The organism is Bacillus kwashiorkori (assembly GCF_001375515.1).
Taxonomy (GTDB): Bacteria; Bacillota; Bacilli; order Bacillales; family Caldibacillaceae; genus Bacillus_BK; species Bacillus_BK kwashiorkori.
In genome coordinates this window covers 173,015-230,685 of sequence record NZ_CTDX01000013.1, presented here as the reverse complement: position 1 = coordinate 230,685, position 57,671 = coordinate 173,015, and the positions used below count along the sequence as shown (strand labels likewise).

The 57,671-nt window shown below is 33.0% G+C and carries 46 protein-coding genes and 6 pseudogenes (2 of these 52 running past the window's edge); 32 read left to right on the top strand and 20 right to left on the bottom strand.

The genetic code is table 11. From position 1 onward, the window contains the following. The 7 genes from BN1242_RS05285 to cls all read right to left on the bottom strand — a co-directional run. On the bottom strand, positions 1 to 182 hold the start of the coding sequence (locus BN1242_RS05285) for an ABC transporter ATP-binding protein (protein ID WP_062352555.1). Its footprint begins 520 nt before the window's first position; only the first 182 of its 702 coding nucleotides appear in the window; it begins with the start codon at positions 180 to 182; its stop codon lies off the left edge, out of view. Then, positions 182 to 994, bottom strand: a complete 813-nt coding sequence (locus BN1242_RS05280) for an ABC transporter permease (protein WP_062352381.1) — start codon at positions 992 to 994, stop codon at positions 182 to 184. Before BN1242_RS05280 ends, BN1242_RS05285 begins: the two co-directional genes overlap by 1 nt. Before the next feature lie 86 nt (positions 995 to 1,080). Continuing rightward, on the bottom strand, positions 1,081 to 1,587 hold the full coding sequence (locus BN1242_RS05275) for a nitrous oxide reductase accessory protein NosL (protein ID WP_420806002.1): 507 nt from the start codon (positions 1,585 to 1,587) through the stop codon (positions 1,081 to 1,083). Beyond that, a complete protein-coding gene (locus tag BN1242_RS05270) occupies positions 1,575 to 2,873 on the bottom strand; it encodes a right-handed parallel beta-helix repeat-containing protein (protein WP_062352377.1) in 1,299 nt (432 codons plus the stop codon). The genes BN1242_RS05275 and BN1242_RS05270 overlap by 13 nt, the downstream gene beginning before the upstream one ends. 212 nt (positions 2,874 to 3,085) lie before the next feature. Continuing rightward, entirely contained in the window at positions 3,086 to 4,246 is a 1,161-nt protein-coding gene (locus BN1242_RS05265) for an MFS transporter (protein WP_062352374.1), read from the bottom strand. A gap of 157 nt (positions 4,247 to 4,403) precedes the next feature. After that, complete coding sequence (locus BN1242_RS05260; RefSeq protein WP_062352371.1) at positions 4,404 to 5,606, bottom strand: SLC45 family MFS transporter; 1,203 nt, start codon at positions 5,604 to 5,606, stop codon at positions 4,404 to 4,406. Between the two features lie 188 nt (positions 5,607 to 5,794). Beyond that, on the bottom strand, positions 5,795 to 7,243 hold the full coding sequence (gene cls, locus BN1242_RS05255; protein ID WP_062352368.1) for a cardiolipin synthase: 1,449 nt from the start codon (positions 7,241 to 7,243) through the stop codon (positions 5,795 to 5,797). A gap of 610 nt (positions 7,244 to 7,853) precedes the next feature. On the opposite strand from cls, the gene BN1242_RS05250 reads away from it, so the two are divergent. Further along, a complete protein-coding gene (locus tag BN1242_RS05250; RefSeq protein ID WP_062352367.1) occupies positions 7,854 to 8,945 on the top strand; it encodes an ATP-binding protein in 1,092 nt (363 codons plus the stop codon). A 49-nt stretch (positions 8,946 to 8,994) separates the two neighbouring features. Here BN1242_RS05250 and BN1242_RS05245 read toward each other — a convergent pair whose 3' ends face one another. Further along, on the bottom strand, positions 8,995 to 9,207 hold the full coding sequence (locus tag BN1242_RS05245; protein WP_062352549.1) for an alpha/beta-type small acid-soluble spore protein: 213 nt from the start codon (positions 9,205 to 9,207) through the stop codon (positions 8,995 to 8,997). 392 nt (positions 9,208 to 9,599) lie between these two features. Here BN1242_RS05245 and BN1242_RS05240 point away from each other — a divergent pair, with 392 nt between their 5' ends. Next, positions 9,600 to 9,842 carry a hypothetical protein gene (locus BN1242_RS05240; RefSeq protein ID WP_062352365.1) on the top strand — a complete coding sequence of 81 codons (243 nt, stop codon included), beginning with the start codon at positions 9,600 to 9,602 and terminating at the stop codon, positions 9,840 to 9,842. Positions 9,843 to 9,878: 36 nt separating this feature from the next. Here BN1242_RS05240 and BN1242_RS05235 read toward each other — a convergent pair whose 3' ends face one another. Both BN1242_RS05235 and BN1242_RS05230 read right to left on the bottom strand, forming a co-directional pair. Next, a complete protein-coding gene (locus tag BN1242_RS05235) occupies positions 9,879 to 10,988 on the bottom strand; it encodes an ABC transporter ATP-binding protein (protein ID WP_062352362.1) in 1,110 nt (369 codons plus the stop codon). 93 nt (positions 10,989 to 11,081) lie between these two features. Continuing rightward, on the bottom strand, positions 11,082 to 12,011 hold the full coding sequence (locus BN1242_RS05230) for a PucR family transcriptional regulator (RefSeq protein ID WP_062352359.1): 930 nt from the start codon (positions 12,009 to 12,011) through the stop codon (positions 11,082 to 11,084). A 285-nt stretch (positions 12,012 to 12,296) separates the two neighbouring features. Between BN1242_RS05230 and BN1242_RS05225 the strand changes: the two genes are divergently transcribed. After that, the gene (locus BN1242_RS05225) at positions 12,297 to 12,557 is read left to right on the top strand and encodes a metal-sensitive transcriptional regulator (protein ID WP_062352356.1); all 261 of its coding nucleotides are present in this window, start codon (positions 12,297 to 12,299) and stop codon (positions 12,555 to 12,557) included. A 75-nt stretch (positions 12,558 to 12,632) separates the two neighbouring features. Here BN1242_RS05225 and BN1242_RS05220 read toward each other — a convergent pair whose 3' ends face one another. From BN1242_RS05220 to BN1242_RS05205, 4 genes are read right to left on the bottom strand one after another with little or no spacing between them, the layout of a single operon-like run. After that, positions 12,633 to 13,811, bottom strand: a complete 1,179-nt coding sequence (locus BN1242_RS05220; protein WP_062352352.1) for a YheC/YheD family endospore coat-associated protein — start codon at positions 13,809 to 13,811, stop codon at positions 12,633 to 12,635. After that, positions 13,792 to 15,165 carry a YheC/YheD family endospore coat-associated protein gene (locus tag BN1242_RS05215; protein WP_062352349.1) on the bottom strand — a complete coding sequence of 458 codons (1,374 nt, stop codon included), beginning with the start codon at positions 15,163 to 15,165 and terminating at the stop codon, positions 13,792 to 13,794. Before BN1242_RS05215 ends, BN1242_RS05220 begins: the two co-directional genes overlap by 20 nt. Continuing rightward, on the bottom strand, positions 15,131 to 16,243 hold the full coding sequence (locus BN1242_RS05210; protein WP_062352346.1) for a YheC/YheD family endospore coat-associated protein: 1,113 nt from the start codon (positions 16,241 to 16,243) through the stop codon (positions 15,131 to 15,133). Before BN1242_RS05210 ends, BN1242_RS05215 begins: the two co-directional genes overlap by 35 nt. After that, positions 16,225 to 17,598, bottom strand: a complete 1,374-nt coding sequence (locus BN1242_RS05205) for a YheC/YheD family endospore coat-associated protein (RefSeq protein WP_062352343.1) — start codon at positions 17,596 to 17,598, stop codon at positions 16,225 to 16,227. Before BN1242_RS05205 ends, BN1242_RS05210 begins: the two co-directional genes overlap by 19 nt. A 166-nt stretch (positions 17,599 to 17,764) precedes the next feature. Between BN1242_RS05205 and BN1242_RS05200 the strand changes: the two genes are divergently transcribed. The 3 genes from BN1242_RS05200 (at position 17,765) to BN1242_RS05190 (ending at position 20,449) form a co-directional block, all read left to right on the top strand. After that, the gene (locus tag BN1242_RS05200) at positions 17,765 to 18,901 is read left to right on the top strand and encodes a DUF445 domain-containing protein (RefSeq protein WP_062352340.1); all 1,137 of its coding nucleotides are present in this window, start codon (positions 17,765 to 17,767) and stop codon (positions 18,899 to 18,901) included. A gap of 207 nt (positions 18,902 to 19,108) precedes the next feature. After that, positions 19,109 to 19,459, top strand: coding sequence for a YlbF/YmcA family competence regulator (locus tag BN1242_RS05195; RefSeq protein ID WP_062352338.1), 351 nt, complete (start codon positions 19,109 to 19,111; stop codon positions 19,457 to 19,459). A 120-nt stretch (positions 19,460 to 19,579) separates the two neighbouring features. Beyond that, positions 19,580 to 20,449 (top strand): HAD-IIB family hydrolase, encoded by an 870-nt coding sequence (locus tag BN1242_RS05190; RefSeq protein WP_062352336.1) that lies wholly within the window; start codon positions 19,580 to 19,582, stop codon positions 20,447 to 20,449. Between the two features lie 209 nt (positions 20,450 to 20,658). Here the strand turns inward: BN1242_RS05190 and BN1242_RS05185 are convergent, their stop codons facing one another. After that, positions 20,659 to 20,844, bottom strand: coding sequence for a YhzD family protein (locus tag BN1242_RS05185; protein ID WP_062352334.1), 186 nt, complete (start codon positions 20,842 to 20,844; stop codon positions 20,659 to 20,661). A gap of 352 nt (positions 20,845 to 21,196) precedes the next feature. On the opposite strand from BN1242_RS05185, the gene BN1242_RS05180 reads away from it, so the two are divergent. From BN1242_RS05180 to BN1242_RS05140, 9 genes and pseudogenes are all read left to right on the top strand, one after another. Next, positions 21,197 to 22,096 (top strand): ABC transporter ATP-binding protein, encoded by a 900-nt coding sequence (locus tag BN1242_RS05180; protein ID WP_062352333.1) that lies wholly within the window; start codon positions 21,197 to 21,199, stop codon positions 22,094 to 22,096. Then, positions 22,089 to 23,342: an ABC transporter permease gene (locus tag BN1242_RS05175; RefSeq protein ID WP_062352331.1), complete on the top strand. Its 1,254-nt coding sequence runs from the start codon at positions 22,089 to 22,091 to the stop codon at positions 23,340 to 23,342. The genes BN1242_RS05180 and BN1242_RS05175 overlap by 8 nt, the downstream gene beginning before the upstream one ends. A 183-nt stretch (positions 23,343 to 23,525) precedes the next feature. Beyond that, a complete protein-coding gene (locus BN1242_RS05170; protein ID WP_062352329.1) occupies positions 23,526 to 24,731 on the top strand; it encodes a metallophosphoesterase family protein in 1,206 nt (401 codons plus the stop codon). 17 nt (positions 24,732 to 24,748) lie between these two features. Further along, positions 24,749 to 27,700 (top strand): ATP-binding protein, encoded by a 2,952-nt coding sequence (locus BN1242_RS05165; RefSeq protein ID WP_062352327.1) that lies wholly within the window; start codon positions 24,749 to 24,751, stop codon positions 27,698 to 27,700. Positions 27,701 to 27,759: 59 nt separating this feature from the next. Next, positions 27,760 to 28,506: pseudogene (locus tag BN1242_RS05160) on the top strand (OB-fold nucleic acid binding domain-containing protein); the annotation flags it as partial. Positions 28,507 to 28,655: 149 nt separating this feature from the next. Next, on the top strand, positions 28,656 to 30,041 hold the full coding sequence (locus BN1242_RS05155; protein ID WP_062352322.1) for a site-specific integrase: 1,386 nt from the start codon (positions 28,656 to 28,658) through the stop codon (positions 30,039 to 30,041). Next, a complete protein-coding gene (locus BN1242_RS05150; protein WP_062352319.1) occupies positions 30,042 to 33,422 on the top strand; it encodes a hypothetical protein in 3,381 nt (1,126 codons plus the stop codon). A gap of 19 nt (positions 33,423 to 33,441) precedes the next feature. After that, complete coding sequence (locus BN1242_RS05145; protein ID WP_062352317.1) at positions 33,442 to 35,253, top strand: hypothetical protein; 1,812 nt, start codon at positions 33,442 to 33,444, stop codon at positions 35,251 to 35,253. Then, the gene (locus BN1242_RS05140; RefSeq protein WP_062352314.1) at positions 35,199 to 35,903 is read left to right on the top strand and encodes a hypothetical protein; all 705 of its coding nucleotides are present in this window, start codon (positions 35,199 to 35,201) and stop codon (positions 35,901 to 35,903) included. Before BN1242_RS05145 ends, BN1242_RS05140 begins: the two co-directional genes overlap by 55 nt. A gap of 44 nt (positions 35,904 to 35,947) precedes the next feature. On the opposite strand, the gene BN1242_RS05135 is transcribed toward BN1242_RS05140, so the two are convergent. After that, on the bottom strand, positions 35,948 to 37,177 hold the full coding sequence (locus BN1242_RS05135; protein ID WP_062352311.1) for an HD domain-containing protein: 1,230 nt from the start codon (positions 37,175 to 37,177) through the stop codon (positions 35,948 to 35,950). A gap of 303 nt (positions 37,178 to 37,480) precedes the next feature. On the opposite strand from BN1242_RS05135, the gene istA reads away from it, so the two are divergent. The 11 genes and pseudogenes from istA to BN1242_RS13140 all read left to right on the top strand — a co-directional run bounded on the left by istA (position 37,481) and on the right by BN1242_RS13140 (position 48,823). Beyond that, the gene (istA, locus tag BN1242_RS05130; protein ID WP_062352308.1) at positions 37,481 to 38,989 is read left to right on the top strand and encodes an IS21 family transposase; all 1,509 of its coding nucleotides are present in this window, start codon (positions 37,481 to 37,483) and stop codon (positions 38,987 to 38,989) included. Beyond that, complete coding sequence (gene istB, locus BN1242_RS05125) at positions 38,989 to 39,714, top strand: IS21-like element helper ATPase IstB (protein ID WP_062351209.1); 726 nt, start codon at positions 38,989 to 38,991, stop codon at positions 39,712 to 39,714. Before istA ends, istB begins: the two co-directional genes overlap by 1 nt. A 533-nt stretch (positions 39,715 to 40,247) precedes the next feature. After that, complete coding sequence (locus BN1242_RS05120) at positions 40,248 to 40,610, top strand: ArsR/SmtB family transcription factor (RefSeq protein ID WP_062352306.1); 363 nt, start codon at positions 40,248 to 40,250, stop codon at positions 40,608 to 40,610. Beyond that, positions 40,607 to 41,224: a CadD family cadmium resistance transporter gene (locus BN1242_RS05115; protein WP_062352303.1), complete on the top strand. Its 618-nt coding sequence runs from the start codon at positions 40,607 to 40,609 to the stop codon at positions 41,222 to 41,224. Before BN1242_RS05120 ends, BN1242_RS05115 begins: the two co-directional genes overlap by 4 nt. A 394-nt stretch (positions 41,225 to 41,618) precedes the next feature. Next, positions 41,619 to 42,091: pseudogene (locus tag BN1242_RS13900) on the top strand (cadmium resistance transporter). A gap of 137 nt (positions 42,092 to 42,228) precedes the next feature. Then, on the top strand, positions 42,229 to 42,594 hold the full coding sequence (locus tag BN1242_RS05105) for an ArsR/SmtB family transcription factor (protein WP_062352300.1): 366 nt from the start codon (positions 42,229 to 42,231) through the stop codon (positions 42,592 to 42,594). Beyond that, entirely contained in the window at positions 42,587 to 45,250 is a 2,664-nt protein-coding gene (locus BN1242_RS05100; protein ID WP_238985084.1) for a heavy metal translocating P-type ATPase, read from the top strand. The genes BN1242_RS05105 and BN1242_RS05100 overlap by 8 nt, the downstream gene beginning before the upstream one ends. A gap of 196 nt (positions 45,251 to 45,446) precedes the next feature. Beyond that, on the top strand, positions 45,447 to 46,001 hold the full coding sequence (locus BN1242_RS05095; RefSeq protein ID WP_062352297.1) for a copper resistance CopC family protein: 555 nt from the start codon (positions 45,447 to 45,449) through the stop codon (positions 45,999 to 46,001). Continuing rightward, a complete protein-coding gene (locus BN1242_RS05090) occupies positions 46,002 to 47,099 on the top strand; it encodes a copper resistance D family protein (RefSeq protein WP_062352294.1) in 1,098 nt (365 codons plus the stop codon). Between the two features lie 53 nt (positions 47,100 to 47,152). Beyond that, positions 47,153 to 48,210: pseudogene (locus BN1242_RS05085) on the top strand (flavin-containing monooxygenase). A 98-nt stretch (positions 48,211 to 48,308) separates the two neighbouring features. Then, positions 48,309 to 48,823, top strand: a pseudogene (locus BN1242_RS13140) (CueP family metal-binding protein). Between the two features lie 339 nt (positions 48,824 to 49,162). Here the strand turns inward: BN1242_RS13140 and BN1242_RS05075 are convergent. After that, the gene (locus BN1242_RS05075; RefSeq protein ID WP_062352286.1) at positions 49,163 to 50,107 is read right to left on the bottom strand and encodes a cation diffusion facilitator family transporter; all 945 of its coding nucleotides are present in this window, start codon (positions 50,105 to 50,107) and stop codon (positions 49,163 to 49,165) included. A gap of 17 nt (positions 50,108 to 50,124) precedes the next feature. After that, complete coding sequence (locus tag BN1242_RS05070) at positions 50,125 to 50,460, bottom strand: ArsR/SmtB family transcription factor (protein WP_062352282.1); 336 nt, start codon at positions 50,458 to 50,460, stop codon at positions 50,125 to 50,127. 255 nt (positions 50,461 to 50,715) lie between these two features. On the opposite strand from BN1242_RS05070, the pseudogene BN1242_RS13345 reads away from it, so the two are divergent. Both BN1242_RS13345 and BN1242_RS13750 read left to right on the top strand, forming a co-directional pair. Continuing rightward, positions 50,716 to 51,088 (top strand): annotated as a pseudogene (locus tag BN1242_RS13345) (FAD-dependent oxidoreductase); the annotation flags it as partial. 15 nt (positions 51,089 to 51,103) lie between these two features. Beyond that, a pseudogene (locus BN1242_RS13750) lies at positions 51,104 to 51,424 on the top strand (arsenate reductase/protein-tyrosine-phosphatase family protein); the annotation flags it as partial. Positions 51,425 to 51,971: 547 nt separating this feature from the next. Here the strand turns inward: BN1242_RS13750 and BN1242_RS05065 are convergent. Both BN1242_RS05065 and BN1242_RS05060 read right to left on the bottom strand, forming a co-directional pair. After that, the gene (locus BN1242_RS05065; protein ID WP_062352278.1) at positions 51,972 to 52,166 is read right to left on the bottom strand and encodes a DUF7695 domain-containing protein; all 195 of its coding nucleotides are present in this window, start codon (positions 52,164 to 52,166) and stop codon (positions 51,972 to 51,974) included. Positions 52,167 to 52,614: 448 nt separating this feature from the next. Further along, a complete protein-coding gene (locus tag BN1242_RS05060; protein WP_062352274.1) occupies positions 52,615 to 52,971 on the bottom strand; it encodes a helix-turn-helix domain-containing protein in 357 nt (118 codons plus the stop codon). 111 nt (positions 52,972 to 53,082) lie between these two features. Between BN1242_RS05060 and BN1242_RS05055 the strand changes: the two genes are divergently transcribed. The 4 genes from BN1242_RS05055 to BN1242_RS05040 form a co-directional block, all read left to right on the top strand. Continuing rightward, positions 53,083 to 53,676, top strand: coding sequence for a hypothetical protein (locus BN1242_RS05055; RefSeq protein WP_062352271.1), 594 nt, complete (start codon positions 53,083 to 53,085; stop codon positions 53,674 to 53,676). Further along, positions 53,669 to 53,971 (top strand): HNH endonuclease, encoded by a 303-nt coding sequence (locus BN1242_RS05050; RefSeq protein ID WP_062352268.1) that lies wholly within the window; start codon positions 53,669 to 53,671, stop codon positions 53,969 to 53,971. Before BN1242_RS05055 ends, BN1242_RS05050 begins: the two co-directional genes overlap by 8 nt. A gap of 290 nt (positions 53,972 to 54,261) precedes the next feature. After that, positions 54,262 to 56,406 carry an ATP-dependent nuclease gene (locus BN1242_RS05045; RefSeq protein ID WP_062352265.1) on the top strand — a complete coding sequence of 715 codons (2,145 nt, stop codon included), beginning with the start codon at positions 54,262 to 54,264 and terminating at the stop codon, positions 56,404 to 56,406. Then, positions 56,400 to 57,671, top strand: the 5' portion of a protein-coding gene (locus BN1242_RS05040) for a UvrD-helicase domain-containing protein (RefSeq protein WP_062352262.1). It continues 522 nt past the right edge of the window; 1,272 of the gene's 1,794 nt are visible here — the first part of the coding sequence; its start codon is at positions 56,400 to 56,402; its stop codon lies beyond the right edge, outside the window. The genes BN1242_RS05045 and BN1242_RS05040 overlap by 7 nt, the downstream gene beginning before the upstream one ends.

The following is a 57,671-nucleotide window of genomic DNA, read 5'->3' as shown; positions in this document are numbered from 1 at the left end:
TTTACAGTACCTTCACTCGGTTTAGAAAAACCAGCTAGTATATGGAGTAAAGTACTTTTTCCTGCACCATTTCCTCCGCATAATACGATACATTCCCCGCTTGAAGCCGATAATGATATGGGATGTAGTGCTGTTTTCTTTTTAAACTTTTTAACTACATGTTCAACGCTAAGATTGGTAATCATTGCATTTGCCTCCTTTTTAAAAACAAGAAGGAGCTAGTAAGCAATAATGTTAAATATACTAGCAAATATTCTATTAAAATAATCCAACTGTTTTGGGAAGAATAAAGATTTACTAAAGAATAGTAAGCTTGACCAAAAACAGAACCACTTCCCCATTTGATAACAAAAAAGAATCGCAAAAACTCTGCAGGATTGATAAACATTGCTAATTTCATTAACCCACTAATCATCGGATATGGAACGAGACGAAGGACGGCAATTAAGGCTGTTGGCCAAATCATGATGAAAGTAAACCAAACTGCAACGGAAACAGTTAATGCTTTCCAACGGGTATTGACAATAGAACCAATAAGTATCCCCAGTTTTAAAAAAATAAAAATGAGCAACAGTGAGAAAAGATAAATACTCAGTAGTAGCTTGATAGAAAATTCTACGCTAAATAACAATCCTACTGCCATACTTAAACCAAAACTGAGAGTGAAGACAATTGCCTGTGCAGTAAATAGACCAGTTAATTTACCGAACAAATACGATAAAATTCCGACAGGATAAGTACATAATAAATACCACTGCCCATTCTCTAGTTCGTTAGCGATGGAAAAAGAGCCAACGATAAGCATAAATAATGGTAATAAATAAAGAATAATGTTTACAATGGTTGCCGTTATATTCGTATACCCATCTACTGCTTCGTTTTCTGCTTGTAATAAAAATAATAAGGAGAACAATAACATCCATAATATTATTAAAGAATAATAGGATTTTTGTCTAGTTAAAGACTTCCATTCGGACATCCATATATTTTTCATGACAAAACTCCCTTTCCAGAAAAAAAACAAACAAACCGTATATTTGGTAATTAGCTTTGACAGAAATGATAATTCTAGCTACTCGCTTAATTACCATGTTGTTTTTTATGTTCCATTTTATTCATTTCTTTCATTTCTTGATTAACTGGCCATGCATGTTTCTTTAAGTCGTCATATTTTAATAGATTGCCATGATTATTGTTAATATATGATTTAGCGTCTGCTTCCTTTATAAAAGAAATAACATTATATGCCATTGGTGTCCGAACATTTTGATCATATACGTAGGTTGCATCTTCCATTTCTATCCATTCGCTTGTGTGATAATCTCGGACAAATGATCCAGCTATTTCTTTAGTATCATTTTCGGAAAACCATTCAAACATACAACCAATATCATCAAAGAGATAAGCTTTACCTGATTCTAATACAACTTGTGTTGCAAATTGGTTATCTGCTACCGCCATATTGCAAATTTCACACTTAGCAGTTTCTTCATTAATTGTAACTGGCTTGGCAGACTTATTCCCGCAAGCTCCTAAAATAAGAGATAATAATATTACTAATATGGTAATTTTTTTCATTGTATGCATTTTTTTCTCCTCCCAATAATAATAAATATAGTACTAATGGTGACCATAATAAGGCTCGTAATCCATGCCCCGAAAAGATTCATTTCATTACGTTTGCTACTAGGCTCCCAAGGTTTTTCCATTAATGGTTGTGTATCTGTTATAAGTAATTTTTCAGAGCTTTTCAGCATCTTTTGCAATAAATTCATCCCAGGGTGTTGGAAGAAAAGTTGAAACTCCGGAACCTCCTTCGTTAAGTAAAGAAAATAAGGATCTGCATGATAGGGGATATCGCTTTTCCCATCATCGTATAGATCAAGTTTTGCTGCTTGGTCCCAAAAATTATTTGAAATCGAATTGTTTGCGCTCTTGATTGCTTGAATTTCATTGACATTGTTCGTAAAAGAATTGTTTTTTATCGTATTATTATAAATTCGACTTAACTGTGCCCCGATAAAATTAGCATGTACTTCATTATTCAAAATTAAATTGTCCGTAGAATTTTCCATAAATATACCAACCCTATTATCACCAATATAGTTTTCTTGAATGGTGGATTGATATACATCATATAGAAGTAAGCCTTGTGCATTAACATTTTGTTTATTGCCGCCAATCATATTTTTCTCTACGAAAGTGCCTGTTGTTTCCATAATCATGGCACCTGTTACATTGTACATTAACTGATTGTTAGAAATCTGAATCCAATCGGAGTACATTACATGTATTCCGTACCGGGCGTTCGTTACTTCGTTTTCCGTTAGTCGGTTATGATGGGAATTTTCTAAATAAAATCCATCTGCAACATTTTCAATTGTATTTCTCGTAAATAGGTTATCTTCAGAGTTCCATACTTCAAATCCATTGCGTTTGCCTGCCCCTATTACATGAATATTTTCAAAAAGGGCGCCGTTGACATTTTCTAAATATAGACCGACTTGATCCGCTTCTACAACGATATTCTTAAATACATGATTTTTACCAATAACAAAAACGGATGCAGATTCGGACACACCAAGACAGCTACTAATTTTGATATTTTCGATTTGGACATTTTCCCCTAAAATTGTTAATGCTGGATTCTGTGAACAGGCTTGCAAACCTGTGTCTTCTTTACCAATAATTCTTATTGGTTGATTGATTACAATGGACTCACTGTATAATTTATTTTCTAAATACAAAGTCCCCCCTTTTGGTGTGGCGTTGATTAAAGCTTGTAATGATGTTTCTTCCGCATAACTGGTTTCGCTTTGCAGAATAGAAAAAACAACTGTGATAACAAGAACCAATAGAGCTCTCTTTTTCATCTCTTGTTATCTCCTCTCATCGAATTGCTGAAAAAATAGTTCTATTCAATTTAAAAATAAAAAAAATGCAGATTTTTATATATGACCCTAAAGAGCTATTTTTTGTTCATATGTGAATTTTTTAAAAATAATCAATGGAGAAACAGTGAATTAATTAATGTAATGACAGTAGTAATAGGGGAAAATCGTATCAAAGGATTAAAAAAATGCCCTTAATTATTAAGAGCATTTTCCCGTCGTTTGTATAGTTGGAATAGAAAGAGAGCGAATACTGAAAGAATAGTACCAGAAATATAAGGAAGACCACTTCCTAAGTCAAATAAAGCCCCTCCAAGCGGTGGACCGATTATTCTCCCTAGTGAATCAAACGATGATAACAAACCAGTAACACTACCCAGACCAGATGTACTATTCTTTGTTAATAAAGTGGAAATAGTAGGTCGAATAACGCCATTTCCTAATCCGAATATAGTAATATAGATCGCTGCTGTAGTAAAATCTTTCGTCAATAAAATTAAGGCGAAACCGCTGGCAGATACGATAATTCCCGCTTGGATAACTCTTGCTTCTCCAAACTTCTTCGTTAACGGACCAATCAATCCTCCTTGAACAATGGCCCCTGCAAGTCCCATAATCATAAAAACATACCCTAATTGTGTTGAATCGAGTCCAGCTTTTTCAGCAGAAAAATATGCGAAAGTAGCTTCTAATCCAGCAAGTGATAAGGAAATAAATAATTGTAAAACAAATAGAACTGAATTAGAGCCAGTAAAGGCAGCCCAACGAGAAATTGCCTTCTTATGAAATTGCCGTTTTTCATTCGGTAATGATTCTTTCAAAAGAAGCAAGACTAAAAAGAAAGTGATTATGGAAGAGAAACCTGCTATAAAAAAAGGCAAATTTAAATTTGTCTTAGAAAAAATTCCACCGATGGCAGGTCCGAAAATAAAGCCAAGGCCCACAGCAGCACCAATCATCCCCATTCCTTTACTACGATTTTCAGGCGAGGTAACATCGGCCACATAAGCTGTTACAGTCGGCATGTTAGCTGCTGATAGAAGCCCCCCGACAATTCTTGCTAAAAAAAGCATCCAAAGTTTGGTTGATATAGCCATAAGGAAGAAAGATAAGGCAAGTCCGCTTATCCCTATCATAATTACTGGCTTCCGCCCGATTTTGTCTGAAACTTTTCCCCATAAAGGAGAAAAGATGAATTGCATTAATGAATAAACGGCCATTAAAAGACCAAGCTCAGTCGCATCTGCACCAAGTTTTTCTGCATAAAATGGTATGACTGGAATAATAATTCCGAAACCAACCATGACAAGAAACATCACAAGAAAAAGGACTGGTAAAGCTTTTTTTTGCTCCATAAGTTTTTCTCTCCTACAAGGATCATAGTTGCAAAATTATTGTACCATATTTTGTATAAAAGAAGGAAAGAGTAGCGCAATTAAATCAGCTGTAATGAAAACGGGACTGTTAAATTCACAGCCCCGAAATGTTATCACATTATCAGCAAAAATCCTTCTATTGATTAGAGTTTATTATATTTTGTTCAGTTGTTGTTGTTTTTCCACTGTTATTTACAAAAGATATACAAACAAGTGCGAGAATCATGCTCAATGTCGCGCTGTAAAATAAAAAGGTATAGTCATTCGTTAAGTCGATAATTTGTCCGAATAATGGCGGTCCTGTAATTGCAGCTAAAGAGGAAACTAAGTAATATAGTCCTGTTCTAGTTCCGATGCTATGCTCATTTCCGGTAGACACGATAAATGGATAAGAATTAATATTAATACAAGACCAAAAGATGCCCCCAATTAAGAGAATAATCCGTAATAATAAAACCGAACTGACGAAGCTTAAAGCGAAAAATGTTAAAGCCAATCCGACAACTCCAATAGATATTATTCGTTTTTTGCCGAATTTAGCTCCAAGCCAGCCACTAGGGATGGCAAATAAGACGAAGGTTAAGGAAAAAAACGCTAGAGAAAATGTTGCTTCATGTTCCGCCATTCCTATTTTATTCACTCCGTATAAAGTAAAAAGAGCCTCCATACCTTGGTAAGAAACGAACCAGAAGAAAATCGCTAATAGAATAAAAACGGTTGGTCTATTTAATTCTTCTTTGTAATTTATTTTCGGTTTCACATGTGCTTTGTATTCAATCGTATCACGCTTTTCTTTAATTGTTTTTAATAAAATAATTAAGGAAATGAAAATAATGGCGCTTGCTAAAAAGAAGGGTAATGAATGATTTAATTTATACAAAGTCCCCCCTACACCAAAGGCTATAATTGCTCCAACTCCACCCATAAAATTGATAATTCCATTTGCTTTTGTTCGTTGTTTTTCAGGTGTGATATCTGGCATTAAAGCAATAGTGGGTGAACGGAAAATAGCCATCGATAAGTTAAGTGCAATCATAAAAATTAGTAAAGTCGCAAGAGACGTATGTAACGGTACAAGTGCAACAAAAATGGCTGCAATCGGCATTCCGAATATTAAATATGGCATCCGCTTTCCAAAGCGTGTATTCGTTTTGTCACTTCGATTACCAATATAAGGCTGTAAAAATAGGGCGATGTAATTATCAATGGTCATTAAAAAACCGATCAATGCAGCACTGCCAATGAATTTGTTGAGAAATAGAGGTACAAACGCATTGTACAATCCCCAAGTGATACTAATACTAAAAAATCCAAATCCTAATAGCCATGTTTTTTTCAAATTTCCCCACCCCGTCCTTTATCCAATTTTATACCTTCATTTTAAACGATTACTATTTTGTTTGAAAGATAAATATTGTAAAACTGTTATAAATTTTTTAAAGAAAACTTGACGACTTGAATTAGGCAGTGATAAAAAATCATTCATTTCTGACGATAAAAAAAGAACCCTTTGATAAAAAGGATTCTTTACAATATTGGTGATAGTAATCTGGAGATTGATTCTTTAAAGCGGATAATAATCGGCCTTTGTAAATATTGTTCATATGTTAGTTCCCGTGAAACCTCCATATCCTTTTCAAATACTTCTACTAATTTTTCAGCCGTTGGCCCATCATACATGAAGGCATTTACTTCAAAGTTCAAGCGAAAACTACGAACGTCAATATTAGCTGTACCAACGGATGCCGCATTTTTGTCTACAACGATCATTTTTGCATGGACAAAGCCATTGTCATAAATGAATACCTTTGCCCCTACTTTTAATAATTCACCAATATACGACATAGTTGCCCAATAAACAAACATATGGTCTGGTTTATTCGGAATCATTATTTGTACATCAATTCCTGATAATGCCGCAATCCTTAAAGCATCTAAAATGCTCGCGTCGGGAATAAAATAAGGTGTTTGGATAAGTATCGATTTTTTAGCGGAAGTGATCATCTTAATATAGCCATTTTTTATATGTTCCGCCTCAGAGTCAGGACCGCTAGTGACAATTTGAATTGGAATTTTTCCTGAATGGAAAGTTTTAGGAAAATATTTTTCTTCATAATATATATCATGACGGTTAGAAGCTTGATTCCAATCTAAAATAAAGCGAATTTGTATGGCGTGAACAGCGTTTCCTTGTATCCGTAAATGGGTGTCTCGCCAATAACCAAATTTCTTATTTAAACCTAAATATTCATCACCAACGTTAAAACCGCCAACATACCCGATTTTTCCATCTATTATCACTAGTTTCCGGTGATTACGAAAATTTACTCGTAAATTAATAAATGGAATTTTGGAAGGGAAGAACACCTCTACCATTCCGCCTGCCTTTATTAACTTATTAAAAGAACGTTTCCGAATTCTCCTTGATCCCATTTCATCATAAAGAATCCGTACTGTTACACCTTGTTTTGCTTTTTCTGTTAAAAGATCAATCAGTTTCTTCCCCATTTCATCATCACGAAAAATGTAGTATTGCATATGAATATGGTCTTTAGCTTCTCTAATATCATGGAATAAGCGGTTAAATTTATCTCGCCCATCGGTAAAAATATCAATCTCATTATCCTGTGTTAATAATGCATTATTGCTTGTTAATGATAAATAAATAAGATCGCGGTGAATTTCTGCTTCACGTGTTCTGAGCGGCAACTTATTTTGAGCTAATAAATTTGTCTGTTCCTCAATTAATTGGTTAACACCAATTTTTTTATAATCTTCCCAGAAGAATAATCGCTTCTTCGTTAAGTTTTGTCCGAAAATTAAGTATAAGATAAAACCGACGAGAGGGATTAAAAATAAGACTAATATCCATGCCCACGTTGCACTCGGGTCCCGTCTCTCTAAAAAGATGACAGCACCTGCCATAAAGAAGTTTAAAATGAAAATGGATGTAACTAATATAGTGATAAAATTCATGTAATCCCCCCTAGAAAAATCAAACAAACAGTTGTTACAGAAAAAGTATGTATATTACTATTATATCTTACATTAATAGGATGTAACAGTATGATCAAAATGTGTGAAAACAACCATGAATTAATGAAATAATAGTAATAATCTATCAATTGATGCTTTTATGTTTATCTTATGACCATGTGGGTATATAGTAGAAGGAAATATAAAATGATTGTCATAATTTATCGGATGACGACATAATATGTAACATCGAGTAAAAGGATATCATCTGACCTTTTTAAAGGAATGAAAAATACAACTAAAAGTATAATGTAACGTTTTATCCCACTACGGGTGGATTATGGAAACGGCATGTTTATCTAATTAGCATAACCACTTTTCGATAATCTTAAAGTAGCAGGTGTTACTAATCAATTAACTCAATCTAGTCTTTTAGGACTATGTTACCAGTTCTTTTTACTGAACAAATATTGTTCTTTTAGCAAATTTCAAAAAATATGTTTCACTAGTATGTCATATTTGATATAATAGAATCAACTATTATATAACAGGCTATTCGTTCGCTATTTAGTGCGTTTTATTGTGTATCTAGTTTTTTGGGGGTGAGTTTTTGGGATCTTTAATGAATGAAATTTTGGCGTTGGAACAGGGGGATAACAATCTCTCACAACAAACATATGATATTTTTGCGAGAACTTTCAACCGATTAATTACGAAAATAACACCTAATGGTATTTTCTCCTATGTTTCGACAAATAGTGAAGCAATTGTCGGGTATAGTCCACAAGACCTATTAGGGAGGAAATTTACGACATTTTTACACACAAAAGACCGGAATTTTATTCAAAAAAAATGCGAAGAAATACAACATTTGAACGATGATAATCTTTTTACTAATACATTTCGGCTCCGGAAAAAAGATGGGTCTTATATTTGGATAGAGTCCACGATGGCATTCATTTATAAGCAAGATAGTGTAGATCCAGTAGAAATTGTAAATATTATTCGTGAAGTGCCAGTAGAGCATGATGAATTATTTCGGAATTTTAAATTATCGGTAGTTGGAGAATTAGCTGCAGGGATTGCTCATGAAATACGAAACCCGCTAACATCATTAAAAGGTTTTATTCAGTTAATGAAGTCTGATCGGAATATGAACGAACAATACTTGCAAATTATGGAATATGAAATCGATCGAATCGAATCGATTGCAAAGGAGTTTATGTACTTAGCAAGACCAACGGATACAAATTATCAAAAAAACAGTTTACAAACGATTTTCGAAAGCTGTATGAGTTTATTGGAAGGGGAAGCCTTTCAAAGTCGGGTAACAATTATTCGGAAATTTTTTAAGGAAGATGTTTTCGTTTTATGTGATGATCAAAAAATTAAGCAAGTAATGATTAATCTGTTGAAAAATGCGTTGGAGTCCATGGATCAACCAGGGTCTATAACGATTTGTATAGAAAAAAGAGATAATAAAGGGTGTATCTCGATAAAAGATGAAGGGTGTGGGATTCCAGAAGAATTTTTACATAAAATTGGTCAGCCGTTTTTCACGACGAAACAAAATGGGAACGGTCTCGGGCTGATGATATGTTATAAAATTATTGAGGAACATAATGGGGATATTATTGTTCATAGTAAAAAAGGAATGGGCACAACTTTTACGATTACACTTCCGCTTGCAGCATCGGAATAATGGAGCCTCCGCTTGGGGCGGAGGCTTAGCCATATTTATTTAGTTGTAATTAAAATTGTTGTCCACCAGAAAGTTGTTGTTGAGCCATTTGCACAAGGCGTTTTGTGATTTCTCCTCCAACAGAACCGTTAGCACGAGAAGTTGTTTCAGCACCTAAGTTTACGCCAAACTCTTGTGCAATTTCGTATTTCATTTGATCAAGTGCTTCTTGAGCTCCAGCTACTAATAATTGGTTTGAGGAATTGCTTCTGTTTGATGCCATGATGTAATCTCCTCCTGAAATTTTTTTAATTTTGGTTGGGTTAGCTGGAATCACACCAGCAAGCATTACAATCATGCTGCCATTTTCTTGGCTTAACCCAATGATGAAATAAATGTAATCAATAAAGGAAGATGAAATAAATTATCTCTTGTTGATTACATTTCTTATTGTGTTAAAAATACAAATTTCTATACGAAAAAATTTCGGGAAAATATTTCCTTTTTAATCGCTTCTCAATATAATGCTACTTACTTGCCAATAGTGTATTGCATATAGACTATTTAATATGAAATTTTGTGAGACAAAGATTGGTTCGGGGATAATTAAAGGAAATGTTGAAAAACTAATAGCAAATTTCATTGCATTTTATTGGAGCTAAGGAGCGATTATTTATGGGAATCTGCCCATTTTGTAACGGTCTGCAAACGGAGAAAGTGTTTTGTTCAAATTGTTCCAGGGCTATGGAAGATTTAGGGAAAATTAGTGATTACTTTGATGATTATAGTCCATATATGGAGACGGAGTTGTTGCGTTTAGAGGATGGATATAGTAACAATTTTTTAAATAATGAGTGTGTGCATCTTTTTCATTGTTATCAATGTGGTAATGAACAGACGAAACGAATAAAGGAATAGTAAAAGGGAGCTGTTAATTAACAGCTCCCGTTATTATTACTCATTATTAGGACGAATACGTTGTTCTGTTTCTGCATCGAAGAAGTGAACTTTGTTCATATCAAATGCAAGTTGAACGGTGTCACCAGCTTTTACTTCTGATCGAGAGTCAACACGTGCAACGAAATCATGATTATTAAGTGAAGAATAAAGCATTAATTCTGCACCAAGTAGCTCAGCAACTTCTATTTTAACGTTAACAATTGCATTAGGGAAAGATTCTAAAAATACAGGTTCGTCATGAATTTGCTCTGGACGAATACCGAAGATTATTTCTTTACCAACATAACCTTGGCTACGTAACACTTTCATTTTACCTTCTGGAACTTGAAGTTTATGTTCTCCAATTAAAAGTTGACCGTCTTCAAGTTTTCCAGAGAAGAAGTTCATTGCAGGAGAACCGATAAATCCACCAACGAATACGTTTTCTGGTTTTTCATAAACTTCTTTCGGTGAACCAACTTGTTGAATGACCCCGTCTTTCATAACAACAAGACGTGTAGCCATTGTCATCGCTTCTGTTTGGTCATGGGTTACGTAAATAGTTGTTGTTTGTAGTCTTTGGTGAAGCTTTGCAATTTCTGAACGCATTTGTACACGAAGTTTAGCATCTAAGTTTGATAGTGGTTCGTCCATTAAGAATACTTTTGCATCCCGAACAATAGCACGTCCTAAAGCAACACGTTGACGTTGTCCACCAGATAATGCTTTCGGTTTACGATCTAAGTACTCTTCTAGTCCTAGAATTTTTGCAGCATCTCTAACACGTTTATCAATATCAGCTTTCGGGAATTTACGTAATTTTAACCCGAATGCCATGTTATCATATACTGTCATATGCGGATATAGGGCATAGTTTTGGAATACCATCGCAATGTCCCGGTCTTTAGGCGGTACATCATTTACACGTTTTCCATCAATAAATAAATCACCTTTGGAAATTTCTTCAAGACCTGCAACCATCCGTAAAGTCGTTGATTTACCACAACCAGATGGTCCTACGAATACGATGAATTCCCGGTCTTTAATATGAAGGTTAAAATCAGTTACAGCAGTTACTTTATTGTCATATACTTTATAAATGTGATCAAGTTTTAATTCAGCCATTTTATTATCCTCCTATGAAAACGATTTCTACATGTTTTATTTTAATGAAAATGGTTTCATTTAGTAATGGGCAAGGTGCACAAAAATCAAAGACTATTTTTCGTCAGTTTGTGCAAAATGTTCATTGTTTGAAAAAAACTCACCGAATAAGCAAATAAAGTATATACATAATGCCCCATTAAAAGATTTAATATCAATTGAAGAAGATTCCACAAATTTATCAATCCGGTATTGCAAACTATTTCTATGCATGTATAATTTTTTAGCCGTTAAACTAGTGTTAGAGTTATTTTCTAAATATAACTTGATCATTGCTAATAATTCATCATCATATTGAAAAATGTCTACCCATTCTGCTTTCATCGTATTAAGTAATTCCTTAGAATTAGCAGTTAAGAGATAGAAGGGAAAAGTAGTTTCAAAAGTAAAAATTCGCTCGCTGCGGGAAAATGGACGGGACTCATGAAAATATTGTTGTTCTCTATGAAAGTGATTTTTTAAATGGTAATTAACCGAAAAAAATCTGCCGACATAAAAATAAACTTCAAAATAAAAATCAGAAATAATGGCTTCGGAAAAGGATTGGAAATCATCCTTTGTTAAACAATCAATAGCCTCTTCTTCAATAATGACGCCATTTTGTTCATTTAGCCAAATAATAATCATTGACTCTTGAAAATAAGAATTCACTGCTTCTAAAAAGTTTTCCCATATACCATCAAAATAAAAATGGGTGAAACGAACTCGCGAACTATCATTTTCTGGAAGTTGTCCGTTTCCTGTTAAGTAGTCATGCCATTTTTTTTGCGTCACTGTTTGATTTAGTGGGCTAGAAAACGCATCTTCTACTGGAATGAAAATGGTAGACAACAGTGTTAGCTCGCGTTCCGTTATTTTGTTTTTTGGAATAGCGAGATATTGGTTAGATTTTTCATCCAAAAAATAAAGTGTGTCTTTTTGCTTAATAAATGGTTTTGATAAAATTTCCGCTCCAGAAAAAATTTCGCAAATTTTATTAATCATTGTAACCTTCCTTTAGTAGTAATTTAATTATTATTAATGTATCATTTTTATTACTAGGAGCTCAATCCAATTTTCACGGAGGAATGGGTAAGGTATAATTTATTCTCCTTTTTTCGCATTAATGGGCACTCAATCATAATATTAGAATAACTATATCCTCGTTTCAGACGCTTCAGAGAAAAGGTTATAGGGTGAGTGCAAGTCAGATGTGTAGCTCGTTCAACTAACAACATCACTTTATGAAAATAGGTTATAATGGTAAGAAAGATAAAAGAGGTGCAAATGATGGAGTATTCACAGGACTTGAAAAATAGATTGAAAAGAATTGAAGGGCAAATTCGCGGTTGCCTGCGGATGATGGAAGAAGGAAAAGATTGTAAGGAAGTTGTTACACAATTGAGTGCAGTTAGATCTGCCATCGATCGATCTATCGGTGTAGTAGTAGCAAAAAATTTACAACACTGTATTATTGAAGCATCTAATAATGGGGAGAACTCCGAAGAAGCCATTCAAGAAGCAATTGATATGTTAGTAAAAAGCAGATAAGAGGAGAAATGTCTGCTAAAAAGGGCGATCCCATAGAATAGAATAAAATAATATTCAGCTATGGGACAGCCCCTACTATTGAAATTTTGCTAAAGCTAAAAATAGTTGACATAGATGGTTCAGTCTTTTTTCTTCTATCTTTTCTTCATCAAAACTCATCGGTTTTGCATTCACTTCGAAGATATATAATTCCCCTCTCTTAGTTTCACCAATATCAACCGAAAACTCACCAAAATAACCGAAGTGATCCGTTAACTGCTTGCCAATCTTATTTATTATGAAAGAAATATGCTTGTAAAGAGCAGTTGAGCCAACTTTATCAAATGATATTAGTTTCCCACCTCTTTGAACATGCGTAGTAATGTTATGATCTCCTGCAACACGCACCCCAATGCCGATTACTATATAACGATACAAATCGCTATGGGCAATAACACGAAAATCGTACCGCCTTCCTTTATGTTTTTTCGTATAAATCGCTTTTTGGGCCAAATATTGATCTTTAATGAATTGCTTATTATATGTTTGCCAAAAAGAGTGGAAACTGTGGAACTTTTTCACCTTTTCATACGTTTTTACGATAATTGTCCCGTCATCATGAAACTTTGCAATAAATATCCCTGATCCTCTAGCTTTTGAACGTGGTTTGAAATAAGCGGTTTTCCATTTTCTGCAAAATGCAGCTAATTCTTCTTTAGAGTAAATAGATATAGTTGGTGGCAAATATTTTTTCAACTCTCTATCTGTACGAAAAATTAAGTGTGTGGCGAATTTATTTAAAAAGTGTGGGTTGAAAAAAGGGATGTTTTTGCTTTTTATATGTTGTAGTACTTGATGAAATTTTCTCGTTTGTTCAATTTGCCGGTTATTGATTCGATTGTAAATGATATCGGGTATGGGAAAACTAGCAGGAATCCAATTATTTTTTTGATGATTGTATAGTAATCCAGCAATTTTCTCCTCTCCGATTAATTGGTCAAAAGAAAAAATCACCGGTATGCATTTGTTTTTAATTAATTTTTTTGCTATAGAAGAAACAAATTTTTTGTTGCCGAAAAATTTCCCTTCTAGTTGGTGGACCATAATTCCGACTATTGGGCCGACTTTGTTACCTTTTTGATGAACTTTATAGGTTAAACATGGGTTCGAATTTTTTTCCCAGGGGATAGGGAGTGTATTTGCCCCAAAAGTTAATTGTAGGTTTTGATTGGAATGGCTCCACATTTCCGTTTTTTTATTGTAATACAAAATCATGGAAATATTTCTCTGGTCGGATAATAACGTCATTAGCTAAATAGATGCCATACTCTAATACGTAGTTGCGAGATAATTGTTCAATGTTCTTTAATTTTGGATGAGAAAATATGGATCTTCCTGGTTTTGAATTTGCTTCAAACATCCATAGTTTCCCATTTTCGTCCATTCCTAAATCAAAACCAATTTCGCATAAAATTCCGTCCATCTTTTTCTCTAAATGCTCACTTAGTAAAATGGCTGCTGTTTTTAATTTCTGTAATTGTTCTTTGCGTTCTTGTTCAACTGGAAATATTTCATCTAATGATTTCACTTCTCCACCCGCAATTAAATGAGTTGTTGCACTACCTAACCCTGCCACTTTTCCAGCAATCGCTGAAACTCGCCATTTGCCATGTTTATCTTTATTAGTATGAATGCGAAAATCGGCAACACTTTCTCCTAATTTCCATAATGGTATTCCTCGTTGAATAATATAGTCACTAATAGTAATTTTGGATAATAAATATTTCCAAAGGCTTTGTACAGAAGGAAATTTTAATAATCTCGTCTTCTCAAGTTCGCGGAATCTTACGAAAAACCTTCCTTTAATAACTTTAATTTGGTAAATTCCTTTACCTAAACTACCGTTTCTTGGCTTAACATATAGGTAGTGATGATTCTCGATTAACTCGAGAAATTGTTTTTTGGATTCTAACGGAAATGTGTCTGGTAAAAGCGGTTTTACATCAATTGATTGGGATAATTTTTGATAAACATCGAGCTTATCAAAAAATCCTGGATTGAACCAAGGTATTTTATATTCTTTCTCTATTTTTTCCTTCAGCTGTTTCATTTGCTTCAAATTTTCTATTTTTCGATTTGGTAATCGATCATAAATGACGTTTGGAAGCGGGATGGTCAGTTGCTGCCACTTACTATCAAAGTAAAAAAAGCCATTTACGGTGCCTTTTTCCCATTCTATATGTTGAATGCCAAATACGATTGGTAAAACACCAATTGCTTCATAGTCTTTAAAGTACTTTGAAAAGTTATAGGAACGATTTCCAATTGGTACTTGCGGAAATTTCGTAAAACCAGCTGTAAAAATACCGATAATTGGGCCGATGAATAAGTTTTTTTCATGTTCTACTAAATGGAGCTTTAATGGAATAGATGGAACATTTAATTGGTTGGCAAGTGATTTACTAATAGCGATCGTTTGTTTTTTTGTCTTATGTGGTAAAATCGTTGCTTCCATCCGATATGAACCAAATGTAACTGAGTTAAGCTCGGGAAATTGCAAGTTCTTTGGATAGTAAAGAATTGCTTGTTCATGATCAAATAGTTCTATTCGATATGCTTTTTTCTTCACAGTTTTCCTGACCTCCTGAAGACAAAGTGAGTAAGTGGTTTCCGTACTGGAATGGTGCATCATAAAGTTTGTCTTTCATTTCTGGATATAAATGGAATAAAACGTTTCTCCCTGGTTTAGAGTTTATTTCTAATATCCAGATGGCCCCCTTTTGATCGATAGATATATCGATTCCTATTTCAAAAAATGGGTGAAAAATAGTTTCTAACATGGATGGCAGGCTTTGAATTAATTCCTGAATTTCTGTTGCAATAAACGTTGCCCTTTCCTTTTGAAAGGTGGCTAACCACTTTTCGAATGGTAAACAAACTCCGCCACTAGCTAAATTTGAAATCGGGTAATTTCCTTTTCCCATACGGATTCCTTTTCCGCGTTCCACCCAGTTTCCCTTTCCATCCTTCTGTAAAAATACGCGTATATCATAAGGCCGCTTTTCGGTCGTTTGTAGCTTTAAAAATGGTTGAAAGAGATATTTATGAAGAGAAATCATTTTACTGATTAATTTTTCTGTTTGACTAATTGTTAATGTCTTTTCAATCAGCTGATTATTTTTTACTGTTTTAATCTGAATACCGTCCAATGCTTTTTGTAGTACGTATATTCCTCTTCCTTGTGAACCGAATACAGGTTTTAAAATGATTGGATAATCGATCGATAACTGCTTAAGAACTTGGCTTGCAGAAATTACTTGTTTCGTTGGTGGCAAGTAAGGAGCTAATAGCTGATTATGTTTCAAACAATCGTACATGATAAATTTATTCGGTAACCCATAGCCAAGGAAACATGCATCCTTCCGCTGTTTCAACCAGTTGATAATGGGAGAATACCTTTTCATCTCCTGTTCATTCTTATAAAAACATCGATCATACAAAATATTTGGTAGTGGAAATTCCGATTCCTTCCAATCGTTATTTGTTGAATCAAATACGTATCCATTGATTGTACTTTTGTTAGGCAAAATATCTTTTGGTGAAAATACATGACAAATAAATTGATGGAATGGTGCTCGTTTGCCCAATTCAGTAATATATTCTTTTTCTGCATCGCGATCCATCGTAATTATTCCGAATGTGTGCATTTACAACTCTCCTTCATTATCTTTGTTCCTTTATATTCGGCAAATAACCCAATTGCTTTTGCTGAAGGACGAATGCTAGTTGAAAGTTTTTCTTCGTTCTTCGTTGGTTTACTATTTATTTCGATTAATTTCACTTTACCATCCGAAGAGACGCCAATATCGACACCTAATTCACAAAATTGGTCTGTGAGTTGCTCGTTTAAATGGTATGCGATAGAAAGTGTTAATTCTTTCATTAATGAAAAAATCGTATTTGCCTGCGGAGTCCCGAATACTTTTAGCAATAAAGAATACGGTGACATTTTTTTTCCGCCTTGTGCTAAGTTAGTAATATATTTACCTTTCTCTGAAAGTCTGGCTACAATGGAAGTAATTTGCCATTTTTCATCCGTTATTTTATTTGTTAACACTCGAAAATCAATATATTGCTCATCCAGTTGAATCAGCTTTATTTCTTCTTGGACAATATAGTCGTTCGGATTTATTTTTGATTGTAAATACTCCCATAACTTGTTAAAATCATTAGTTTCATAAATGGTATTTTCAGGCGTTTCTATGATCATAGAGTGATTTCTTTTTGTAACACGAAAAATGCCCACTCCTTTACTTCCAAAAATTGGTTTAAGAAACACCGTACTATATTGATGGAAGAAAGTAGCTAGTTGCTGAGAAGTTAGCTGTTCACCGTCTAGTAAATATCGCTTTAATGTTCCAGTATTATTGAAAAAATGGTACATATCCCATTTGGATATATAAACGGTATTAAATAATGGCAAATCCTTTTCCTTTAGTTCTTGTAAGACGTGTTTGTATTGTTTGGAATACATAATATTACGGGAATGGATCCGATTATAAAGAAAATGAGGCTTTGGTAATGAAACTTTTTCCCATGTTGTTCCGTTGAAAAAATAACCGTCATATTTGGTTTTTTTGATCGAACTCCACGGATAAACAAAAACTGGTATTGCCTTTTCTTGAAGAAACATCATTAACTCTTGACTAAACTTTTCAATTGTAGGAAATGGGTAGTTGCCATCTTTTCTAATATCTGTTACTACTCCTATAATTGGGCCAAGAATAAGCTCGGAAGTACTAGAACAATAATGACAAGATATTGTTTGTATCGTAACCGGTAATTTTAAGTCGATAAGTACAGAAGGGTGACATAATAGTCGATGATCAGATGACTCGACAAACTTCAAAGCGATACATCTCTTTTCATTGCCGCATTTCATCATTACCTTTTGGATATTTTCAGAAAATAGTTTGTTAAATTTCTTCGGTACTATGAGATAATTAGTTTGAATGTTAGAGCTGGTCACTAACAATAGTGGTTGATGAACAGAATTGGACATACTATTTGCTCCCAACTAAGTGTAAAGTTATAATTTATCAATATAGAATTACTGGTTAGTTAATTTTCACCATGTTTGTTGCAAAGTAATTTCTACATCATATGTGTGTTTGCCTAGTTCCGTGCATAACAATATGATGGAATAAAAATGTGAAAGGTAGACAATAATGAATAGTATTTTAATAATTATTTCTATGGCTGTAATCGGGGCAATTATTGGCGGTGTAACGAATTCATTAGCAATCAAAATGTTATTTCGTCCATATGAAGCTATATATATACGTCATTGGCGAGTGCCATTTACCCCAGGGTTAATTCCAAAACGAAGGAATGAATTAGCAAAGCAATTAGGCTTACTTGTTATTAATCATCTTGTTACACCGGAAACTGTAAAAAGTAAATTGTTAGAAGGAAGTATTCATGAGGAAATTGTAAAATTTCTACAAGGAAAAATATATGGGTGGCTACAATCGGAACAGACAGTTAGGGATGTTTTACAATCACTCGGCCTCTCCAATGTAGAAGAGAATGTCCATTCGAAGTTGGACGTATATGTATCCAATAAAGTTTCCGAATGGTTTGCAGAGCATCGTGACAAAACATTAGACAATCTCATACCAGAAAGATATTGGCTCCAATTAGAAGAAAAAGTCCCGAGTTTGGCAACTTACTTGTTACAAAAAATACAGGCTTATTTTGCTAGTGAAGAGGCGAAAAATTTCATTCAGCAACAACTAGATGAAACATTGCTGAAAAAAGGGTTGTTTGGCGGAATGGTACAAATGGTCCTCGGTAACCGTCCAGTAGCCGATAAAATTCAACAGGAATTAGTGAAAATGTTAGCAAAGCCACAAATCCACGATCTATTGGAAAATTTGTTAACTGCTGAAGTGGATAGTTTAAAACAACAACCTTTAGCTAATTTTACGAAGGGTAAGGAAAATAACTGGGTTCAACAAATCAAGGAACTGCTGTTATCGTTTTTATCTTTAAATAATGTCTTTGAATTACCGATAAAAGTAGTAACTGCTCCTTTTGCTGATACGGTTGTCCATTCATTTGTCCCAGAAATGGTACGAATGGCGAGTAAAGAAGTAGTTAATCATGTAGACTCGATCATGACGAAACTACAAATTAACGAGATGGTTGAAAAACAAGTGGAATCTTTTTCAACAGAAAGATTAGAGGAAATGGTATTAGCAATTAGTCGCAGAGAGTTGAAAATGATAACGTATTTAGGTGGATACTTAGGTGGAATCATTGGGCTCGTACAAGGAATTATCGTAGTAATTATGAACGGTTAATGAATCGAAATTTTTAGCTGATTCCGTTTTTAAGTTAATAAAAATAATTCACTGCCTCGCATTCCATTTCATATTTTGTTATAGTGTAAAGGCAATGGATAAAAACGGTAGTGGAATCGATTTTTGCAAATATAGACGATAAGAAACTTTTCATAGTGAGAATCTTCCTATATTCCGTTGTTAAAAAGATAATTGGAGGGATTCTAAATGGCAGAAAACATAATGGATAGTGCATTAGTATTAGAAAAGGCAGTTCGTGAAAGTGATGAGTTCACACAATTGAAAGCTCGTTATCAACAGTTATATGCTGATGATTCAGCACGTCAAATGTTCGATAATTTCCGCAATGTTCAAATGAAATTAGAAGAAAAACGGATGATGGGTGAACCAATTCCTGATGATGAAGTTCAATATGCACAGCAACTAGTGGCAGTCATTCAACAAAATGAAAAAATCGTTGCTTTAATGGAAGCTGAACAGCGTATGAGCATGGTTATTGGTGAAATTAATAAAGTTGTCATGAAACCGTTAGAAGAATTGTATAACAATATGAAATAAGTAATGACTTGAGCTGCAAAAACTGCAGCTCTTTTTTTATCCTTTTGTTCTATATCCAGTTAATTTTACATAGTAGTTTTATTAGGATGACATCTTTAGAATTGCGAAGGAGGAGCACATATGGTACATCGTCTGCTCTCAATGAATATTGATGGTACGATTTTACAAAGAAATGGCCGTCTGCATAAATCGGTGAAAGAAGCAATTGATTATGTCCAAAATAAGGGAGTATATGTTACTTTAGTCACATCAAGAAATTTTATTTTCGCTAAACGGATTGCAAAAGCATTAAAACTAAAGTCATTAATTATTGCCCATCATGGGGCCTTTATAGCCTCCTCAGTGGATCAAGCCATTTATGTGAAGCGAATTCCCGAAAACATCTTATTGGAACTCATACAATTCCTCGAAACCTTTTCTTGCCATATTCGCCTAGTCCATGAAAAATATTCAGTTAGTAACAAGCAAGTAGAACAACAAAGCCTTATCGGTAAGGCTGTAATCGATACAAACCGTTTTTCGATGTATCATCACCATTTTGTTAAAGATTTAAGTGAATATTTGGAGGAAGAATCAGTCCATCCAACCCATTTAGAAGTGGAGTTTTCAAGTGAAAGTGCAGCATTAGATGCTTTTGCCGCATTGAAGGCTATGTATTACGAAATCGATCCATACTTATATAAAAATCAATTAATCATTTTGCCGAATGGCGTATCGAAACTTGCTGGGTTAATGTATGTAGGTGATTATTTACAAATAACATTAAAACAAATGGTTGCTATCGGCAGCGGGTTAGATGATATAGATATACTGGAAGCAGTTCCTATCGGGGTTGCGATGGGTAATGCACCTAATGAAGTAAAACAGGCAGCAGATTGGATTACTAGAACTAATACGGAACATGGAGTTGCGTATATGGTTAAAGAGCATTTCCGCAAACAACAGCCAATTGCCTTTTTAGAAAAAATCAATAGTTTAAAAGAAAAATAAAGATTTAAAGCACGATAAGGATAGCATGAAGGAACTAACTAAAAAGAAAAGTATAGTTAAGGGAATAGCAATCCAGAAACAAGGTTTCGCCTGAATGTTAAAAACCCAAGAATGTAGTTATAACAACCATTCTTGGGTTTAAAATTTCATACGGCGAATCCACGAATTCGACCTTTGGGATCATTATGTTGACTCAAAAAGCACGATGATTAAACATGAAAAAGAATTAAACGCCCATCTGGTGAAACTAATCGATGAGTTTTATCAATTAATTGTTTTTCTGCTAGAAATTTTTCCCCAAGCTCTTTTGCATCTGTATCAGTAATTGCTTCAATTGCCTCATCAACTAATTTATCCCCGCTACTTTCAAACACAGTCAGACGATAAATGGCCATAATACTTCCCCCTTTGGCTGTTAAAACTTCTTCCTCTCTCAAAACTTTCACTTTGATTGCCCTATATACAATTATATAACTCCAATTTTTATAGTTCCAATAAAAACTACGTTCCGACAAAAATATAATACAATTTTTTAGTTTAATGAAAAATTTGCTGACTGTTAAGTGGAGGTTCGTTCAATTTCGTTCATTTTTTAACAAAATTATTCATGAATAAAAATATAAATTTCTTATCTTTCGTTTATTCCCTTCTTTTCTTAAATTATATCAAGTATAATTTGCTTATGGAAAAAAATGAAACTTTTTTCTTTGATAGTCGTAAATTTGTTATGTAAGGGAGGAGAAGAGTATGGTATTGAAATTAGAGCATGTCACAAAACGATTCGGGGACTTCACAGCAGTTAACGATTTATCCTTAACCATTCCCGAAAAAGAAATGTTTGGTTTCCTTGGTGCAAATGGCGCGGGGAAAACAACAACATTTCGAATGATTTTAGGGCTGTTAAGTCAAAGTGAAGGAAATATTACTTGGAATGGGGGGGGAATTGACTATTCCACAAGCCCACAAATCGGCTATTTACCTGAAGAACGCGGACTGTATCCGAAGTTAAAAGTAGTAGATCAACTAGTTTATTTAGCTAGATTGCGAAAAATGGATAAAAAGTCAGCGTTAAAAGAGTTAGATTACTGGTTGGAACGTTTTCGGGTACCAGAATATAAGAATAAAAAAGTAGAGGAACTTTCCAAAGGTAATCAACAAAAAATTCAATTTATTGCTGCGGTTATTCATAAACCTAGCTTATTAATATTGGATGAACCTTTTAGCGGACTTGATCCAATTAATGTTGAAATGTTAAAAGAAGCGGTCGTTGATTTGAAAAATTCTGGAACATCTATTGTCTTTTCTAGTCACCGAATGGAACATGTAGAAGAATTATGTGAACACTTATGCATACTACATAAAGGAAAGCCAGTAGTTGATGGTTCATTAAAAGATATAAAACGTTCATTTGGTAAAAAGAATTTAATTATTCACTCCGACTTCGACATTCATTTTTTAACTAATTTCCCAGGCGTAACGAAAGCAACAAAAACAGCAGAAGGTATGCAATTACAAATCGAAGGGGAATATGTAGCAGAAAAAATCCAAAAGGAATTAGCCGGTAAAGGTTTCATTCGGAAATTCGTTCTTGATGAGCCATCTCTGAACGATATTTTTATTGAGAAAGTAGGTGTGGATTATGAATAATTTTTGGATTGTACTTTCTCATACATATACGAGTAAAGTAAAAACAAAACAATTTATTATATCTACATTAATTACTTTAGGCCTTATTTTCGTGTTAGCGAATATAACAAATATTATTGATGCTTTTGAAGGTGACGGAGGTAATAAGGATAAAATTGCGGTGCTGGATGAAACTGGGCAATTGCTAACTCCATTTCAAAATATGGTTACGAATATAACAGAGGATATTGAAATTGTTCCTAATTCTAATGAGTCTGAATTAGAAAAAATGGTGTTAGACGGGGATTTGGATGCAATTGTCATCTTGCAATTAGACGAAAATGGGCTGCCAAAAGCTACCTATAAAGCAAAATCGTTAATGGATTATTCGTTGCCAGAGCAAATCAATCTTGCCCTTCAACAAGTAAGGATTGGCATCGTATCGGAGCAATTAAATTTATCTACAGACCAATTGCAATTGCTTAATGAACAAGCAGAAATGGAGCAGATTGCTATTGGGGAAAATGTAAAGTCTGAAGAAGAGATTAGTCAGGCTAGAGGATTAGTGTATATTTTACTATTCTTTATTTACTTTGCAGTAATTATGTATGCTAGTATGATTGCAACGGAAGTAGCTACAGAGAAGTCTTCAAGGGTAATGGAAATATTAATTTCTAGTGTTTCGCCAGTATCACAAATGTTTGGGAAAATAATTGGGGTGGCACTCGTCGGTCTTACCCAATTAGCCGTTTGGTTAGGTGTCGGTTATATCGCAATTAAGCAAAATTTAGATGAAATGACTGGTGGATTTTTCTCTGTCTTTGGCTTTGAAAATATTTCGCTTTCAACCATAATTTATGCACTCATCTTTTTCTTGCTTGGCTTCTTCTTATATGCTACTATGGCTGCCTTTTTAGGCTCAATTGTTAGTAGAATAGAGGATGTAAATCAGGCTGTTCAACCGATGATATGGTTAGTAGTTATTGGTTTTATGCTTGCTATGTTCGGTTTGTCTACACCTGATGCAACATACATTACGATTACTTCTTATATTCCAATATTTACACCTATGATTATGTTTATGCGAGTCGGCTTATTAGATCTTCCACTTTGGGAGCCACTACTAAGCATCGCATTAACGATTTTAACGATTGTATTGCTGGCAATCTTTGGTGCTCGGGTATATAAAGGTGGAGTATTAATGTATGGCAGTTCTAATGCGTTGAAGGATATTAAAAAAGCATTACAGTTATCAAAGAAAGAATAATATTTCTTGAATAGGCTGTCTGATAGGACGACTAACAAAGATGGTAGGAAGGTAAATGGCTACCGTCTTATGTTAGTACTACTTAGACAGCCTTTTTTATACTTGGAAAACGCCAGTTAGCAATGTATAATATTAACAAGAACATTCATTCGCTTATCATATTTGAAGTGTGAGGTGTCATGATTGAAGTCGATAAAATTTATCCACTGTGCAGATCTACATCTAGACAGTCCTTTTGTAGGTTTGAAATCTTTGCCAAAAAAAATATATGAATCAGTGAAACAATCTACTTTTCAATCCTTTCAAAAAATCATCGATTTAGCCATTGAAGAAAAAGTGGATTTCGTCATAATTGCGGGTGATATATATGATGGAGAAGACAGGAGTGTTCGCGCGCAATTGTTTTTTAAAAAAATGATGGAACGACTATTTGCCGTAAATATTCCTGCATTTATCGTCCATGGTAACCATGATCATTTAGGTGGTAAATGGATGAATATCGAACTACCGAGCAATGTTCATATTTTCCCTAGTCACGTAGAAAAAATTACCTATAGTACGAAAACGGATGTAAATGTATCCTTATATGGCTTTAGTTATAACAAAAAACATGTAGTGGAGAAAATAATTGATGATTATAAGAGAGAAGGGGAGGCGGATTTTCATATCGGACTTTTGCACGGACATGACTCGAATGACTTATCCCACTACGCTTATGCTCCGTTCACTGTTCCAGAATTACTTGGTAAGCACTTTAATTATTGGGCACTCGGACATGTTCATAAAACGAGAATATTGCATGAAGATCCTTATATTGTGTATCCAGGTAATATTCAAGGTCGGCATCGGAATGAGACAGGAGAAAAAGGCTGTTATATCGTACAAATGAATGAGTTCCAAACGAATATGCGTTTTATACATACTGCACCAATCATTTGGCATCAACTTTCCTTGCCTAGAGATAAATACGAACAGTTCGATGAATTATATACAGACTGTGTAAAAATTAAAACACAATATCGCAAAAATTCCCATACATTTATCGAATTAAAAATGAAAGAAAGCCAATTATCAGACAAACTAAAGAGTTTTGAATGGGATGAATTACTGACAGTCTTGCGAGAGGGCGAAGAATATGAAGTGAATTTTTCCTGGATATATTCGGTTATAGTCATTCCTAACAATAACGGATTACAAGTAGCGGATAGTCAATATTTTTTTCAGGAAATTGAGAGTATATTTGCCAATTTGAAAGATTGGCAGGAACCACTCAAACCACTTTACAATCACGCGCGTGCTAAAAAATATCTTACCAATTTTACGACGGAAGAGCAGCAAGAAATACTAGCAGATGCGAAGCAGTTGTTGTATGAGTATTTAAAAGGTTAAAGGGAGGGGGGAAGTAGTTGAATATTAAAGAAATTCATATATATGGTTACGGAAAGTTTGAAAACTATCATATAGATAACTTGCAACCTATTCAAGTAATTTATGGACAAAATGAGGCAGGCAAATCAACGATCATGTCTTTTATTCATAGTATTTTTTTTGGATTTCCAACAAAACAACAAAGTGAGCCACGTTACGAGCCGAAATTTCATTCGAAATATGGGGGACAATTAGTTATCGAGACAACTGATTTTGGTGTTGTTCGTATTGAACGAGTGAAAGGGAAAGCGACAGGAGATGTAACGGTTTTTTTACAAGATGGCTCTATTGGTGGAGAAGAATTGCTCCAAGAAATTTTACAACATATGGACCGTCAAACATATCAATCAATCTATTCATTTAATATTCATGGCTTACAACAAGTTCAAAAATTAAAAGGAGAAGACTTAAGTCGCTTCTTATTTTCAACAAGTGCCCTTGGCTCCGATCAAATAATGCAAACAGAAAGTAATATTACGAAAGAAATGGAACAATTATTTAGACCTAGCGGAACGAAGCCATTAATGAATATTCAATTAGAACAGTTGCGGGATAGTGATTTGAAATTTAATGAAGCAAAGGCAAAAATAGCTAACTATGAAATGTTATCATTGAAGGCTGAAAAAATAGCAAAAACAATAAAAAATTATGAAACGCAACTTGCAATGTTAGAAGGAGAACTTACGAAGAAACAAGCATGGAATCAAATATATCCATTAGTGATAGATAAAAGAGAGACAGAACAGCAAATACAATCTTTAGAGAAAGTTAAATTCCCTTTCAATGGGGTAAAGCGACTGGAACAATTACAATCTGCATCAATATTGATAGATAACCAACTCCCAGCTCTTATTAAACAAGAGGGAAATTTGAAAACCGAAATGGAAAAAATATATATTGACCGACAATTAAATAGCTACGCAGACGAACTTCAACTAATTATTGACGAACTTCCTTATTACCGTAAATCTGTCGAAGATGCTACAACGATAACAACAAAAATGAAGCAGTTAGAGACGGAATTGGAAATTAATCGAAAGAAGCTGCAATATTCGGAGTCTAATGAAAGCCTTCTGCAACTAGATTTAAGTTTTGCTAAAAAAGATATAGTAAAAAAACTAGAGTACAAGAAAAAACGTCTCGGAGAACAAAAGGAAGACTTGTTAGCCGAAGAACAATCCGTCCAAACAAAATTAGCGGAGACAGAGAAGTTTATTCACCAACTGAAAGAACAAGCGTTATCAGAACAGGAAAAACAGTTCTTAAAAGAAATGGTGAACGAACAGCAAGAAAAGCAAATAATTGATAATGAATGGCGTTGGATAAAAGAGCAATTATCCCATTTAGAAAAGTCTAACCAAAAAAGTAATTTAGTGAAACATCGAAATATTTTTATGCTAAGTATAGCACTACTTACTGTTGCAACACTCGCTTTACTAGTAATGCAACAATGGGATATAGCCACTGGAGTCGTAATTCCATTACTATTAATGATAGTAATTTACTTATTTTCCAATAAACAGGAAAAACAGTTTCAAATTATTTACCAATCTTTAAAAGAAAAAGAGAGTAAGTTGAGAGGAAAATTAGACAAGTTTTCCAGAAGCGAATCGAAAGCACTCGATGCAGAAGAAAAACTGCATAAAAATACGACAAACGAAAAACAAATAGAGCTAGAAATGATTCGACTTCATCAATTGGAAGAGCAATTTGAACATATTATTCAACAATACGAAAATTGGGAAAGTGAATGGAAGAACAATGAACTGAAACTAATAGAACTAGGCAAAGAATATTTCATTTCAGAACACTTAGCAACTAATCATTTACTGGAGTGTTTTGAGTTATTAGAAAGTATGCAAAAGATTTTAATACAGTTGAACCAATTAACAGATGAACGGAATGCGATAAAAGGAAAAATAGAAAAGAAGGAAATGAAATTGGCAAAGTTAACGGAGAATATCCGAGTAACTGGTTCAACATATGAAGAAAGAGTCATTTTTATTAAGCAGATGCTTGTGGAACAAATGGACCGTCACCGTAAAAGGGAAGAAAAACAAGCAAAGTGGAGAGAAGTACAACAACAAATTACGACATTGGAAATTGAGAAAAACAGTATTGAAAACCAAATGAATCAACTTTTTAATGAGGCTGACGCAGAAAATAAAGATTTGTTTTTACAAAAAGCAGAACAACGAAATCAACTGGAACAGTTAAAAAATCATCTGAAATTACTCGAGCAACAATTACAGCGAACACCATATAAGCTTAATATAAATGAAGATTTACCGTATTTTTCGGAAAAGGAGTTACAATCGATTGAAGCGGATATTGGTAAAATGAAAGGTGAGATAGAACAACTACAAAAAGATTTACTGTCTATCCAACATGAGTTGAAAATAATCGAGGAAAGTGGTTTGTACACCGACCTACTACATCAATTTTATGAAAAAAAATACGAATTCAATGTTCAAGCAAAACAGTGGGCTAGCTTAAGCATTGCGAAGTATGTTCTCCAAAAAAGTTTGGCAAAATATAAAACAGAAAAAATGCCAAGGGTTTTGCAACGAGCGTCTAAATATTTTACACTAATTACTAATGGACGATATAGTAATATTTTTATAGACTCAAATAGAGATACTCTTTATGTTGAGCAATCTAATGGAAAAATTTATACACCAGAAGAATTAAGTCAAGCAACTGGTGAACAGTTATATATAAGTCTCCGTTTCGCATTAGCTAATTCTATTAGTGAAACGGAAAACTATCCATTAATCATTGACGATGGATTTGTTCATTTTGATCAAAAAAGGCTGGAACAAACCATTACTTTGCTTAAACAACTTGCAAATAATCAACAAGTTTTATTTTTCACTTGTCACAGTGACTTAGTTAATCATTTTTCCACTGCGTTTCAGTTAAATCCTTAAAGGTTGGTAAATGAATAACAAAGGAAATTCTAACTATTACAATATTAATAGGAGGGCCTATGAAAAAAGGAATATGTTTTTATGATGCGGGCGAACAAGTTGAACAATATTTATTAATTAAATCTAGTACGAGAGGCATTGCCAGTAATGGTAAGCCATTTTTAACATTAATATTACAAGATAAGAGCGGAGAAATTGAAGCAAAATTATGGGATGTAACGGAGGAAGTAGAAAAACTGTATGTTGAACAAACGATAGTAAAAATAAACGGTGACATTCAAAATTACCGTGGCAAGCTGCAACTACGCATTCGTAAAATACGGCCACTCCATTCTCAAGAACAAATTGCTATTGAAGATCTTATCGAAAAGGCACCACTCGGAATGGATATAATGCAAAGTAAAATTACCCAATATATATTTGAAATGAAAAATCCGAACATCCAAAGACTTACACGTCACTTAATAAAAAAATATAGTAAAGAATTTTTCGAATATCCAGCAGCAACGAAAAATCATCACGAATTTTATTCTGGATTAGCTTATCATGTCGTATCAATGTTAGATTTGGCAAAGGCGATTACAGCATTATATCCTACATTGAACGTAGATTTATTGTATGCAGGGATTATTTTACATGATCTTGGCAAAGTGATGGAATTATCTGGCCCTATTTCAACCACTTATACGACGGAAGGAAATCTGTTAGGTCATATTACGATCATGGTAAATGAAATTGGAAAAGCAGCTGAAGAACTAAACATTAATGGTGAAGAAGTACTCGTACTCCAACATATTGTCCTTTCCCTTATCTATATACGAGTGAGAAACGAAATCAAAAATACATATAAAAGTACGTTTGGAACCCTTATATATAAGGGTTCTTTTTGAGTTCTCACATTATAAAAAGTGAGATATAATGAAAATATAATATTTGGAACGTGAGGGGGGCTAAAGTGTATATACCTCTTGATAAAAAATTTACATGGTTACCAAGAGAAGTAATAGTTGAAAGTGAAAGGGTAGGAGGAAAAATAGAAAGTACCGATATAGTGCTAATTGGTTTAAAGAATAATCTAACCGGACATATTCTACCACATCCTATTTCAAACTTTATTGTTAAGTGTTATAAAAATAATCAGTTAGGGCCAAGTACTCAACTAAGGGCGGCAAGAATAATAAGTATGTTCCTAAACTACATTTATACTCAGATTGAGGATGAAGATGATGAAGATATAGAGAAGAAATACAGTCAGTTAGAAGGAAAAGGAGTAAGGGCGTTAGAATTACAACACGGTGCAGATTTTATTACATATGGTACATACTTGGGAAGAAACTCAGAAACTATAGCATATTGGGAAACTACTCTTACAAGATTCTATAACTTTTTAAAAGAACAGGACTTAATTGATCAAGATCCTAAGATAAGAAAAACTACTAATAAAAAGGGTGATGAAATATTAATATCACCATTTGGAAATTCTGTTTTGGATATAGAAAGGCCAAATAAAAAGCAAGATGATTACATGACAACGTTAAAGGATTTTGGTGAAAACAGATATGACTTGGTAAAGTTATTTATTGATATAGCAAGGTCAGAAGCATCAGAAATAGCTTTAGGCATATACTTTCAGTTCTTTGGTGGATTACGTGTAGGAGAGGTAGTGAATCTTACAGAGAGTGCATTAAAGCCAAAAGGGTATAGAGGAACTGATAGTAGATCATTTTTTGTTGATATAGATGATCGTCAGGAGAAGCTATTTCCAAACTTGATTAATAACAAATATAATCAAGTAAAGAGACCAAGAATTCAATATATTATACATTCAAATCTTCTCAATCAATTATATGAAGCTCACGATTCAAAACTAGAAGATTTAAAGTTGAAAAGAAAGTTAAAGATTGATGATTCTTTATTTGTATCTTATAAAACAGGTGTACCGATAAGTGGACCAAACTATGCTAAAAAGTTTAAACGTGTTAAGGAAAAATTTTTAGAAGAATTGAGAGAAAACAGATACTACGAGGATTTAGAGTTCCTTGAATCCTTACCGTGGAGTACCCATATTGGTAGGGCAGTGTTTACTAACTTTTTAATAGATCAAGGTTTAGGTATTGAGGAAATTAGGGATTCACGTGGGGATAGAAGTTTATTATCAGCTATAGATTATTTAGAAAGAAGGGTAACGAGGAAAAAGATTAAAGAAATGATGGAGAAGATAGCAAAAAAATTTGGAGGCGGTGAAGACCAAGAAGGCGAATTGGATTCAAATTTATCGTTAAAGCGAGAACAGAACATTGAGTTATACAATAAGGTCATGAGTAGGTGGAGAGAATATTAAATGTTAGTTAAGATAAATGAACTGAGCAACAAAAACAGTCCTTATTTTCAATTGGGAGTTAGGCGGAGAGGAACGGAAATTTTAGAAAAACATGGTGTTTTGGATATTGTTGACATTAATAGAGTGAAGTATGTTGAATTAGAGAAATTATTAAAGCATGTGGAATGGGAGAAAAATTTTATTAAAGAACATTTAATAGATCTAGATGTTTGGAAATTATTAGGTTCAAATTCTAAGAAAGATTCTTTACGTTCTTCAGGAATAAAGAAATTAATTTCCTTAGTTGACTTAGGTTTAATTGATATGGTTGAGCTGAAATACCCTCTCATTTCTATTAGAGATAACAAATATAAAAATATAAAAAGATTTTTTAAGAAGTCTAGTCTTGAATGTTTTTTAAGAGATTATATAAAACTAAATGATGCTAAGAAATTAATGGGAAAATCAGGTTTTCAATATACACTATCAATTATAAGAGAAAAAGGTATTCCAGTAATTCAGCTTTCGGAAAAATATGATATGACCTTTGTAAATAAGGAAGCAGTAATGCAATTAATAGAAGATGGGCAAAATAAACTTACACGTGAAGAAGTGAAAGGACAGCTCAATATAGTTGATTTACCAGAATACATAAGCAGGAATCAAGCAAAATTGTATTTAGGATTTACAAATAAAAAATTTGAGCAGATTATTAAACTTGGATTACTGAAAGTAGAAACAATTGAAAGTAATGGTAAGACACTTTATAAAAAATCACAACTAGTAGATTTTAAGAAAATACAAGAAATTTGGGAAAGAGAATTTATAAAAGACCATTTAATTGATTTAGAGGTCTGGGAAAGATTAGGATCTAATTTACCTAAAGATACACTTAGATCTGGTGGAATTTTTAAATTAATTGAATTAGCGGATAAGGGGTATATTGAATTTGTCAATTTAAAATATCCTTTAATATTTATTAACGAAAAAAAATATGAAAATATCAAAAGATTTTTTACAAAAAGTAGTATAGTGAATTTCTTATGCAACTACATTAAGCTTGAAGAAGTTATGGAAAAATTAGGTAAATCAAATCTTATTGATACAAATAAGTTCCTGAAAGTAAATGAGGTAGAAGTTGTAAAAATTGGATTCAAACTTGAACTTGCTTATGTGAACAAATTTGATTTTGAGTGTTTAATAGAAAAAAAGAGTAAAAAGATAACTTCGGAAGAAAAGTTACAACAAGATTTAGAGGAATCAGAGTACTTAAATAGAAAACAAGTAATGGCCTACCTAAATCTCACAAACAAGAGAATAAAACAATTTCTTGATACGGGTCTTTTACGGGTAGAAAAGAAAGTTCACAACAACTTAACACTGTTTAGTAAATCTAAAGTAATCAAGCTTAAAGAACAACAAGTGAAGTTATTAAGCATCATAAATGAAAAATGGTATACCCGTAACGAAGTGTTAGAAAAATATAATTATGATCCTGACGCGCATGATGTTAGAAAGACAAAAGTCCCTGTATTAGTTGCTAGTGACGTTAAATTCCTAAATAAAAGGATCATTTATTTGAAAAGTTCTGTAGAAGAAAATTATAAAAGATTACAATATAACCAGCAATACTATATGGATGTAGGGACTATTTATGATAATGTAAGACACCGCCTACAGATGGAAAATTTTACTTTTCCAAATCATCTTAGAGAAACCGAAAAGCTATGGGGAATTTATATTAAGAGTAAATCCAGTGAGTGGAATCCCAATACTTACGATGATAGATTACAAAGAATAAACATATTTGTTAATTTAACTAAAGATATGATCACTTTCTTAACGAAGGAAATTTTTAATTGCTCTTCTAAAGAGTTGAATATTGCCTTTTTTAATAAAAAAATACAATTACACTATCAAAAACATTTATATAGTTTTTTGCATGCTATTCATATTTCACAAAAAATGCAAAATAAGGTTACTTTTAGAATGAGCGAAATAAATAATCCTTACGAACGTGAACAAAAACGTAAAACAAAAGAAATATATTCTCCTGAAGAATTTCGTCAATTTTTTGAATATATTTCAACAGAGGAAAATGTTAGTTTGCATAAAAGAAAAGCCATAGATAGTATAAAAAAGGCAGTACAAGCGAAGGTAGAAAAAAGAAATATTAATTTTGTGTATGATCGTTATGATTCTGCATGGTTATTCGTTTTACTTCATTTAACAAATATTTGGAGAACTCCAGACTATATTAGTTTTCCTAGAGTATCTTTTAAAGATACTTCAATAGAACCGACAATAGAATGGATAGAGAATAATGAAATTAGTAAACCAGATGCAGAAAGGTTATTACGTAGGCTTCAAATTAAAACATATAACTTCTCTAAGAATGGTGTGGATAGATATTTATTTATACCGGATAAATTATTAATGGCTTTTGCGAGCGCTATCACGCTTTGTGAAATAAGAACAAGATTATTAAATAATATTAATGAATCTATAATTAATTTTATGACTTCAGATAATAGATTTAAAAATAAGCCAAAGGAAAGTTTTTTTGAGGATTTTAAAGGAAATGTTGGGTTTGAAACATTAAAAATGAACCGAACAGTATTCTCATTTACAATTAGTATATCGAAGGAGGAAAATGGGCCTCATGAATTAGAAATCCTTAAACAATTTCGAGGACATAAAAATATAGAAACGTCAAATATTTATTGGCTTTTTACTCAAGAGGAAATAAACTTCCTTACATCGCAGCTTTTCTCAAGATATGATCATTTTGGATTTATTGCAGATACTTTTACTGATATTTTATTTGGAGAAACAACATCACTTGAAGAAAAAACGAAACAAAATAATGAGCTTGTAGATTCTTTCGGTAATATATTTAAACTTGAGACACTTGCAACTTTTCTTTTAACTGCAACTAATGATGAAGAGATATTAAAAGAAATAATTTTAGAAATGGACTCACGTGATATTCAACAAAAATATGAAGAAATACTGTTTATGCAATTACCCAGTAAAGAAAAAGATGTTCAATGCTTGATTGGGAAATCGAACTGTCCATATCCGGGTAGAAACTGTTTAGGAGGCTGCCATTATTCAATACCTCATTTTTATGCCATATCTGAGTTAACTAGGCTACTATGGAATGATTTCGAATTTATCCTTAATGAGTTTTCAAATCTTAAATACAAAGGTGATAAAGAAAGATTTTTAATAAACTTCGCTGGTCGTCTTAGATTATTTAAAAATGCTGAGCGTAAATATGGGAATGTTGTTTACGAGTTTTTAAAATTAGACGAGGAAAAGTGGAAATTACTTTTAAGTGAATTACCGGAGGATTGGCAACTATTTTTAAGTGAGAATCGGAGTCTTATTGGCACATAGATTTAGGAGGGGAGTTATTTTGAATGCATTATTAAACTATGAATTTACAATAGATGAATCAAGTAATGAGGAATTTGACCTTGATTATAGTATTGAGGTTGCAAAAGATAATATTGATAGTTATTTGGAGAAAATTACAATAAATTATTTTACCAATTATTCTTATAAAGATAACGTTTGGTATGTTTATAATGAGAATCAAGATACTATACTGACAATCGATTTTCTTAAATATAAAGAGTATAAAAATGAAAAAATGCTTGATGTATTAAAATGTTGGGTCTCCACTTTATTATTAGAGTATTCAGGTGGTACTGTACAAAGCCATTTCCGATATTTAGTTAGAATATTAAATATGACTGATACTTTTAATATATCGAATTTGGGTGATTTAGAGGACTATTTACTAACTGAGATTACTGAGCAAGTAAAATATTCAACGATAATATCTATATTTAACTTTTTGGATTTTTATGACGAATTAGATACAACAGATGAATATATTGGGTTAATCAGTGAGCTACATAAAAAATTCGAATCTAAAACTAGAGCAATCCCTTCTAGTCGTGATTGCTTAAAGTTTTTATTTGTTTTGAATGACTTTTTTTCCAGTAATCCTAAAGATGATTGGAGATATCTATATTTTTCACCAATAAGAATCTGGTGGATATTAACGACAAAAATACCAATGAGAATAGGTGAGTTTTTAAAAATCAAAAGAAATGACTTAAAAATCGAAAGTAATCGATACTATTTAAAACTGCCAAGAGCTAAACAGAGGAATAATAAAAAAAGAATTCAGGTCATTGATAGAATTGAAATAGATGAAAGATTCTATAATATAATTAATAATTATGTTGTTGAATCCGATAAGTTTGGAGAATCCGAAACTTTAATATCTTTTAAAGCTTACAGAAAAATGAGAGATAAGTTAGTAGGATTGAGTTCCAATAAGAAAAGAAATGATAGAAGAATTAATCAAGATGCCTTTTCAAATATGTTATATGATTTTTATGAAACTATTATTAAAAATCCCCCGTATAATTTCACATTAAGAGATATTGGTAAAGATGATATAGAAACAATATCTAAGAGTCGAAAAAATGGTATTATTTTTGATATAGAGCGACGATTGAGGCCAAATGATACTAGGCATTTAGCTTTTATGTTTTTAAAACTTCAAGGCCTTCATCCTGTGGAAATTGCTAGATTAGGTGGACATTTATCGCTAAAAGCACAAACTCATTACTTTAAACATAGAGAGTTTGAAACCGATTCTTCCACATTTCAGCTGCTACGATTATTTGATATTGAAGGACAATATTTTAAGTCTAAATTTTTTGAGACAATTAAAGCGCCTTCAACTAGTTCAAAGATAGATGATGAATTTAGACGTAGATTCATCTTAAAGAATCAGGAGCCTGATCAGGAAAAGTGGGATAAGTTGGATATTGGTTGGTGTACAGCAACTACTAAAAGATGTAAACCATATTGTTTTGTATGTAAAGAATATTGGAAAATAGAGTATGAAGAATTTAAGGAAAAATACAATGAGATTGTAATGTGGATGAATTCTGTAGAAAATGATGCTCTAAAAGTTTACAATGCTTTAGGGCAAATACACGAACAAATACTGAGTAATAAATTGGAACAAATCGATTTGAACTTACGGATAAAACAAGTATTGAACACTAAATCGAAGGAATTAAAAGATTTATTAGAAAGTATTGGAGTTTGTGTGGATCATATTTATGAACAGACAGGGGTGAATCTCAGTTGGCAAACAAGTATCCAAAAGACAAAATCGATGAGTTACTTGACAGATATGTAGAAGAAAATAAAGTTAAAATTATAAATAAAAGGCCATTTGCTGAATATGTTACGGAATTATATAAAAAGGGAGAACTTGATTGGCTAAGTAAACCAATCCCTGAATATTACTGGAGAAAAGCTGCGTATGATGGTTTTCATGAAATAGAAAGATATAATGAAGCAGTAAATACTCCAATTCTAATGGAAAATGAGAATCCCGTCATTAAACTCCCAAGTATAAAAGATTCAATCGCAAAGTTAGGTAACGATCCGGAAAAACTCTTTAAAACGTTAGAGCCATATGAGAAAGAAATTAAATTACTTCTAAAAAAAGAAAAGAAAAATGAGAAAAAAATTAAAGATTTAAACGAGAAAATAATAGAACAGAGGAAAAAAATTAAAGAATTGAGGGACTTAAACAAAGAAGCTCAATCTACTATTTATAAGCTTTTTTATTATGGTAAAGATAGAAAAGAGAAGAATCTAGTAAACCTACTAACTACAACAAAAAATTCAACAAAACCTGTTAAGAGAGCATTAGAAAATTTATTTAATCATAATGCATTTGAATTTTTTGAAATAGAAAAGGTGGATAAGAATTCAAAGGTAATCGACATAAAGGAACATAAAAAAGAATCGGCAAGTTTGGATCTTTGGAAGGACCTTTAGAAAAAAAGCCCTACTAGGCATTACAGCGTAGAAAGGGCTTTTGTTTATTTCAATTCTTCGGTATTTTCATATCTACTATCCAAAAAGTCAACAATATGAATAATATACCCTTCAATAGTTTGTGGATTTCTAATACAGGCACCCCATTCAGGAAGGCCGTGATGACACAAAATACAATGTGAAATATGGTGAATATCTTCTAAAGAAATGGTAATATTTTCACTTTCAATTATTTTGGACAGGATAAGGACTCCATAAGGAATGTGTCCAATCATAACACCTAACTCATCCATTTTGATTCCAGTCTGTTTGCGGTTTTCAACGTTTGAATGATTGGCTGTTGGAAATAGAAACTTAAACTCTTCATATTTTTTTCCAGCATGATCGTATTCTAGTAATTTACCGATATCGTGGAATAAAATACTTGTCAAAACTATGTTATAGTTTGGAACAATATCTTTATGTTCCATCATACCGTAAAACATGGTATATAAATGATCAATTGTGTCTTTCCATACCAATTGTTGTGGATTCACAGTTGTTTGCATTTGCGCCCATATGTCACTTTTATGTGCTTTCTCAACCCGATTAATAAGTTTTAGTGTTGCTTGGTAGTGATTATTTTCATGTCTTAAAATGTATCTTGCAAATCTCATTAACCCAACTGTATGCTTTAGCAGTCCACCTAGATAGTTATGATGAAACCCTTTCGCTGCAGGTCTTATACAAAATTGATCCCAAAAACGATGCATAGCTGCATATGAAATTTCTTTAAAAGGGGAATCAAGTTCATCAAGATAAGAAAATAGTTCAACTGTCAAGTCCTCGATGTTTTGTTTTGTGTAGGCTAGTAAAGTAAAAGGATTAATATCCTCTTCACAAGGTTTAAGCTTGTTAATAGTTAATGATTTATGACCACGGTAATCTTCAACTCTTGCCTCAACATCAAATACAGAAAATGCTTCTAATATTGGTTTATTTATCTCTACAGCATTTTGGTTATCCCATAATTTAGCGTTTATTGCTCCAGCATTATTACTAAATCTCATTTTTAAGTACTGTTTATTAGTTTTTGTTGTTTCAACACTAAATTCGTTAAGTAGTAGTCGAACACGAACATTTTTTCCTTTTTCTACATTCTGTATGTTAAAAGTTTCTTCCCCGGTAGGTAAGACTGGTAGTGGGAAATCTCTCAGTATTTCTTTCCGTTTTATTTCAGAAGTCTCATATATAACGGGGATAAAATCATAAAAGTATGATTTTACTTCATTCATTTTCATCACTCCCATAAAAGAGGTAAGCCAATTAAAATGGCTATAGCAAATTCCTATGAATTCACCTCTTTTTATTTTACATTATAAATTAGTCTTTGAATAAGAAAAGTAACTTTTATTAATAAAAATGTAATCAATTAATAAAACAGTCTTTGTTTATGGCATCATAAAAATGTAGGTTATGGCATTCCTTTTATGTAGGTCCCCGCAGGGGTATCTAAATAAAAAAAGCCACTTGCTAACATCCCAAAAATTCAATACACTTCCTGTTGGAACCAATACTGGCAGGAGGTATATTAGGAGATGTTAGAAGTGACCGAAATTAATTATATCAGACAAGAAGTAAATAAAAAAGGCTACTCTTATTCGGATGTTGCTAGAAGGACTAACAGAGATTTTAGAACTGTTAAGAAATACGCTGACTTAGAGGATTTCCAACCAGAAATAAAAAGAGGAAAATCCCAACCATCTCCAGTGATGGACCCAGTTAAGGATCTGGTGGATCGATGGTTGAAAGAAGATATGAAAAAGAAAAAGAAATATCGTAGGACAGCCAAACGTATATGGCAAATGCTTGTAGATGAAGTTGATTTCAAAGGATCTGATCGTACAGTAAGAGCGTATGTTTCTAAACGAAAAAAGGAATTGCTTGAGGAAAGTGAAGAAGCTGCACTACCATTAGAAGCAAGACCAGGTGATGCACAAGTGGACTTCGGTGAAGCACCATTTAAAAGAAATGGTAGAGTTATAGATCTTCCGTATCTTGTTCTATCATTTCCATATAGTAATTCATTCTTAGTTCAGGTTTTTGAATCTCAAAATCAGGACTGTTTCTTAGAAGGATTAAAGCGATTCTTTCATCATTTAGAAGGAGTGCCAAAAAGAATCCGTTTCGATAACTTATCCCCCGCAGTGAAGAAAATACTCTCACATGGGAAGCGTGAACTTACAGAAGCCTTCGAAAAATTTGTATTGCACTATGGTTTTGAATATGAGTTTTGTAATCCTGGTGCTGGAAATGAGAAAGGCCATGTAGAAGCAATGGTTAAATATGTACGAAACAACTTCTTTTTACCTGAACGTAAGATATATAGATTAGAAGATTTAAATAGTGGGTTATGGACTGAGGTGGAGAATGATCGATTCCGTCCTCATTACGAAAAAAAAGAAGAGATTAGTAGATTATTTGAGGAAGATAAGGATGCTTTATTATATTTACCACCTAAAGAGTATTCGGGAATACGTTATGAAATATTGAAGGCTGATAAATATGGTTATGTACAAGTCGATATGAAAAGGTATTCCACTTCTCCTCGTTATTCTAATCAAAAAGTATTAGTAGGTGTAACCTATAATCGCATCGATATCCTTACGGATGATTATGAGGTAATAGTGAGCCATGAACGCCTATATGGGGAGACATCGAAGTCAATGAATTGGCAGCCATATCTATCGCTTATGGCAAAAAGACCAAATGCTCTAAAGTACACAACATTTTATAATCAGCTTCCTGAAATATGGCAAAAATACTTACATGAATGCACAATGGAGGAAAAGAAAAAGGCATTACTCTTATTATCTACGATATTAAAAGAACATCGTCTAGAGATGGCTACAGAAGCATTAAAAATAGCCTCTGAAGGAAGTCATCCATCTTCGGAAGCAATAAAACAAGTCTTTCATCAACTAGTTCATGGTCGTGGCCATAGACAAACACTAAAGTTGAAAACTAATGTTCCAGCTATGCCACCGGCAGAACGTGGAATGAGCCGATATGATGCCTTCTTTACTATAGAAAGGAGGCAAGCATGATGCAAGATAAGATTCAGGAATATGCCAAACGATTAAAACTTAGTTGGATTCGTGAAAATTTCCATACGGTAGATGTGAAAGATTCGCAAGAATATTTACTACATCTTTTTGAAAAGGAAATAGAGCAGCGCGAGGAGAGAAGAATTAATCTTCTACTAAAGGCGGCAACCTTGCCAAACGTGTCCGGCAAACCTTTCGACTGGAAAGACATCCAGCTTGGACAAGGCTTAAGTCAACAAAATCTTTTAAATGGTGATTTTATTGAATCAAAAGAAAATATGATTTTTTATGGCGGGGTTGGTGCAGGAAAAACGTATCTTTCCACACTAATCGGAATGAATGCCATACAAAAGTATGGCAAAAGAGTAAAGTTTTATACAATTGCCTCTCTCGCCAATGAACTGTTAGAGGCGAATGAGAAAGGAACGCTGAATAAGCTGTTTAAAAAAATTGAAAAGCTTGATTTATTGATACTCGATGAGCTTGGCTATATTCCATTGCATAAGCAAGGAGCAGAGCTCCTTTTCCAAGTGATTTCTCTGTGTTATGAGAAAAGGAGTATTATCATTACTACAAACCTCCAGTTCGGACAGTGGAACCATGTATTTGGAGACCCAATTCTAACGGAAGCAGTAGTAGATCGGTTGATACATCACTCCCATTTAGTACTTTTTGGGGGTGATAGTAACCGGATGAAAGAGTCGTTGGCATTAAGAGGTATTTAAAATTTAATGTTGGCAAGTGAACTGTAAAAAGGATTGCCGTTTTATACATTTTTCTCTTGCCAAATACACAGTCTTAGCACAGGAAGAAAAAACAGATAAAAATACAAATTCAGCGCTTAAAATCATTCAAATATTCATTTGATATAAGAATATATAGCTGTAAAATTACAAATGATATTAACAATCAAATATACATTTGAGTATAGGACAATAACAATAATTTACGATAGGAGTGATTTACTTTGATAACAATGAATATTGCAGATGAATTGAGCCACTTGTGCGGAGTTTTAAGCCAGTCATTGCGGAAAAAAGAGCCACCTTTTGTGGAACAGAGAGCAACTAATAAAATCACATTATAAAATTTGGATTGTGAAGGGTTACACTTAAACTAAAGTGGCAGTTTAGTTGAAGAAGAATTGCGGGTACGTACCCCACTCTTCTTTTTTTTATTCAAATATTTGCTTGAATGACAAATTTAAAATAGTTATAATATATTCAAGTAAACGCTTGAATGATGGAGGGGTGATAATGTGAATAAGAAAGATACTTGTGAAATTTTTTGTTACGACGAAGAAAGGGTTAATCGAATACAAGAGGATTTACAAACCGTTGATATTTCAAGTGTTGCCCAAATGTTAAAGGCTATTGCTGATGAAAATAGAGCAAAAATCACCTATGCTTTGTGTCAGGATGAAGAGTTGTGTGTTTGTGATATAGCAAGTATCTTAGGAGTTACGGTAGCAAATGCTTCTCATCATCTACGAAAACTTCACAAACAAGGAATAGTTAAGTACCGAAAACAAGGAAAACTCGCATTTTATTCGTTAGATGATGAGCATATTAAACAGATAATGATGATTGCATTAGCACATAAGAGGGAGGTAATAGTATGATTACAACGATACTTACAGCAGCTGCTATTTATGCAGCAACAGGGATTGATTACCTTGTTATTTTGATTCTCTTGTTTTCGCAAATAAAAAAAGGACAGGAAATACATATTTGGATAGGAAAGTATATTGGAACGGGAATTGTAATAGGAGCAAGTCTTTTAGTTGCTCTAGGAGTTTCAATCTTAATTCCCCAACGATGGGTTATAGGACTACTTGGACTTTTACCACTTTACTTAGGTATAAAAATATGGATTAAAGGAGAAGAGGATGAAGATGAAAGCGAAATTTTATCCATATTTTCTTCAGGTAGGTTTAATCAGTTATGGGTGTCAGTCATTTTTATCGTATTGGCTTCCAGTGCAGATGACTTTTCTATTTATGTACCCTACTTCACAACGTTAAATGCGACTGAAATCCTTGTTTCTATTATTGTCATTTTAATTATGATTGGTGTTTTAATCTATGTCGGCTATCGTTTAGCCCACTTGAATTTTGTCTCGGAAACAATTGAAAAGTATGAACGTTGGATCGTTCCAATTGTTTTTATAGGACTAGGAATTTATATTATGTTTGAAAATGGCACATTCAACGCTTTATTTTCATTCCTATTTTAACAAACGGGTGCTTTAGTGGAAGATTATGAGCCTAATTCCTCGCAAAAATTATAGAGGGATTAGGCTTTTATTTCTTTCAAAACCTTTAACGTTGTAAATTACCCTTTCCTGACGTTATCCATTGGTAAAACCTGCGATTTTTCCTGTAAACGGACAAAAGTTATATCAATGGTGGCGACTAATAGAACTTAAACTAAATATCTTGAACATTGGTGAGTCTCCTTTCCGCAATTGCTGGCTTAATTATCCGCATACAGTGGCTCAAACCGTCCGCAATACTCAAACAACGATAGTATCAGCTATTGTCTCATACATAGCGACAAGTATTGATTATATTGTGATTTTAGTTGTTCTATTTGCACAAGTGAAAAATTGAAAAGGTAGGGTAAGAGATATTGTTTTAGGCCAATATTTAGGCTTTAGTGTACTAACCATCGTTAGCCTATTAGCAGCTTTTGGTTTAGCATCTATTCCCCAACAATGGATTGGCTTGCTTGGTTTGATTCCAATTTTTATAGGTTTAAAAGTTTTATTTAAAAAAGAAGAAGAAGAAATTGTTGAATCCACTAATAGATTCAGCAGTTTTATACTAAGTGTCACAGTCATTATGTTAGCTGCCGGTGGGGATAACTTAGGTGTCTATATTCCTTATTTTACTGTGCTAACACTATTGAACTAATCGTTACTATTGTAATTTATTATATTACTGCGGCAGTGTTATTATATCTTTGCCAGCGGATATCAATTGTAAAAGGTATATCTGAAACAGTAGAAAAATACGAAAAGATTATCGTTCCAATTGTATTTTTAGCTTTAGGAATTATGATTATGTTTGAAAATGGAACTTTTAGTATGATATTAAATTGATTCAATTAAACCATGCTATAAAAAGTAATAAATTTTTAAATGTTATTCAAATATTTGTTTGACTATTTGTTTATTGTTGAATATATTATAAGTATATTTAGTTATTCAAATAATTGTTTGAATATAAGGGGGATAATATGACAAAAGATATTTGCGAAGTGACGTGTATTAATGAAGAGAAAGTCACCAGAGCTAAAAATAACCTTGCTGAACAAAACCCAATAGAAGTAGCTAAAGTTTTTAAGGCTCTTTCCGATGATACAAGGGTAAAAATTGCCTATGCTTTGTCTTTAGAGGGAGAATTATGTGTATGTGATGTAGCGAATATTGTAGGATCTACAAACGCTACAGCTTCCCATCATTTAAGATTGTTAAAAAATCTAGGTTTAGCCAAATACCGCAAAGAAGGAAAATTAGTTTATTATTCATTAGATGATGAGCATGTAAAACAGCTAATACACTTAGCCTTTGAACATCAGAAGGAGGGGATTGAAGTTGACTGAAGCAATAAAATCAGCAGATAAAAAAGTATATCGGGTTGAGGGGTTTTCCTGTGCAAATTGTGCAGGTAAATTTGAGAAAAACGTTAAAAATATCGCGGGTGTACAGGATGCAAAGGTAAATTTTGGTGCATCAAAAATAACTGTTTTTGGTGAACCGACTATTGAAGAATTAGAAAAAGCTGGTGCATTTGAGAATTTAAAAGTAATTCCAGAAAAACCTAGACGTCAAGCACCACAACAAGTTTTACAGGATGTAAAAGTAGTTCCAGATGTATACCGTGTAGAAGGTTTTTCATGTGCAAATTGTGCTGGAAAGTTTGAAAGAAATGTAAAAGATCTTCCGGGAGTAAAAGATGCAAAAGTCAACTTCGGAGCATCAAAAATAAGCGTTTTCGGTGAGACTACTGTAGAGGATCTGGAAAAAGCTGGCGCATTTGAAAATTTAAAGGTGACTCCAGAAAAAACTAGACGCCAAGCGCCACAAAATGATACACAAAACATAACTATGGATCCGAATGTATACCGTGTAGAGGGGTTTTCTTGTGCGAGCTGTGCAGGTAAGTTTGAAAAAAATGTTAAGGAATTACCCGGAGTACAGGATGCAAAAGTCAACTTCGGAGCATCAAAAATAACTGTTTTTGGTGAACCGACTATTGAAGAACTGGAAAAAGCCGGTGCATTTGAAAACCTAAAAGTTATCCCTGAAAAAACAGTAGGTCAGGCTGTACAAGGGAGTAAGGAAGAAGAAGAGGCTAGAAAGGAAGTTAAAGTTCCATTTTATAAAAAACATAGTACATTACTGTATGCTTCTTTATTAATTGTTTTCGGTTATCTTTCCATGTTTGTAAATGGAGAAGAAAACCTCATTACTTCTTTACTATTTGTAGCATCTATTGTCATTGGAGGATATTCACTTTTCAAAGTCGGTTTCCAAAACTTGCTACATTTAGATTTTGATATGAGGACCCTAATGACCGTGGCTATTATTGGGGCGGCCATTATCGGGGAATGGGCAGAAGGAGCAATTGTTGTTATTCTCTTTGCAATCAGCGAAGCTTTAGAACGATTCTCTATGGATCGAGCAAGACAATCGATTCGCTCATTAATGGATATTGCCCCGAAAGAAGCACTCGTTAGACGGAATGGACAAGAAATAATGGTCCATGTTGATGACATCATGGTTGGTGACATTATGATCGTGAAACCCGGTCAAAAGATTGCTATGGATGGTGAGGTTGTAAGTGGAAACTCATCCGTTAATCAAGCTGCTATTACTGGTGAATCAGTCCCTGTTGCAAAAGCAATTGATGATGAGGTATTTGCAGGGACAATAAATGAAGAGGGGTTACTAGAAGTAAAAGTAACTAAACTTGTAGAAGATACAACGATTTCTAAAATTATTCATCTTGTTGAGGAAGCCCAAGGCGAACGCGCTCCAGCACAAGCTTTTGTCGATAAATTTGCCAAATATTATACGCCAATAATTATGGTTATAGCAGCATTAGTTGCGATTGTACCACCATTACTCTTTAATGGAGATTGGGGAACATGGGTTTATCAAGGTTTAGCTGTTCTTGTCGTCGGTTGTCCTTGTGCGTTGGTCATATCGACTCCTATTTCTATTGTTTCAGCGATTGGAAATGCGGCGAAAAAAGGTGTTCTTGTAAAAGGTGGAATTTACCTAGAAGAAATGGGCGCATTAAAGGCTATTGCATTCGATAAAACAGGTACATTAACAAAAGGTATCCCAGTTGTTACCGATTATAAAGTTTTGAATCAAAACGCAAATGAAAAAGAATTTTTATCGATTATTACTGCTTTAGAGTACCGTTCTCAACATCCTCTTGCATCTGCAATTATGAAAAAAGCAGGAGAGAAAAATCTTTCTTATTCAAATATCGTTGTAGATGATTTCACTTCCATAACGGGAAAAGGGATTATGGGTATAATTAATGGAACAACGTATTATATTGGAAGTCCTAAACTCTTTAAGGATTTAACAACTACTAATTATGATAAGAACTTAGAAAATGAAGTAACAACTCTTCAAAATCAAGGGAAGACAGTTATGGTTTTTGGAACGGACAAAGAAGTCCTTGCAATTATTGCGGTAGCTGATGAAGTCCGTGAATCAAGTAAAGATGTCATTCAAAGGCTACATCAATTAGGAATTAAAAAGACGATTATGCTAACAGGTGATAACAAAGGTACTGCAAAAGCAATAGGTAGTCAGGTAGGCGTATCAGAAATTCAGTCAGAACTGATGCCGCAAGATAAATTAGATTATATTAAACAATTGAGATCCGAGTACGGAAATGTTGCAATGGTTGGTGATGGTGTTAATGATGCCCCTGCATTAGCAGCCTCTACAGTTGGTATTGCAATGGGCGGAGCAGGTACAGATACGGCCATTGAAACAGCTGATGTTGCTTTAATGGGAGACGATTTAACTAAACTTCCATTTGCTGTTAAGCTGAGTCGTAAAACTTTAAATATAATTAAGGCCAATATCACCTTTGCAATTGGAATTAAATTAATTGCCTTATTATTAGTCATTCCGGGTTGGTTAACGCTTTGGATTGCAATCCTATCAGATATGGGGGCAACAATTCTGGTAGCATTAAATAGTTTACGACTAATGAAGGTAAAAGAATAGAATAGAGAGGGCTTTCCAATTGGAAGGCCCTTTGCTTCTTCTGAGTAAATTTAATTGTACTATATATTATCAATATCAGTGGGTAAAAAATCATCCAAAGCTTCCTATCAAATTACAACTCGAAAATTCATTATGTATGCTATAATAGTGTAGCTATAATTTTCGGAATATTTAAATTTGAAAAAGGAGACAGAGAATGGGGAAACGATTGTTATTATTACTAGTATTTGTATTTAGTTTATTTTCCAATCAAGTGTTAGCACACACTTCACTAGTAGACTCCACACCTAAAGATGGTCAAGTAATTACCGAACCTATTCAAGAGGTAATTTTAATATTTGGAACAAAGATTGAACAGACGAGTACACTTAAAGTTTCAACTTCAGGCGGAGATTCTGTTGAATTAAAAAAATTTGTAATTGAGAATGACACAATGAGGGCTACCATAAATCAGCCCTTACAAAACGGTTTGTATAAGGTTGATTGGCAGATAATTGGTGCAGACGGACATCCAATACAAGGAGCTTTTTCTTTTTCTGTGGATATCCCGCCTGATGAGTCGGATAGTAAATTGGATGATAATGAGGAAAAAAAACAAGTTGAAGATGTTCCTAGAGCAACCCCTGCACAACTAAAACCTGAAGTAAAACAAAGCAACCTACCTTCTTATATTATTCCTATCATTACAAGTCTTTTATTTGTAATCTTTATCCTTAGCTTTATTTGGCTAATGAGGAGGGAGGAAAAATAAATGTTTATCATCGGATTCATCAGTGAACCCTTATTATACCTTTGTTTTTCGATTCTAATGGGTAGTTTAATTTTACGTATTGTACCTAGTACCCACAGACCTGATTTTAATGTGCAGAAAAGAATTCTCATGGCTGCAACAGCCGGGATTGCTATTCTTTCATTTATACCTGTCCTACAAGTAATTTTATATCTTTATCAGGATGTTGGGTTTGCAAAAACATTTATATTGGTGCTATTTACCTTTGAAGTGGGGAAATCATGGATTTTTACTTACTTGATCTCAAATGTGTTATTTATTTATATTATTTGGTTTGATTATCGAAAAAGGTCTCTATATGCATACATAGGTTTGGCTATAACTTTCCTATTAATTTTAGCATTAGGTTGGTCAAGTCATGCGAGTTCGATACAGCAGTTGAAGGGCTTTATTGTACATACAATTCACTTTCTTGCTGTTACTAGTTGGGTAGGAATTCTAATTGTAGTTGGTTGGACTTCAAAAAATTATTCAAATTGGATGAAGTTTTTAAAATGGTTTACACCATTTGCGTTATTATGTTTCATTACAACTGTGGTATCTGGACTATCATTGATGAACGTTGTCATTGATTATAAAGATTATACCAATTCTTGGATGCTTCCATATGGTCAATCACTACTAATTAAACATCTGCTCATTATTCCTTTAATAGTTTATGCATTTATTAATAGTATTTTAATTCGAAAAAGAATAAAGAACGATGACTATTTCAATCCAATACCATGGATAAAAGTGGAGAGTCTCATAATATTTTTGATCTTTTCGGCAACGGGAGTGTTGGGTCAGCAAGAACCCCCACATGATATCCAACAAACATTGACTGCATCAGGATTGTCAAAATTATTTGATCTGTTTTACCAAGGACATATAGTACATGATTCACAACTTGTTATACATTTAGGTATAAACAGCCTCCTATTATTAGCCTTAACCTTATGTTTTATTGGATTAACTATAGCTGCCTACATGAAAAAAGCACCAATTCTTTTTGGGTTTATGATGAGTATATTTACAGTAGTGTCATTATATTTATCACTAATAACAGCAATTCAATAAATACTTTACTATTCATCTTGTAAAATTATCACTTAAAGGGGAATTTTTGTCATATGAAATTTGATGTAATTGTAATCGGCGGAGGACAAGCTGGTCTAGCAACGGGATATTTTCTAAAAAAACTAACTTATCCTTTTTAATTATTGATAAATGTGAAGCAATTGGAGAGGTTTGGAAAAACAGATATGATTCTCTTAAATTATTTACTCCAAGATATTATAGCTCATTACCGGGATTAGCCCTAGATAATAATCAGGACGATTATCCAACTAAAGACGAAATTGTCCAATATTTGTCCACTTATGCAAAAACTTTTGATTTACCATTAAAATTGAATACAAAGGTTCAACGTCTTCACCTAGCTAATCAGGAATATATAATTTCAACAAATAATGGTGAATTTACTGCTGCAAATGTAATCATAGCTACGGGTGCTTTTCAGAATCCATTCATACCAAGGATGAATGGTTCCCTTTCTGATCAGATTTATCAGTGCCATTCATCACATTATAAAAATCCGAAACAATTAAAAGAAGGGCCAGTATTAGTTGTGGGTGGGGGTAATTCGGGAGCGCAGATCGCAGTTGAATTATCGAAGGAAAGAGAAACCTACTTATCAGTTAGCCACAAAATAAAATTCCTTCCGCAAGATATTTTGCATAGAAGCATTTTTTTGTGGTTAGATAAATTAGGAATTTATTCAGCAAACGTTAATTCCATGATTGGTCAATTCATTAAGAAACAACCTGATCCTATATTTGGTAATGAGCTTAAAATACAAATAAGAACTGGAAAAATAATAATTAAACCTAGAACTATATCTATTAGTAACGATAGTATCATATTTAAGGACGATACTAGAATAAAAGTTAATAATGTCATTTGGTCAACAGGCTATAAATCAGATTATAGATGGATTGATATAGATGGAGTACTAAACGATAAGGGTTTTCCAATTCACCAAAGAGGGATTAGCCCAATAAAAGGTATTTATTTTATAGGATTACCTTGGCAGTACAGTAGAGGTTCGGCACTTATTCAAGGCGTTGGAAAAGATGCAGAGTATTTGATTAAACATATTCAAAATAATGCAAAGGTTACTATAAAATAACTTTAATTTATTCTACTAAGAATGCTTTTTTCTTAAAGATTTTGTAGGTTTTTTATTATTACACGAAGAGTATTAAAAAGAAAAAGGAGGAAATCAAATTGAAAGGAAAAATACTAATAGCGCATTTAATAGGTATAGTTGTGCTAACGGCATGTGCAAAAGACAATATGAATAGCCCAGTTGTTGGTGAAACAGATGATATATAAAGACTTGTCATAGATTACAGTATGGATAAGATTGCTTCTATTACTTCAGAAGAACTTATTGTTTCAAATGAAAATGGTTCAAAAACTGTTTACAATCTTCCGTAAAATGGATTTTTTGTATCAATCGCACCATATGTTAAAGAAACGCCCCTTGTAAGAACCACAGTTTAACAGGTTGCCAAGGTGAATTAGTAGAAGAAGACTTCGATGTTTATATCCAAGATGACAAGGGGAATATAATTGTTGATGAAAAAATGAAATCATTAGCAAATGGATTTATTGATTTTTGGTTACCGAGGGATAAGATTTTTAAAGTAAAGGTAGAAAACGATGGAAAAATAGCAGAAACTGAAATCTCAACATTTAAAGCGGACAACACCTGTATTACTACAATGCAGTTAATGTAGCAATATTCGGATAAATATACCAAGAAATTATATCTAAAAATGGGAAATTTATTAAGATTATACCAAGTAATGCTTATTAAAAGTAGGTGATACTTTTAGGTAAAATAATTATTATTTAAAAATACCATTTTGATAATGGAAAAATAGTACTTGATTTAGTAAAAAGAAGGAAGTAGGAGCTAAAAGTAAAAGTTGAAGCTGGTGTTGGTTCTTGCAATATATATACTATTGAAATAGTGTACTTTAACTAACGGAAAATAACAAAGATCCTCTCAAACTTTATAATCATTGAGAGGATTTTGAATTAGAAAATTTGGGGTGATTCATGTGCAATTCGAATCAATGATGGTGATGTCCAGATGATTCAGCTTTCACTTTACACAAAATCGTATTGTCATGCTGATTGGTAGACGTTTCTAATTGAATCGTCATATGGTGAATATTTTGGTGTTCAAGGTCATGTTCGATTTGATAAAGCAATCGTTCACTTTCCGCAACGGACATTTGATCATCTACAACTGCATGGCAGGAAAGTGCATTTAACCCGCTTGTAATCGACCAAACATGCAAATCATGAATGCTCTGAATGCCTTTTGTATTTTGGATTGTTCGAATCACATCGTCCAAGTTTACATTTTGTGGTGTCCCTTCCATCAGGACATGAAGCCCGGATTTCGTAACGTAGTAGCCACTGCGTAATACAAGTGCGGCCACAATGATACTGGCAAGTGGATCTGCCCAACTCCAGCCGAAGAACATGATTAGTAATGCAGCGATAATAGCTCCAATGGAACCAAGCATATCACTAATGACATGCAAGTATGCTCCACGCATATTTAAATTCTCTTCTACATCCCCACCACGCATCATTATCCACGCAACAAAAATATTGATAATTAAACCAATGGTTGCAATGATCAACATTCCAGTTGAAGCAACTTCAGGTGGATTTTGAAAACGCTGAATAGCTTCATAAAAAATATAAATTGCAATTAATACGAGTGTCACTCCGTTAAGAACAGCTGCTAATATTTCAAATCGTTTATATCCATAAGTTTTACTATAGTTAGCAGATTTTCCCCCAAATGTAAAGGCCAATAATGCAACCCCAAGTGATATGGAGTCACTTAACATATGGCCTGCATCAGATAATAATGCAAGGCTATTGGTAATGAATCCTCCAAATGCTTCAATAAACATATAACTTGTAATAATAATAAAACTTATCATTAAAGTCTTTTTATTTGCACCATGTGTATGGTCATGTCCATGATTGTGTCCCATTTTAAGTTTCCTCCTAATTAATGATGTGCAGCATGCTCAATTGCCTGCTTCAGTAAATTCATGACGTGATCGTCATCTTTCGAATAATATAAAGTTGTCCCTGCTCTTCTAAATTTAACTAATCTTAAATTTTTCAAGAAACGTAATTGGTGAGAGACACTCGATTGGCTTAAATTTAACGTCTCCGCAATATAATTGACAGAATGCTCCCCTTTACATAACAAATTTAAAATGCGTATTCTAGTTGGGTCGCTCAATGCTTTGAACGTTTGAGAAACGACAAATAACGTTTCTTCATCCAAATCCTGCTCCCTTTCTTTAAAGATCTTTTCATATTTTTGCTCTTCACTCATCATTTTACCCCTTAATAATTTATATCTATATATGATTATATGTTCATATATAGAATAAAATACTCTAAAATAAATGTCAATGAGAAGTTTATATTTAATTTATTGTTACCGTTTCCTATACCAAAGAATAATTCAAAACCACCTAAAATGGAGGATATGTAATCTATCCACTATGGAAGAGTTGAATCGTACTTGGTCTTTAATATATAATACACCTATTGTATTAATGGATTCAGTCGCACAAAAAGGAAATCAATTAAAAAAGTTTATGTTACGGTAAATGGAAAACAAAGAGTTATAGAAGGTGAACAACTTCTAATTGCAGTAGGAAGACAACCCAATACTGAAGAATTAAACTCAAATGCTGCCGGTATTAAAGTTGGACCTCATAATGAGATAAAAATAAATGAATATGCCCAAACAAGTAATAAAAATATCTATGCTGCAGGTGATGTCACATTAGGACATCAATTTGTTTATGTAGCTGCTAAATGAAGGGAAAACTGTTGCTGATAATGCAATTGGCGGTTTGAATCTTAAACTAAATTTAGAGGTAGTACCTAACGTTATATTTACAAATCCTTCAATTGCAACTGTTGTTTTAACAGAGGAACAAGCAAAGGCTAAAAAATAATTAAATCAGGATGAATGGGAAGTGAAAAGTGCTGGAATTGAAGCACACGGACTGAACCCCAATGCTTGTTAAGAAGTTGGAATTGATATTTCAAACAAAACTTCTGATATTATCCAACCTGAAATACTAAACAACGCAGACTTATCTGTTATACTTTGTGGTGATGCAAAAGATAAATGTCCTGTTACACCACCTAAAGTAAAACGAGAACACTGGGGATTTGATGACCCTGCACGAGCAGAAGGAACAGACGAAGAAAAATGGGAAGTTTTCCAGCTTGTTCGTGATGAAATTGGTGTTCGAATCAAACGCTTTGCTGAAACAGGAGAACAACAAAAAATACCAAGAATTACTCTTGGTATTTTATATTATGTAGAGGATCTTTTTAAATAAATAACTTTGTGAACTAATTTCACTTAAACTACCATGAAAGATGGCTAATCGTGTGTTAATCCATGAAGGATTAATCGTCATTTTGTTGAAAATATAAAGCTAATGGGGCAGATAAGTGAAAAGTTTTAAATTTTGAATATAGTTATCTCCAAGAAAAAGTTGACGAAGGCTAAAATTAAAAAAAGAAGCAAATAACAGAGCGATAGGTTCTTACCTCGTGAAGTATTGAAAAATACAACAGTAGTAACAGGGTTACTACACAAACTGGTGTAATAGTTAAATTAATCGATCATAAGAACGTCTTTTTATTTTATAATTCTCTTTTGAACAATATTATTAGAAAAAGTGAGAAATTAGTCATTGAACTATTAGTGCTGTTCAGTTGAAGAACGATGTTTATTATGTATCAACAATCGACCCAGATAATTGAACAATAATTTAAAGCTAAGTGTATGAAAATTAAGTTTTTTGGTAGCCTCTTGTTTTATTCATACTCGGATAGTTCCTCGTAATGTAGTTCAGCTGGATTTGAACCATAAACACGTTTTGCATAGTCTAATCCACCGTCTATACCTACTGCTCCACATTTACATTTTTGAAAGTCATTTGTACTCTTGGATTCTATAATGTCACCACAATGTTTGCAACGAATTCTGTTTCTTTTTAGTTTCTTTTGCATTCTCATACCGCCTTTTCCTATAAGTATATATCAAATGACTATAAAAAATGAAGTTTAGATAGATATACTAGTATCACTATTTATAATATGTTTAATGAAGATTATAATTGGGTATTATATATATTAATCGTTAATTAGTTGTCTTATGGATTGTAACAAGCTTGCACATACATAGGATTTCTAAAGAAATGGAAAAATCCAACTCTAAGTTTTAGGGTTGGATTTTTCTACTTCATAATTCAAAGTTGAATATGAGAATGTAATCATACCTTTAAAATTTTTATGAATATCATTTAGAGAATACATTACCTACCATTATAAAGTTTTTACACCATTCACATTCTTTAATTAAAATAAATATAAAAAGAGGAAATGCTTGGGCATTTCCTCTTTTGTATTTTCTTAGTAGCAAATAATATTATTATACAACTAATGTATGAAAATGAATTTATTTCTTTTGTGAATCAATTAAGGTAAGAATATCTTTAGTAATATTATGTATTGATTTTATTTCTTCAATATTACGTGATTGAAGTAAGTTTTTGTGAATTGTAATAACTTGATCTACATTACTTTTGTCTGATATGTCTATATCTTTAAAACTAAAAAAGGATTCTGGTGATATATTCAATGACTTAATTATTTTTTCTAATGTCAGTAAAGAAATATTCCTTTCTCCTCGTTCAATTCCTCCGATATAGGAAGTTTGAAGATCAGACATTTCAGCTACTTCTTCTTGAGTCAAACCTCTTTCTTTTCTATGCAATCTTACTTTATCTCCGACTAACTTTAAAAAATCTGACATCTTATCACCTCTTACTTTAGATTAGAAAAGAGGTCATCACAAATTAAGATGCATAAAGTATAAAAAAACGATAAAACTATACTTATAAGTATCATTTTGAGGTGAGAGATTGTGACGCTTATAATGGCAGAAGTAAAAATTAGAGGTAATAGACCATTACTATTCAATAACTTTACAATTGAATCTATTCCCCTTGTAAAAAAGGAAAAGAAGGGAGTGGCAGGAAATAATCCAGATGAGTGGAGAAGCAGTTACCAAGTCACTAAAGAAGGACAATTATATCTTAACTCGGATTACATTTTTTCTTGTCTAAGAGCAGGAGCAAAGCATACACCATATGGACGTGGAACAATGGAACCTGTAGTATCAGCCACATTGCAAGTAATAACGGATAAATTATTGTTGAATAGATTTGTTTATGACGAAAATGAATTAACTAAGGATAGCACTGAAGAAGTATACATAGATGTTCGGCCCGTATCAAGAAGAGGGGTTAAAAACATAAGATATCGTCTAGCAACATCAGTTGGTTGGGAAACAAGATTTGATATTATATGGGATAATTCTTTAATAAGCAGAAATCAAATGGAATCTATTTGCATTGATGCTGGAGCTTTTGCAGGACTCGGAGATGGTAGGAAAATTGGATATGGTCGATTTGAGGTGTTAGATTTTAATTTTTTGGAGGAAAGATTAAATGCCTAAGAAAAGATTACCCACTGAAACATGGTACAAAAATATCAGACCGATTATTTGGAAAAGAGATAAAGGTAAATGTGTTCGTTGCAGTGTTGAGGTAAGTTTAAAGGAATGCCATATAGATCATATAAGAAGTGGAGTATTTGCAAATAACAAGTTATCTAATCTAAGAACTTTATGTTATAAATGCCATGTGTTAAGGGCGGATATTAAACATAGGGGTATGGTTCAAAGAGCATTAAAAAAGGGGGTAATTCCACCAAATTGGCGAGAATTAATTTGGGAAGATGTAAAAAGTTGAAACGGATGTAATAGTCATCCGTCCAATAAGGGTGACCTCCTTATTGCTGATGATATAGGTCAATATGGTGCGGTTCGGCCCGGTATGGCAAGCTTTGGTAGGGCAAGGTACGATACGGTTCGGTAAGGTTCGGTACGGTAGATAATAAATCAAATCAGCGTAGCGAGGTATGTCATTTTTCTTAAAAATAAAAATGGTATAGTTGTATATATAGAATTTTAAAATAACATCAAATATATAATATAGTGGTATAATTAACATAAAAATTAAACGATAAGGTAGGATAGGCAATGTATATTTCGAAGTTGCATATAAGTAATTTTAGGAATTTTAGAAATCAAAATTTTTTGTTTAGACCGGGTGTAAACACATTGATTGGAGAAAATGGTTCTGGCAAAACAAATGCCTTTTTTGCAATACGATTAATGTTAGATAGTAACCTTCCCATAAGTGCATCGAGATTAGTAGAAACTGATTTTAATAGAGGTCTCGATAGGTGGCAAGGACACTGGATAATTATTTCGCTAGAGTTTGAAGATCTGGATGAGAGTGAAGGTGCAAATTTGTTGGCTCATAAACTTGAAGATGCGACAGAGTCAAATAGTGGTTCTTACCATTTTTATTATAGACCTAATAAGAAAATTAGAAAAAAATTGTATGAATTGTCATTATTTGAAGATAAAGATCAAGAAAAATTAAATAATATTCTAGACGAAATAACTATAAATGATTATGAAGCTGTTTATAGTTTTAGAGGTAATGCGGATTTTTCTGACGATTCCATTTATAAACAGTTAGTTGGTGATTTTGATCACATTGAATTTCCTAATCCTGATGATGAAAACAGAGATTTGTTAGGTATAACTACATCTCAAATTTATTTAATTCGATCAGAGATAGCTTGTACATACATAAAGGCTTTACGTGATGTAATTGCAGATTTGAGAAAAACTAGAAAAAGCCCATTGTTAAATTTATTAAGGGGATCTGCAAATAATATATTACTAGAGGACTCGACTGAGATTACAGATAGGATAACAGATTTAAATTATATAATTAGTTCTCTTCCTGAGATTAATCAATTAACTGAAAAGGTTAGAAAGACACTAGATTCGACTATTGGTTTTACATATGCTCCAAGTTTAAGTATTCGTTCTGAATTACCAGAGGATATAAATAAGTTATTTCAATCATTAGCTCTTTGGGTAGGAGATGGAGAAGAAGGAAGCTATCAAGGTAAACTGGAAGATCTCAGTTTAGGTGGTGCTAATTTAATATATATAACTTTAAAGTTATTAGAATATGAATACAAGCAGCCAACTGAGCTAAAAGCTGCACACTTTTTGCTAATTGAGGAGCCAGAAGCCCATATACATACACATATTCAAAAAACAATGTTTGATAATTTCAAGTTCCAAAATACACAAGTTATAATGACAACGCATTCAACCCATATTTCCTCAGCTAATAAGATTCAGTCTATAAATATACTAAGTAAAGAAAAAGATGAAACAGTAGTTTGCCAACCAAGTAATGGACTTTCTGATGAAGAGAGTAAAAAAATTGAAAGATACCTTGATGCGACTAGAAGTACATTGTTATTTGCAAAAGGTGTTATTTTAGTTGAAGGTGATGCAGAGTTAATTCTTATTCCAATTTTATTTAAAAGAGTATTTGGTATTAGCCTAGATGAAGTAGGAGTAAGTCTAATTAATATGAATAGTACAGTTTTTGAACATATTGCAGATCTATTTGATGATCAGAGAATCAGAAGAAAATGTGCAATAATAACTGATCATGATCAATCTTTAATTCCTTTAGATGGTCCTAAAGATGAAGATACGGATGAAATGAAAAAATTTAGGAACTCCGCTATCAAGGGAGAAGAAAGAAAAAAGAAACTAGATGAATATTGTAAAGGAAATAAATGGGTTCAAGCATTTTATGCTAATTATACTTTTGAAATTGACTTTGTTTTAGAAGGTAATATCCCAGAAATAATAAAAACGCTAAGTAAAATATACAAAAAGAAAAAATCTATAGATGATTCTAAAGCACTATTAATGTCCAAAGATGAAATTAAAGTTGGACTTGAAACCCTTCGTTTAGCAGACAAGGTTGTTGGTAAGGGGTGGTTTGCACTTATTCTGGCAGAAGAAGTTACTTTTGAAACATATATTCCTACCTATATCCTAGAGGCAATTGCATTTTCATCGGGTCATATTAGTTACAAACATTTTGAGAAAATTGCAAAGTATAGAGTTGAAAAAATGAATGATGAAAGGGAACTTAAAGATTTTCTTCAAAAATTAAATGATATTCCACGAGAAGAAAGGACTTTAAACCAGCTGAGTAGTTTATTAAAAGATTATTTAGAAGAAAATGATAATCTGTTTTTATTTATAAAATCATATGAGGAGTATCAATTATGCTAGAAGGTTTAAATTCTCATCAAATTGACGCAGTTCTTAGTAAAAGGAATACATTAGTGATTGCATGTCCCGGTAGTGGGAAAACACGTGTTTTAACTCGAAAGATTGCATATGAACTTGAAAACTTGGAAAGTAAGAAGAAATATGTTGTTGCTTTGACGTTTACTAACAGGGCAGCAGAAGAAATTCAAAAGCGACTTGATGAAATGGGCATATCTCAAGAACAGCTTTGGGCGGGGACTATACATTCCTTTTGTTATCAATGGATTATTCAACCCTATTCCGTTTACGAGCCTAACCTTGTACACGGTTTTTCCATAATAGATGAAAATAAAAAGAATATGATACTTAATCAATTAAAAGAAAAAAACTCTTTACCGTATAATGTCAATATTAATACAAGCTTTGATAGAAAGGGTCATTATTTAAATGAAGATCGATATAAAAATGAGATAGCTTCAGAATTTCACCAATCCATTCTTCAGAATAAAGAAATAGATTTTGATTTGATACTGTACTATTCAAATAGATTATTAGAAAATTATCCAAAAATACGCTTTCATTTAGCTAATTTATTTGGATATATTTTCGTAGACGAGTATCAAGATACTCAAGATTTACAGTATGCAATAATTGGCCAAATTATTAAGGAAAGTTGTAATGATTGTAAGTTGTTTTTGGTTGGTGATCCTGACCAAGCTATTTATGAATCTTTGGGGGGAATAGCAAAAACTCCTTATGAGATTCAGGGAGACACAGGGAACGAAGAAATTGTTGTTAAAGAGTTACCCGGTAATTACCGTTCTTCTCAAAGAGTGATAGATTTTTTTAGGAATTTTCAATCAACAGATGTAAATATAAAAGCTTTAGGAGCTAATTCAGAAAAAGCCGGAATTATAACACTAGATACAGTAACGGATAAAAACAATCTACCTAATGAATTCGCGAAGATAATCACACAAAACATAGAAAGTGGTGTTAAACCAAACGAAATATGTATCATTGCACCACAGTGGTATTTTCTAACCCCTTTAGCTAAAAAATTAAAATCATTGTTACCAAATGTCCCATTTGATGCTCCCGGACTTACACCATTACCAAGAAATAAAGAGAACCTTTGGTGGAGATTATCTAGACTTTTCTTAACCGAGATAACTCCTGAAACATCGTTAAATCGTTTCAGATGGATTCGCCAAATAATTGAACAAATAAATACATATACAAACGGAACATTAGGATTTGAACATAAAGATTGTAGGAAATATTTG

Bases quoted from the DNA above. Each gene is read 5' to 3' on its own strand.
- BN1242_RS05280 (WP_062352381.1), bottom strand. From the start codon at position 994: ATGAAAAATATATGGATGTCCGAATGGAAGTCTTTAACTAGACAAAAA.
- BN1242_RS05275 (WP_420806002.1), bottom strand. From the start codon at position 1,587: ATGCATACAATGAAAAAAATTACCATATTAGTAATATTATTATCTCTT.
- BN1242_RS05270 (WP_062352377.1), bottom strand. From the start codon at position 2,873: ATGAAAAAGAGAGCTCTATTGGTTCTTGTTATCACAGTTGTTTTTTCT.
- BN1242_RS05265 (WP_062352374.1), bottom strand. From the start codon at position 4,246: ATGGAGCAAAAAAAAGCTTTACCAGTCCTTTTTCTTGTGATGTTTCTT.
- cls (WP_062352368.1), bottom strand. From the start codon at position 7,243: ATGAATTTTATCACTATATTAGTTACATCCATTTTCATTTTAAACTTC.
- BN1242_RS05245 (WP_062352549.1), bottom strand. From the start codon at position 9,207: ATGGCATCAAACAGAAGCAATTCCTCAAACCAATTATTAGTAGCTGGA.
- BN1242_RS05240 (WP_062352365.1), top strand. From the start codon at position 9,600: ATGGGAATCTGCCCATTTTGTAACGGTCTGCAAACGGAGAAAGTGTTT.
- BN1242_RS05235 (WP_062352362.1), bottom strand. From the start codon at position 10,988: ATGGCTGAATTAAAACTTGATCACATTTATAAAGTATATGACAATAAA.
- BN1242_RS05230 (WP_062352359.1), bottom strand. From the start codon at position 12,011: ATGATTAATAAAATTTGCGAAATTTTTTCTGGAGCGGAAATTTTATCA.
- BN1242_RS05225 (WP_062352356.1), top strand. From the start codon at position 12,297: ATGGAGTATTCACAGGACTTGAAAAATAGATTGAAAAGAATTGAAGGG.
- BN1242_RS05220 (WP_062352352.1), bottom strand. From the start codon at position 13,811: ATGATTTTGTATTACAATAAAAAAACGGAAATGTGGAGCCATTCCAAT.
- BN1242_RS05210 (WP_062352346.1), bottom strand. From the start codon at position 16,243: ATGCACACATTCGGAATAATTACGATGGATCGCGATGCAGAAAAAGAA.
- BN1242_RS05205 (WP_062352343.1), bottom strand. From the start codon at position 17,598: ATGTCCAATTCTGTTCATCAACCACTATTGTTAGTGACCAGCTCTAAC.
- BN1242_RS05200 (WP_062352340.1), top strand. From the start codon at position 17,765: ATGAATAGTATTTTAATAATTATTTCTATGGCTGTAATCGGGGCAATT.
- BN1242_RS05195 (WP_062352338.1), top strand. From the start codon at position 19,109: ATGGCAGAAAACATAATGGATAGTGCATTAGTATTAGAAAAGGCAGTT.
- BN1242_RS05190 (WP_062352336.1), top strand. From the start codon at position 19,580: ATGGTACATCGTCTGCTCTCAATGAATATTGATGGTACGATTTTACAA.
- BN1242_RS05185 (WP_062352334.1), bottom strand. From the start codon at position 20,844: ATGGCCATTTATCGTCTGACTGTGTTTGAAAGTAGCGGGGATAAATTA.
- BN1242_RS05180 (WP_062352333.1), top strand. From the start codon at position 21,197: ATGGTATTGAAATTAGAGCATGTCACAAAACGATTCGGGGACTTCACA.
- BN1242_RS05175 (WP_062352331.1), top strand. From the start codon at position 22,089: ATGAATAATTTTTGGATTGTACTTTCTCATACATATACGAGTAAAGTA.
- BN1242_RS05150 (WP_062352319.1), top strand. From the start codon at position 30,042: ATGTTAGTTAAGATAAATGAACTGAGCAACAAAAACAGTCCTTATTTT.
- BN1242_RS05135 (WP_062352311.1), bottom strand. From the start codon at position 37,177: ATGAATGAAGTAAAATCATACTTTTATGATTTTATCCCCGTTATATAT.
- istA (WP_062352308.1), top strand. From the start codon at position 37,481: ATGTTAGAAGTGACCGAAATTAATTATATCAGACAAGAAGTAAATAAA.
- istB (WP_062351209.1), top strand. From the start codon at position 38,989: ATGCAAGATAAGATTCAGGAATATGCCAAACGATTAAAACTTAGTTGG.
- BN1242_RS05115 (WP_062352303.1), top strand. From the start codon at position 40,607: ATGATTACAACGATACTTACAGCAGCTGCTATTTATGCAGCAACAGGG.
- BN1242_RS05105 (WP_062352300.1), top strand. From the start codon at position 42,229: ATGACAAAAGATATTTGCGAAGTGACGTGTATTAATGAAGAGAAAGTC.
- BN1242_RS05095 (WP_062352297.1), top strand. From the start codon at position 45,447: ATGGGGAAACGATTGTTATTATTACTAGTATTTGTATTTAGTTTATTT.
- BN1242_RS05090 (WP_062352294.1), top strand. From the start codon at position 46,002: ATGTTTATCATCGGATTCATCAGTGAACCCTTATTATACCTTTGTTTT.
- BN1242_RS05075 (WP_062352286.1), bottom strand. From the start codon at position 50,107: ATGGGACACAATCATGGACATGACCATACACATGGTGCAAATAAAAAG.
- BN1242_RS05070 (WP_062352282.1), bottom strand. From the start codon at position 50,460: ATGAGTGAAGAGCAAAAATATGAAAAGATCTTTAAAGAAAGGGAGCAG.
- BN1242_RS05065 (WP_062352278.1), bottom strand. From the start codon at position 52,166: ATGCAAAAGAAACTAAAAAGAAACAGAATTCGTTGCAAACATTGTGGT.
- BN1242_RS05060 (WP_062352274.1), bottom strand. From the start codon at position 52,971: ATGTCAGATTTTTTAAAGTTAGTCGGAGATAAAGTAAGATTGCATAGA.
- BN1242_RS05050 (WP_062352268.1), top strand. From the start codon at position 53,669: ATGCCTAAGAAAAGATTACCCACTGAAACATGGTACAAAAATATCAGA.
- BN1242_RS05045 (WP_062352265.1), top strand. From the start codon at position 54,262: ATGTATATTTCGAAGTTGCATATAAGTAATTTTAGGAATTTTAGAAAT.